The sequence below is a fragment of the Pseudomonas sp. KCJK8993 genome (assembly GCF_046230915.1).
Lineage (GTDB): Bacteria > Pseudomonadota > Gammaproteobacteria > Pseudomonadales > Pseudomonadaceae > Aquipseudomonas > Aquipseudomonas piscis.
Genome location: NZ_JBJJLO010000037.1, coordinates 1 through 51,161, shown reverse-complemented (window position 1 = coordinate 51,161; position 51,161 = coordinate 1). Strand labels below are relative to the sequence as shown.

Annotated in this window: 52 protein-coding genes; 17 read left to right on the top strand and 35 right to left on the bottom strand. The window is 62.6% G+C overall.

Annotation, left to right across the window (positions count from 1 at the left end; genetic code table 11):
- From nuoG to ACK6AU_RS14280, 15 genes are all read right to left on the bottom strand, one after another.
- Window positions 1–1,391 (bottom strand): NADH-quinone oxidoreductase subunit NuoG (gene nuoG / locus ACK6AU_RS14350; protein ID WP_409299668.1); only part of this gene is annotated, 1,391 nt, incomplete at its 3' end.
- 132 nt (window positions 1,392–1,523) lie between these two features.
- A complete protein-coding gene (nuoF, locus tag ACK6AU_RS14345) occupies window positions 1,524–2,903 on the bottom strand; it encodes an NADH-quinone oxidoreductase subunit NuoF (RefSeq protein WP_185699002.1) in 1,380 nt (459 codons plus the stop codon).
- Window positions 2,900–3,397, bottom strand: coding sequence for an NADH-quinone oxidoreductase subunit NuoE (nuoE, locus tag ACK6AU_RS14340; protein WP_070091876.1), 498 nt, complete (start codon window positions 3,395–3,397; stop codon window positions 2,900–2,902). Before nuoE ends, nuoF begins: the two co-directional genes overlap by 4 nt.
- Window positions 3,398–3,399: 2 nt before the next feature.
- Complete coding sequence (nuoC, locus tag ACK6AU_RS14335) at window positions 3,400–5,181, bottom strand: NADH-quinone oxidoreductase subunit C/D (RefSeq protein ID WP_185699003.1); 1,782 nt, start codon at window positions 5,179–5,181, stop codon at window positions 3,400–3,402.
- Window positions 5,182–5,252: 71 nt separating this feature from the next.
- Window positions 5,253–5,927 carry an NADH-quinone oxidoreductase subunit B family protein gene (locus tag ACK6AU_RS14330; protein WP_022639646.1) on the bottom strand — a complete coding sequence of 225 codons (675 nt, stop codon included), beginning with the start codon at window positions 5,925–5,927 and terminating at the stop codon, window positions 5,253–5,255.
- 10 nt (window positions 5,928–5,937) lie between these two features.
- The gene (locus tag ACK6AU_RS14325) at window positions 5,938–6,351 is read right to left on the bottom strand and encodes an NADH-quinone oxidoreductase subunit A (protein WP_185699004.1); all 414 of its coding nucleotides are present in this window, start codon (window positions 6,349–6,351) and stop codon (window positions 5,938–5,940) included.
- A 594-nt stretch (window positions 6,352–6,945) separates the two neighbouring features.
- Window positions 6,946–8,271 (bottom strand): isocitrate lyase, encoded by a 1,326-nt coding sequence (gene aceA / locus ACK6AU_RS14320; RefSeq protein WP_185699005.1) that lies wholly within the window; start codon window positions 8,269–8,271, stop codon window positions 6,946–6,948.
- A 483-nt stretch (window positions 8,272–8,754) separates the two neighbouring features.
- Window positions 8,755–9,525, bottom strand: coding sequence for a secretin N-terminal domain-containing protein (locus tag ACK6AU_RS14315; RefSeq protein ID WP_409299667.1), 771 nt, complete (start codon window positions 9,523–9,525; stop codon window positions 8,755–8,757).
- Between the two features lie 168 nt (window positions 9,526–9,693).
- Window positions 9,694–10,116, bottom strand: coding sequence for a GNAT family N-acetyltransferase (locus ACK6AU_RS14310; RefSeq protein WP_022639642.1), 423 nt, complete (start codon window positions 10,114–10,116; stop codon window positions 9,694–9,696).
- Complete coding sequence (locus tag ACK6AU_RS14305; RefSeq protein WP_409299666.1) at window positions 10,109–11,278, bottom strand: JmjC domain-containing protein; 1,170 nt, start codon at window positions 11,276–11,278, stop codon at window positions 10,109–10,111. The genes ACK6AU_RS14310 and ACK6AU_RS14305 overlap by 8 nt, the downstream gene beginning before the upstream one ends.
- 83 nt (window positions 11,279–11,361) lie before the next feature.
- Window positions 11,362–12,732 (bottom strand): adenylosuccinate lyase, encoded by a 1,371-nt coding sequence (gene purB, locus ACK6AU_RS14300; protein WP_409299665.1) that lies wholly within the window; start codon window positions 12,730–12,732, stop codon window positions 11,362–11,364.
- A 128-nt stretch (window positions 12,733–12,860) separates the two neighbouring features.
- Window positions 12,861–13,484 (bottom strand): high frequency lysogenization protein HflD, encoded by a 624-nt coding sequence (hflD, locus tag ACK6AU_RS14295; protein ID WP_185699009.1) that lies wholly within the window; start codon window positions 13,482–13,484, stop codon window positions 12,861–12,863.
- A complete protein-coding gene (mnmA, locus tag ACK6AU_RS14290) occupies window positions 13,481–14,614 on the bottom strand; it encodes a tRNA 2-thiouridine(34) synthase MnmA (protein ID WP_409299664.1) in 1,134 nt (377 codons plus the stop codon). Before mnmA ends, hflD begins: the two co-directional genes overlap by 4 nt.
- Window positions 14,615–14,685: 71 nt before the next feature.
- Window positions 14,686–15,132, bottom strand: a complete 447-nt coding sequence (locus tag ACK6AU_RS14285; RefSeq protein WP_409299663.1) for an NUDIX hydrolase — start codon at window positions 15,130–15,132, stop codon at window positions 14,686–14,688.
- A gap of 209 nt (window positions 15,133–15,341) precedes the next feature.
- Window positions 15,342–17,567: an NADP-dependent isocitrate dehydrogenase gene (locus ACK6AU_RS14280; protein WP_409299662.1), complete on the bottom strand. Its 2,226-nt coding sequence runs from the start codon at window positions 17,565–17,567 to the stop codon at window positions 15,342–15,344.
- A 507-nt stretch (window positions 17,568–18,074) separates the two neighbouring features.
- Between ACK6AU_RS14280 and icd the strand changes: the two genes are divergently transcribed.
- Complete coding sequence (icd, locus tag ACK6AU_RS14275; RefSeq protein ID WP_011062175.1) at window positions 18,075–19,331, top strand: NADP-dependent isocitrate dehydrogenase; 1,257 nt, start codon at window positions 18,075–18,077, stop codon at window positions 19,329–19,331.
- A 78-nt stretch (window positions 19,332–19,409) separates the two neighbouring features.
- On the opposite strand, the gene cspD is transcribed toward icd, so the two are convergent.
- Window positions 19,410–19,667 (bottom strand): cold shock domain-containing protein CspD, encoded by a 258-nt coding sequence (cspD, locus tag ACK6AU_RS14270; protein WP_185699013.1) that lies wholly within the window; start codon window positions 19,665–19,667, stop codon window positions 19,410–19,412.
- Between the two features lie 223 nt (window positions 19,668–19,890).
- Between cspD and clpS the strand changes: the two genes are divergently transcribed.
- Window positions 19,891–20,253 carry an ATP-dependent Clp protease adapter ClpS gene (clpS, locus tag ACK6AU_RS14265; protein ID WP_011062173.1) on the top strand — a complete coding sequence of 121 codons (363 nt, stop codon included), beginning with the start codon at window positions 19,891–19,893 and terminating at the stop codon, window positions 20,251–20,253.
- A gap of 29 nt (window positions 20,254–20,282) precedes the next feature.
- Entirely contained in the window at window positions 20,283–22,553 is a 2,271-nt protein-coding gene (gene clpA / locus ACK6AU_RS14260) for an ATP-dependent Clp protease ATP-binding subunit ClpA (protein WP_185699014.1), read from the top strand.
- 141 nt (window positions 22,554–22,694) lie between these two features.
- Here clpA and infA read toward each other — a convergent pair whose 3' ends face one another.
- The 4 genes from infA to trxB all read right to left on the bottom strand — a co-directional run bounded on the left by infA (window position 22,695) and on the right by trxB (window position 25,484).
- Window positions 22,695–22,913, bottom strand: coding sequence for a translation initiation factor IF-1 (gene infA, locus ACK6AU_RS14255; protein WP_002553999.1), 219 nt, complete (start codon window positions 22,911–22,913; stop codon window positions 22,695–22,697).
- 100 nt (window positions 22,914–23,013) lie between these two features.
- Window positions 23,014–23,721: an arginyltransferase gene (locus tag ACK6AU_RS14250; RefSeq protein ID WP_053136616.1), complete on the bottom strand. Its 708-nt coding sequence runs from the start codon at window positions 23,719–23,721 to the stop codon at window positions 23,014–23,016.
- Between the two features lie 58 nt (window positions 23,722–23,779).
- On the bottom strand, window positions 23,780–24,460 hold the full coding sequence (aat, locus tag ACK6AU_RS14245; RefSeq protein WP_409299661.1) for a leucyl/phenylalanyl-tRNA--protein transferase: 681 nt from the start codon (window positions 24,458–24,460) through the stop codon (window positions 23,780–23,782).
- 73 nt (window positions 24,461–24,533) lie between these two features.
- A complete protein-coding gene (trxB, locus tag ACK6AU_RS14240) occupies window positions 24,534–25,484 on the bottom strand; it encodes a thioredoxin-disulfide reductase (protein WP_409299660.1) in 951 nt (316 codons plus the stop codon).
- Between the two features lie 294 nt (window positions 25,485–25,778).
- On the opposite strand from trxB, the gene ACK6AU_RS14235 reads away from it, so the two are divergent.
- The 6 genes from ACK6AU_RS14235 to cysG all read left to right on the top strand — a co-directional run bounded on the left by ACK6AU_RS14235 (window position 25,779) and on the right by cysG (window position 33,376).
- Entirely contained in the window at window positions 25,779–28,187 is a 2,409-nt protein-coding gene (locus ACK6AU_RS14235) for a DNA translocase FtsK (RefSeq protein ID WP_185699017.1), read from the top strand.
- Between the two features lie 62 nt (window positions 28,188–28,249).
- The gene (lolA, locus tag ACK6AU_RS14230; protein WP_022639628.1) at window positions 28,250–28,873 is read left to right on the top strand and encodes an outer membrane lipoprotein chaperone LolA; all 624 of its coding nucleotides are present in this window, start codon (window positions 28,250–28,252) and stop codon (window positions 28,871–28,873) included.
- Between the two features lie 114 nt (window positions 28,874–28,987).
- Window positions 28,988–30,313 (top strand): replication-associated recombination protein A, encoded by a 1,326-nt coding sequence (locus tag ACK6AU_RS14225; RefSeq protein ID WP_185699018.1) that lies wholly within the window; start codon window positions 28,988–28,990, stop codon window positions 30,311–30,313.
- Window positions 30,310–30,684 carry a fluoride efflux transporter CrcB gene (gene crcB, locus ACK6AU_RS14220; RefSeq protein WP_185699019.1) on the top strand — a complete coding sequence of 125 codons (375 nt, stop codon included), beginning with the start codon at window positions 30,310–30,312 and terminating at the stop codon, window positions 30,682–30,684. The genes ACK6AU_RS14225 and crcB overlap by 4 nt, the downstream gene beginning before the upstream one ends.
- A 16-nt stretch (window positions 30,685–30,700) precedes the next feature.
- On the top strand, window positions 30,701–31,981 hold the full coding sequence (serS, locus tag ACK6AU_RS14215; RefSeq protein WP_185699020.1) for a serine--tRNA ligase: 1,281 nt from the start codon (window positions 30,701–30,703) through the stop codon (window positions 31,979–31,981).
- Window positions 31,982–33,376, top strand: coding sequence for a siroheme synthase CysG (cysG, locus tag ACK6AU_RS14210; protein ID WP_409299659.1), 1,395 nt, complete (start codon window positions 31,982–31,984; stop codon window positions 33,374–33,376).
- 43 nt (window positions 33,377–33,419) lie between these two features.
- Here the strand turns inward: cysG and ACK6AU_RS14205 are convergent, their stop codons facing one another.
- From ACK6AU_RS14205 to tusD, 6 genes are all read right to left on the bottom strand, one after another.
- A complete protein-coding gene (locus ACK6AU_RS14205; protein ID WP_409299658.1) occupies window positions 33,420–34,421 on the bottom strand; it encodes a glutathione S-transferase family protein in 1,002 nt (333 codons plus the stop codon).
- Window positions 34,422–34,509: 88 nt separating this feature from the next.
- On the bottom strand, window positions 34,510–35,511 hold the full coding sequence (locus ACK6AU_RS14200) for a glycosyl transferase family protein (RefSeq protein ID WP_409299657.1): 1,002 nt from the start codon (window positions 35,509–35,511) through the stop codon (window positions 34,510–34,512).
- Entirely contained in the window at window positions 35,508–35,843 is a 336-nt protein-coding gene (locus tag ACK6AU_RS14195; RefSeq protein ID WP_185699024.1) for a TusE/DsrC/DsvC family sulfur relay protein, read from the bottom strand. The genes ACK6AU_RS14200 and ACK6AU_RS14195 overlap by 4 nt, the downstream gene beginning before the upstream one ends.
- A complete protein-coding gene (tusB, locus tag ACK6AU_RS14190; protein WP_185699025.1) occupies window positions 35,840–36,136 on the bottom strand; it encodes a sulfurtransferase complex subunit TusB in 297 nt (98 codons plus the stop codon). Before tusB ends, ACK6AU_RS14195 begins: the two co-directional genes overlap by 4 nt.
- On the bottom strand, window positions 36,136–36,498 hold the full coding sequence (gene tusC / locus ACK6AU_RS14185) for a sulfurtransferase complex subunit TusC (RefSeq protein WP_185699026.1): 363 nt from the start codon (window positions 36,496–36,498) through the stop codon (window positions 36,136–36,138). The genes tusB and tusC overlap by 1 nt, the downstream gene beginning before the upstream one ends.
- A gap of 1 nt (window position 36,499) precedes the next feature.
- Complete coding sequence (gene tusD / locus ACK6AU_RS14180) at window positions 36,500–36,892, bottom strand: sulfurtransferase complex subunit TusD (protein ID WP_185699050.1); 393 nt, start codon at window positions 36,890–36,892, stop codon at window positions 36,500–36,502.
- A gap of 173 nt (window positions 36,893–37,065) precedes the next feature.
- On the opposite strand from tusD, the gene ACK6AU_RS14175 reads away from it, so the two are divergent.
- Entirely contained in the window at window positions 37,066–37,815 is a 750-nt protein-coding gene (locus ACK6AU_RS14175; protein WP_185699027.1) for an SDR family oxidoreductase, read from the top strand.
- Between the two features lie 12 nt (window positions 37,816–37,827).
- Here ACK6AU_RS14175 and ACK6AU_RS14170 read toward each other — a convergent pair whose 3' ends face one another.
- From ACK6AU_RS14170 to ACK6AU_RS14160, 3 genes are read right to left on the bottom strand one after another with little or no spacing between them, the layout of a single operon-like run.
- The gene (locus tag ACK6AU_RS14170; protein ID WP_409299656.1) at window positions 37,828–38,532 is read right to left on the bottom strand and encodes a YoaK family protein; all 705 of its coding nucleotides are present in this window, start codon (window positions 38,530–38,532) and stop codon (window positions 37,828–37,830) included.
- A gap of 36 nt (window positions 38,533–38,568) precedes the next feature.
- Complete coding sequence (locus tag ACK6AU_RS14165; RefSeq protein ID WP_409299655.1) at window positions 38,569–38,904, bottom strand: DUF6388 family protein; 336 nt, start codon at window positions 38,902–38,904, stop codon at window positions 38,569–38,571.
- A 60-nt stretch (window positions 38,905–38,964) separates the two neighbouring features.
- The gene (locus tag ACK6AU_RS14160) at window positions 38,965–39,402 is read right to left on the bottom strand and encodes an RDD family protein (RefSeq protein ID WP_185699030.1); all 438 of its coding nucleotides are present in this window, start codon (window positions 39,400–39,402) and stop codon (window positions 38,965–38,967) included.
- Window positions 39,403–39,586: 184 nt separating this feature from the next.
- Between ACK6AU_RS14160 and ACK6AU_RS14155 the strand changes: the two genes are divergently transcribed.
- Entirely contained in the window at window positions 39,587–40,339 is a 753-nt protein-coding gene (locus ACK6AU_RS14155) for an outer membrane beta-barrel protein (RefSeq protein WP_409299654.1), read from the top strand.
- 71 nt (window positions 40,340–40,410) lie between these two features.
- Here ACK6AU_RS14155 and ACK6AU_RS14150 read toward each other — a convergent pair whose 3' ends face one another.
- Entirely contained in the window at window positions 40,411–41,319 is a 909-nt protein-coding gene (locus ACK6AU_RS14150) for a LysR family transcriptional regulator (protein WP_409299653.1), read from the bottom strand.
- A 123-nt stretch (window positions 41,320–41,442) separates the two neighbouring features.
- Between ACK6AU_RS14150 and ACK6AU_RS14145 the strand changes: the two genes are divergently transcribed.
- The 3 genes from ACK6AU_RS14145 to catA are packed head-to-tail and all read left to right on the top strand — an operon-like array spanning window position 41,443 to window position 43,873.
- Window positions 41,443–42,591, top strand: coding sequence for a muconate cycloisomerase family protein (locus ACK6AU_RS14145; protein WP_185699033.1), 1,149 nt, complete (start codon window positions 41,443–41,445; stop codon window positions 42,589–42,591).
- Between the two features lie 10 nt (window positions 42,592–42,601).
- Entirely contained in the window at window positions 42,602–42,892 is a 291-nt protein-coding gene (gene catC / locus ACK6AU_RS14140; protein ID WP_022639610.1) for a muconolactone Delta-isomerase, read from the top strand.
- A gap of 51 nt (window positions 42,893–42,943) precedes the next feature.
- A complete protein-coding gene (gene catA / locus ACK6AU_RS14135; protein WP_409299652.1) occupies window positions 42,944–43,873 on the top strand; it encodes a catechol 1,2-dioxygenase in 930 nt (309 codons plus the stop codon).
- Between the two features lie 198 nt (window positions 43,874–44,071).
- On the opposite strand, the gene ACK6AU_RS14130 is transcribed toward catA, so the two are convergent.
- The gene (locus ACK6AU_RS14130; protein WP_409299651.1) at window positions 44,072–45,103 is read right to left on the bottom strand and encodes a hypothetical protein; all 1,032 of its coding nucleotides are present in this window, start codon (window positions 45,101–45,103) and stop codon (window positions 44,072–44,074) included.
- A gap of 297 nt (window positions 45,104–45,400) precedes the next feature.
- Between ACK6AU_RS14130 and ACK6AU_RS14125 the strand changes: the two genes are divergently transcribed.
- Window positions 45,401–46,129 carry an alanyl-tRNA editing protein gene (locus ACK6AU_RS14125; RefSeq protein ID WP_409299650.1) on the top strand — a complete coding sequence of 243 codons (729 nt, stop codon included), beginning with the start codon at window positions 45,401–45,403 and terminating at the stop codon, window positions 46,127–46,129.
- Between the two features lie 6 nt (window positions 46,130–46,135).
- Window positions 46,136–47,080, top strand: a complete 945-nt coding sequence (locus ACK6AU_RS14120; RefSeq protein ID WP_409299649.1) for a hypothetical protein — start codon at window positions 46,136–46,138, stop codon at window positions 47,078–47,080.
- A gap of 107 nt (window positions 47,081–47,187) precedes the next feature.
- On the opposite strand, the gene ACK6AU_RS14115 is transcribed toward ACK6AU_RS14120, so the two are convergent.
- The 3 genes from ACK6AU_RS14115 to ACK6AU_RS14105 all read right to left on the bottom strand — a co-directional run bounded on the left by ACK6AU_RS14115 (window position 47,188) and on the right by ACK6AU_RS14105 (window position 48,797).
- Entirely contained in the window at window positions 47,188–47,364 is a 177-nt protein-coding gene (locus tag ACK6AU_RS14115) for a hypothetical protein (protein ID WP_409299648.1), read from the bottom strand.
- A gap of 146 nt (window positions 47,365–47,510) precedes the next feature.
- On the bottom strand, window positions 47,511–48,272 hold the full coding sequence (locus tag ACK6AU_RS14110; protein WP_409299647.1) for an SDR family NAD(P)-dependent oxidoreductase: 762 nt from the start codon (window positions 48,270–48,272) through the stop codon (window positions 47,511–47,513).
- Window positions 48,273–48,479: 207 nt separating this feature from the next.
- Entirely contained in the window at window positions 48,480–48,797 is a 318-nt protein-coding gene (locus tag ACK6AU_RS14105; protein ID WP_409299646.1) for a PDDEXK nuclease domain-containing protein, read from the bottom strand.
- 182 nt (window positions 48,798–48,979) lie between these two features.
- On the opposite strand from ACK6AU_RS14105, the gene ACK6AU_RS14100 reads away from it, so the two are divergent.
- Complete coding sequence (locus tag ACK6AU_RS14100) at window positions 48,980–49,414, top strand: hypothetical protein (protein ID WP_409299645.1); 435 nt, start codon at window positions 48,980–48,982, stop codon at window positions 49,412–49,414.
- A gap of 257 nt (window positions 49,415–49,671) precedes the next feature.
- Here the strand turns inward: ACK6AU_RS14100 and ACK6AU_RS14095 are convergent.
- A partial coding sequence (locus tag ACK6AU_RS14095) for a TonB-dependent siderophore receptor (protein WP_409299644.1) occupies window positions 49,672–51,161 on the bottom strand: 1,490 nt, incomplete at its 5' end.

Here is a 51,161-nt window from a genome sequence, read left to right as displayed (position 1 = left end):
CTGGCGTCGATGGCGTGGGACACGTCGAAGCCGAGGCGGGCCAGGGGGGCGGGGGCGGCGTGTACAGACTCTTCGGCGACGTCGTCGAGGCGGGTTGCAGCCAGGCTGGCGATGAACAGCGGGTTCAGCGCGTGCTGGCCGATGTTCTTCACCGCAGCGTCGAGCCATGGCTGGACGCGCATGGCGTCGGCCATTTCCTCGGCCTTGCCCTTGACCGACTGGCGCAGGGCCAGGGCCATGCGGGCGGCGGTCTGGGTCAGGTCCTCGCCGAGGACGAACACCGCGTCGTGGTCTTCCACTTCACGCAGGTTGGGAATCGGCAGCGGGCTGTCCTTGAGCACTTGCATCGCCAGGCGGATGCGCTCCAGTTCGCTGGCTTCGATACCGGAATAGAAGTGCTCGGCGCCGACCAGCTCCAGCAACGCATAGTTGCTTTCCAGGCTGGCGCGTGGCGAGCCGATGCCGACGATGTTGCGTCCGCGCAGCAGGTCGGCGGCCTGGTCCAGGGCCTGGTCCAGGTTCAGCTGGGTGCCGTCGGCCAGGCGTGGCTGGCGAGGACGGTCCTTGCGATTGACGTAGCCATAACCGAAGCGGCCACGGTCGCAGAGGAAGTACTGGTTGACCGAGCCGTTGAAGCGGTTCTCGATGCGTCGCAGTTCACCGTAGCGCTCGCCGGGGCTGATGTTGCAGCCGCTGGAGCAGCCATGGCAGATGCTCGGCGAGAACTGCATGTCCCACTTGCGGTTGTAGCGCTCGGAGTGGGTCTTGTCGGTGAACACACCGGTCGGACAGACCTCGGTGAGGTTGCCGGAGAATTCGCTTTCCAGCACGCCATCTTCGACGCGACCGAAGTACACGTTGTCGTGGGCGCCGTAGACACCCAGGTCGGTGCCGCCAGCGTAGTCCTTGTAGTAGCGCACGCAGCGATAGCAGGCGATGCAGCGGTTCATCTCGTGGGCGATGAACGGGCCGAGCTCCTGGTTCTGGTGGGTACGCTTGGTGAAACGGTAGCGGCGCTCGTTGTGGCCGGTCATTACCGTCATGTCCTGCAAGTGGCAGTGACCGCCTTCCTCGCACACCGGGCAGTCGTGCGGGTGGTTGGTCATCAGCCATTCGACGACGCTGGCGCGAAACGCCTTGGACTCTTCATCGTCGATGGAAATCCAGGTGCCGTCGGAGGCAGGGGTCATGCAGGACATGACGATACGACCGCGGGTGTCGTTCTCGTCGGTGTACTGCTTGACCGCACACTGCCGGCAGGCGCCGACGCTACCGAGCGCCGGGTGCCAGCAGAAATAGGGGATGTCGAGGCCGAGTGACAGACAAGCCTGTAGCAGGTTGTCCGCACCGTTGACTTCGAGCGCTTTGCCGTCTACGTGGATAGTGGCCATGGTTCAAAGTTCTTCGTTGGCCCGCGCGAGCGGGCGTGGCTAATGGAAATCGGTGGACCTGCGGCCCGCACCGAACGAGTCGGGCGGGCCGCGAGGCCGGCGGATGGCACGGACCATCCGCGATTCATCTTGTTATGCGCCGACCACGATCGGCCCGGCCTGGATTGGCTTGGCCAGGTTCGGGCGCAGGGCGTCGCCAGCAGTTGCTGGAGCGACACCGGCCTCGAACTCGGACCGGAAATACTTGATGGCACTGCCCAGAGGCTCGACGGCACCCGGTGCGTGAGCACAGAAGGTACGGCCTGGGCCGAGGAAGTTGACCAGACCCAGCAGGGTCTCGATGTCTTCGGCGCGGCCCTGGCCCTTCTCCAGGGCGCGCAGCATCTTCACGCTCCATGGCAGGCCGTCGCGGCATGGGGTGCACCAGCCGCAGGATTCACGGGCGAAGAACTCTTCCATGTTGCGCAGCAGCGAGACCATGTTGATGCTGTCGTCCACCGCCATGGCCAGGCCCGTACCCATACGGGTGCCGACCTTGGCGATGCCACCGGCGTACATCTGCGCGTCGAGGTGCTCGGGCAGCAGGAAGCCGGTACCGGCACCGCCTGGCTGCCAGCACTTGAGCTTGAAGCCGTCGCGCATGCCACCGGCGTAGTCTTCGAACAGCTCGCGGGCGGTGACGCCGAACGGCAGTTCCCACAGGCCCGGGTTCTTCACCTTGCCGGAGAAGCCCATCAGCTTGGTGCCGTGGTCCTCGCTGCCTTCGCGGGCCAGCGACTTGTACCAGTCGTTGCCGTTGGCGACGATGGCCGGGACGTTGCACAGGGTTTCGACGTTGTTCACGCAAGTCGGCTTGCCCCACACGCCGACGGCGGCAGGGAAGGGCGGCTTGGAGCGAGGGTTGGCGCGGCGGCCTTCCAGGGAGTTGATCAGCGCGGTTTCTTCACCGCAGATGTAGCGACCGGCACCGGTGTGCACGAACAGCTCGAAGTCGAAGCCGCTGCCCAGGATGTTCTTGCCCAACAGGCCCGCGGCCTTGGCTTCCTCGATGGCACGGTTCAGGTGCTTGGCCGCGGTGGTGTACTCGCCACGCAGGAAGATGTAGCCGCGGTAGGCCTTCAGCGCACGGGCGCTGATCAGCATGCCTTCGACCAGCAGATGGGGCTGTTGCTCCATCAGCATGCGGTCCTTCCAGGTGTTGGGTTCCATTTCGTCCGCGTTGCACAGCAGGTAGCGGATGTTCATGGACTCGTCTTTGGGCATCAGGCCCCACTTCACGCCAGTGGGGAAGCCTGCGCCGCCACGGCCCTTGAGGCCGGAGTCCTTGACGGCCTGGACGATATCGTCCTGGGACATCTGCGCCAGTGCCTTGCGGGCAGCGGCGTAGCCGTTCTTGGCCTGGTACTCTTCGAGCCAGACCGGCTCGCCGTCGTCACGCAGGCGCCAGGTCAGCGGGTGGGTTTCGGCCGAACGGGCGATGCGGTTGGCCGGGCCGAAGGAAGTGATGGTCATACGTAACCCTCCAGCAGCTTGGCGACGCCAGCGGGCTGCACGTCGCCAAAGGTGTCGTCGTCGATCATCAGCGCCGGGGCCTTGTCGCAGTTGCCCAGGCAGCACACCGGCAGCAAGGTGAAGCGACCGTCGGCGGTGGTCTGGCCGAGGCCGATGCCCAGTTCGCTCTGGATCTGGCTGACCACCGACTCGTGGCCACCGATGTAGCAGACCATGCTGTCGCACACGCGAATGATGTGGCGACCGACTGGTTGGCGGAAGATCTGACTATAGAAGGTGGCTACGCCCTCGACGTCGCTGGCGGGGATGCCCAGCACTTCGCCGATGGCATAGATAGCGCCGTCCGGCACCCAGCCTCGTTCCTTCTGGACGATCTTCAGGGCTTCGATGGACGCCGCGCGCGGGTCCTCGTAGTGATGCATCTCGTGCTCGATGGCCGAGCGCTCGGTTTCGCTCAGGGCGAAACGGTCTGTCTGGATAAGCGTGCTGTTCATGCTTAGCGGTCCACGTCGGCCATAACGAAGTCGATACTACCCAGGTACGCGATCAAGTCCGCGACCATGCTGCCGCGGATCACCGAAGGGATCTGCTGCAGGTGGGCGAAGCTCGGGGTACGGATCCGGGTGCGGTAGCTCATGGTGCCGCCATCGCTCGTCAGGTAATAGCTGTTGATGCCCTTGGTCGCTTCGATCATCTGGAAGGATTCGTTGGCCGGCATCACCGGACCCCACGAAACCTGCAGGAAGTGCGTGATCAAGGTCTCGATGTGCTGCAGGGTGCGCTCTTTAGGTGGCGGCGTGGTCAGCGGGTGGTCCGCCTTGTACGGGCCTTCCGGCATGTTGCGCAGGCACTGGTCGATGATACGGATACTCTGGCGCATCTCCTCGACGCGGACCATGCAGCGATCGTAGGCATCGCCGTTGTGGCCCAGCGGGACTTCGAACTCGAAGTTCTCGTAACCCGAGTATGGGCGGGCCTTGCGCAGGTCGAAGTCGCAACCGGTGGAGCGCAGGCCGGCACCGGTGGTGCCCCACTCCAGGGCTTCCTTGGTGTTGTAGGCGGCGACACCGATGGTCCGGCCACGCAGGATGCTGTTCTGCAGGGCGGCCTTGGTGTACTCGTCGAGGCGCTTGGGCAGCCAGTCGACGAACTCCTTGACCAGCTTGTCCCAGCCGCGCGGCAGGTCGTGGGCCACACCGCCGATGCGGTACCAGGCCGGGTGCAGGCGGAAGCCGGTGATGGCTTCGATCACCTTGTAGGCGCGCTGGCGGTCGGTGAAGGTGAAGAACACCGGGGTCATCGCGCCCACGTCCTGGATGTAGGTCCCCAGGAACAGCAGGTGGCTGGTGATGCGGAAGAACTCGGCCAGCATGATGCGGATGGTGTCGACCTTCTCCGGCACCTTGATGCCGGCCAGCTTCTCGACCGAGAGCACGTACGGCAGGTTGTTCATCACCCCGCCGAGGTAGTCGATGCGGTCGGTGTAGGGGATGAAGCTGTGCCAGGACTGGCGCTCGGCCATCTTCTCGGCGCCCCGGTGGTGGTAGCCGATGTCCGGCACGCAGTCGACGATCTCTTCGCCGTCCAGTTGCAGGATGATGCGGAAGGCACCGTGGGCGGAAGGGTGGTTCGGGCCCAGGTTGAGGAACATGTAGTCCTCGTTGGCCCCGGAGCGCTTCATGCCCCAGTCTTCAGGGCGGAAGCGGGCGGCTTCTTCTTCGAGCTGCTGCTTGGCCAGGTTCAGGCTGAACGGATCGAATTCGGTGGCACGGGCCGGGAAGTCCTTGCGCAACGGGTGACCTTCCCAGGTCGGCGGCATCATGATCCGCGAGAGGTGAGGGTGGCCGGCGAAATCGATGCCGAACATGTCCCAGACTTCGCGCTCGTACCAGTTGGCGTTGGGCCAGATACTGGTCACGGATGGCAGGTTCAGGTCGCCCTCGGACAGGGCCACCTTGATCATCACGTCGCTGTTTCGCTCGATCGACAGCAGGTGGTAGAACACGCTGAAGTCGGCACCTGGCAGGCCCTGGCGCTTGGTGCGCAGGCGCTCGTCCACGCCGTGCAGGTCATAGAGCATGACGTACGGCTTGGGCAGGTTGCGCAGGAAGGTCAGGACTTCGACGAGCTTGGAGCGCTCGACCCACAGCACCGGCATGCCGGTGCGGGTGGCCTGGGCGGTGAACGCCTCGGGGCCAAAACGGTTGTTGAGTTCGACGACCACATCCTGGTCGTCAGCCTTATAAGGCGGGATGTACAGAGCACTGCCTGTAGTCATGGTTTTTTATCGCTTTCGGTCAACGTAAAGAGTGAAGCCAGTGTCGTTTCTTGGTTAAGAACAGATCTGGATCAGACTTCGTCAGGGCTGCGCAGGTTGGTGACCTGAATACGCTGTTCGCGGCGCTGTTCCTTCTGCGACGGCATTTCAGCGCGATACACGCCTTGGTCGCCGACGACCCAGGAAAGTGGGCGACGCTCCTGGCCAATGGATTCTTGCAAGAGCATCAGGCCCTGCAGGAATGCCTCGGGACGGGGCGGGCAGCCAGGTACGTAGACGTCCACGGGCAGGAACTTGTCCACCCCCTGAACTACGGAGTAGATGTCGTACATGCCACCGGAGTTGGCGCACGAACCCATGGAGATGACCCACTTGGGCTCGAGCATTTGCTCGTAGAGACGCTGGATGATCGGTGCCATCTTGATGAAGCAGGTACCGGCAATGACCATGAAATCCGCCTGGCGTGGCGATGCCCGGATAACCTCGGCGCCAAAGCGCGCGATGTCATGGGGCGCCGTGAAGGCGGTGGTCATTTCCACGTAGCAGCAGGAGAGACCGAAGTTGTACGGCCACAGGGAGTTCTTGCGCCCCCAGTTGACCGCGCCACTCAGCACGTCTTCCAGCTTGCCCATGAAGATGTTTTTGTGGACCTGATCCTCTAACGGATCGGCGACGGTTTCCCGCTGGCCGATTGGATACTGGTCGTTAGGAGCATCGGGGTCGATCCTGGTGAGATTGTATTGCATTGCCAAAGCCTCATTGTTTTAGCTTCGCCTGCCGCTTACGACGACCTTCCGGAGCCCAATCAAGAGCCCCCACTCGCCAAAGGTAGACAAGACCTGCCAACAGAATTGCTATGAAAACGAGAGCTTCGGCGAATCCGGTCCAGCCGCTTTCGCGGACGGACACAGACCAGGCAAAGAGAAATAGGGCTTCGATATCGAAGATCACGAAGAGCATCGCGACCAGATAGAATTTGGCTGAGAGCCGCAAGCGGGCGCCACCTGTAGGTAGCATGCCGGACTCGAACGGTTCGTTTTTACTGCGGCCCCAGGCTTTTGACCCGAGGAGGCTGGAGAGGCCGAGCATGAAGGCGCATAGGCCGACAACACCCAGAAGGAAAATGGCAAAGCCCCAGTTGTGGGCCATGAGTCCTGTCGCTTCGGGCATGCTGGTAATCCTTAACAGAGAGCAAGAGTCTCTGAGCTTGATAAAGAAACAAAGCAGTGACGATATGTCGCAGTGCAATCAATCGCGCTGATTTTATGGCTAAACACCGGGCAAGTAAAATTTCTGAAGCGAAATTGTTTATCGCAATAAGGACATAGCTCACCTCGGTAGCGCCGCAGGCCGCGGCCTGTGGGCATTAGCGGGAGTTTCGTTAATTATCTTTTGTTGTGGCTGTAACGAAAGTCGCAATATCTAAATGATAATCAATATTGTTTGGGAGCTGATTTAAACTGCTTTCCTCGACAGGGTGGGAAAGTTGCTTGTTATATCCCTGTTACTACAAGTAGCAGGACCGTACCTTTTAGCCTGTTTCGCTGCTGTGAATGCCGCCCTGGGTCAATGTTTTGCCAGTTTTTGTACGTTAGTTGCGTTGTGATGGGGGAGCGAAGGCAAGGAGGATGACGGCCGTATCGTCCTGGTTACTTCAGGATGGGCAAAAAAACGCCCCGAACCAGTCGGGGCGTCAGATTTACAGCAGTGCAGTCGTTCTTACCGGGCCTGCATTGGCCGCTCGATCAGGGCGTGATGCCTGGATCAGTGGAACTGTTCTTCTTCGGTGGAGCCGGTCAGGGCGGTTACCGAGGACTTGCCGCCCTGGATCACGGTGGTCATGTCGTCGAAGTAGCCGGTGCCCACTTCCTGCTGGTGCGCCACGAAGGTGTAGCCTTTGGAGGCGTCGGCGAATTCCTGCTCTTGCAGCTTCACGTAGGCAGTCATGTCGTTGCGGGCGTAGTCGTGCGCCAGGTTGAACATGCCGTGCCACATGTTGTGGATGCCGGCCAGGGTGATGAACTGGTGCTTGTAGCCCATTGCCGACAGCTCGCGCTGGAACTTGGCGATGGTGGCGTCGTCCAGGTTCTTCTTCCAGTTGAACGAAGGCGAGCAGTTGTAGGACAGGATCTGGTCCGGGTACTCCTTCTTGATCGCTTCGGCGAAACGACGGGCTTCGTCCAGGTCCGGCTTGGCGGTTTCACACCAGATCAGGTCGGCGTAAGGCGCGTAGGCCAGGCCGCGGGCGATGGCCTGGTCGAGGCCGGCGCGGACCTTGTAGAAGCCTTCCGGGGTGCGCTCGCCAACCACGAACGGTTGGTCGTACGGGTCGCAGTCGCTGGTCAGCAGGTCGGCGGCGTTGGCGTCGGTACGGGCCAGGATGATGGTCGGTACGCCGGCAACGTCGGCCGCCAGGCGAGCAGCGGTCAGCTTCTGCACCGCTTCCTGGGTCGGAACCAGTACCTTGCCGCCCATGTGGCCGCACTTCTTCACGGAGGCCAGCTGGTCTTCGAAGTGAACGCCGGCGGCGCCTGCCTCGATCATGTTCTTCATCAGTTCATAGGCGTTCAGTACGCCGCCGAAACCGGCTTCGGCGTCAGCCACGATCGGTGCGAAGTAGTCGACGTAGCCTTCGTCACCTGGGTTCTTGCCGGCTTTCCACTGGATCTGGTCGGCACGACGGAACGAGTTGTTGATGCGCTTGACCACGGTTGGAACCGAATCCACCGGGTACAGCGACTGGTCTGGGTACATGGACTCGGCCGAGTTGTTGTCGGCAGCCACTTGCCAGCCGGACAGGTAGATGGCCTGGATGCCAGCCTTGACCTGTTGCACGGCCTGGCCGCCGGTCAGGGCGCCCATGCAGTTGACGAAATCTTTTTCAGGGCGGAAGGATGGGTGGGCGCCCTTGGTCACCAGGTTCCACAGTTTTTCCGCGCCCATGCGGGCCAGGGTGTGCTCTGGCTGGACGGAACCACGCAGGCGAACGACATCGGCGGCGGTGTAGGTACGGGTCACGCCTTTCCAGCGCGGGTTTTCGGCCCAGTCTTTTTCGAGGGCTGCAATTTGCTGTTCGCGTGTCAGTGCCATGGAGATAAACCTCGTCGCATAGGTCTTGGTGGAAAATTCCTGCTCCGCCGATTACGCAGGTCCTGAAAAAGTGCGTAGAAGGCTGTTCGCTGACCAGGGGCTGGGTGCTCAAGTCGGTCTGGCGCGATGGCGACGGGTGAACGATGGGCTCGAGGGGAAGTGAGCAGGTGGAGGCCAGCTGCAGGGCGCATCCGGGCGTCGTGGGCCTTCATGCGATCCTTCAGTGTGTTGCCGATCTACCTAATTACGCTTCCGTCCCTCGGGACAACTTCGTTCCAGTCGCAATCTCGTCAAACGCGCCTTGTGGGCGGTACAGACACGAATCGGCTCAGGTGGGTGGGTTAGAGCGGCGATCCGAAGGCCCTTGCCAGGGCCCCTGATTAGCGGGAGCGAGGCCATCATGCCCGCGGTTTTTTGGCTCGTCAAATGTTTTGTAGTGCTTTTTTTAAGGCACTACATCTTTGGTCTAATACGACTAATCAGTCAGTTTTCGGTGCCTTGGTCCAAGGCGTCGACCTTGACCCGCAAGGTCATGTCATCCCGCCCCTGGGTCGAGTAGCTGCGGCCCAGGCCCTGCTTGTCGGCCTGGGTCTGGCGGTTGACGCCGGCCAGGGTGATCCACTCGCCCAGCCGTCCGCTGACCGTTGTGTCGGTACTTTGCACGTTCACTACATCAGGACGTTCCTGGCTCATGCGGTCACGGTTGGTGCTGATGCTCAGGTGCACGGTCTCGCCGGTGACGCTGGCCGTCACGTAGAAGCCTTGGGTGACGTTGCGGTACTGGGTCTGGTTCAGCAGGCGGCCGTAGGAGTCGGTCTGGGTGCTGGTCAGGGGTACGCTCTGGCCGACCTGGATCAGCGCTGGCACGCCTTCGCTGGCCTGGACCTGCTGGATGCCGCCGTCACGGCTTTCGGTGCTGCGGTTGATGATGCGAGCCTGTGGCGCACCGTTGACCGTGTAGCCCTGGTTGCCCTGGAAGTTGTTCTCGTTGGTGTCGACGGTGATCAACAGGCGCCTGGCCGGGGTGTCGAGCTGGGCGATGAAGGCGCGTAGCTCGGCGATACGGCCCGGCTCGGCATTGACGATCAACTGGTTGCCATAGGCGCTGACCTTGCCGTCCTTGCCGATGAAGTTCTGTGCCAGCGGCAGCAGGTCGGCGCTGGTGCGGTTGTTCAGGGGCACGATTTCGGTAGCGGCAATGACCGAGCAGCTGAAGGTCAGCAGCAGTGTCGTGAGCAGGGTGCGTAGGGACATATCCGTTATCTCCGCGAATAGCTGGCGTAAGGCCTTGAGTTTGACACTTTGTCGGCCCAGGGTGGGGCAAGTTGAATCCCGGACGGCAAAACGCCCCGCCATCCTGGTCCCGGCCTCGAGGCGCAGGGGATGGCGGGGCGTCTTATACGCGCTTGGGCGAGTGGGCTGTCAGGCGCCACGCACCATGTCGACGTGGGGGATGCCCGCTTCGAGGAATTCCTCGCTGACGATGGAGAAGCCCAGGCGCTCGTAGAACGGCGTCGCCTGGACCTGGGCGCTGAGCATCTGCTGCTTCAGGCCGCGTTTCTCGGCTTCATCGATAACGGCACGCATCAAGGCGTCGCCGACTTTCAGGCCGCGCCAGTCCTTGAGTACCGAGACTCGGCCGACGTGGCCGTCGGGCAGCAGGCGCGCGGTGCCGATGGCGAAGTCGCCCTCGAAAGCCAGGAAGTGCACGGCGCCGTTGTCGTCCGAATCCCACTCCAGTTCGGGTGGAACCGATTGTTCGGCAATGAATACCGCTTCACGAATGCGCCGGATCTCGGCGTTATCCTTTTGCCAGTCTGCGACACGTACGTGAATCTTATTCATCGGCAAATCCCAGGCTCCCTTGCTTGACCAGTTCGCACAGCAGGCCGCGTCCGTCGTCATCCGCCAGCCAGGGGCCGAGGTTGTCGATGTGCAGCGCATCGGCGGCGCAAATCATTTTCAACAGCTCGCGCAGTTTACCGGGAAGCAACCGGCTTTGGCCGCTGGCAAACAGTAACAAGTCTTCGTCCACCTCGGACCAGGCCAGGCGTGCGCTCGGGTTGCGAATCAACACCGCGCCCTGTTCCAGGCTGTCCAGCAGTTCGTCTTCTTCCATCGCTTCCGGGCCTGTCACCAGCTCCGGATAGCGTGGCTCGGTCATGAACTGGCCGAACCAGGTCAGCAGCAGGCGTTCGTCGCCCATGTGTTCAGCCAGCAGGCCCTTGAGGCGGTCGAGGGCGTCGTGCTGGATCTGGTGCGGATCGATGGCCGGTTGTGCGTCGGCGTCGGTATAGCGCTCTTCGTCCGGCAGGAACTGGCTGAGGAAGTCGGTGAAGTGGGTCAGCACTTCGGCGGCGCTCGGTGCGCGGAAACCTACCGAGTAGGTCATGCAATCGTTGACCGCGACGCCGTAGTGGGCCAGGCGTGGCGGCAGGTACAGCATGTCGCCGGGTTCCAGGACCCAGCTTTCGGTTTCTTCGAATTCGGCGAGGATGCGCAGGTCAGCGTGCTGCAGCAACGGGCTGTCGGCGTCGCACATCTGGCCGATCTTCCAGTTGCGCTTGCCGTGGCCCTGCAGCAGGAACACGTCGTAGTTGTCGAAGTGCGGGCCGACGTTACCGCCAGGGGCGGCGAAGCTGATCATCACGTCGTCGATACGCCAGCTGGGCAGGAAGCGGAAATGCTCCAGCAGCTCGGCGACTTCCGGCACGAACTGATCCACCGCTTGCACCAGCAGGGTCCAGTCGCGCTCGGGCAGCTTGCTGAACTCGTCCTCGGCGAAGGGGCCGCGACGCAGTTCCCAGGGGCGCTCGCCGTTTTCGATCACCAGGCGCGACTCGACTTCTTCTTCCAGGGCCAGGCCGGCCAGTTCGTCGGCATCGATCGGGCTTTGGAAGTCAGGCATGGCCTGGCGCACCAGCAGCGGTTTCTTCTGCCAGTAGTCGCGCAGGAATTCCCGCGCGGTAAGGCCGCCCAGAAGTTGCAGGGGAGTATCAGAATTCATGTGTAACCTATTGAAAAAATGTATTTTTCTAGCAGGAATAAAAACGCCCGGCGCGGCCGGGCGTCAGAAGGTCAGGCCGCGCGTCAGATGCGTTTTGCCTGGGCCGCGGCGTTGCCGATGTAGCTGGCCGGGGTGAGCTGCTTCAGCTCGGCCTTGGCGGCCGCTGGCATGTCCAGCCCGTCGATGAAGGTCTGCAGCGCTTCTGGGCTGATGCCCTTGCCGCGCGTCAGTTCCTTGAGTTTTTCGTACGGGTTTTCGATGTTGTAGCGACGCATCACGGTCTGGATCGGCTCGGCCAGTACTTCCCAGCAGGCGTCCAGGTCGTCGGCGATCTTCTGGGCATTGAGCTCCAGCTTGCCAATGCCCTTGAGGCTGGCTTCGTAGGCGATCACGCTATGGGCGAAGCCGACGCCCAGGTTGCGCAGCACGGTGGAGTCGGTCAGGTCGCGCTGCCAGCGGGAAATCGGCAGTTTGCTGGCCAGGTGCTGGAACAATGCGTTGGCGATGCCCAGATTGCCTTCGGAGTTCTCGAAGTCGATCGGGTTGACCTTGTGCGGCATGGTCGAGGAGCCGATTTCGCCGGCGATGGTCTTCTGCTTGAAGTAGCCCAGGGAAATGTAGCCCCAGATATCCCGGTCGAAGTCGATCAGGATGGTGTTGAAGCGGGCGATGGCGTCGAACAGCTCGGCGATGTAGTCATGCGGCTCGATCTGCGTGGTGTAGGGGTTGAAGGCCAGGCCCAGCTCATCTTCGATGAAGGCGCGGGCGTTGGCTTCCCAGTCGATGTCCGAGTAGGCCGACAGGTGGGCGTTGTAGTTGCCCACGGCGCCGTTGATCTTGCCCAGCAGCGGTACGGCGGCAACCTGGGCGATCTGGCGCTCCAGGCGGTACACGACGTTGGCCAGTTCCTTGCCCAGGGTGGTCGGAGAGGCTGGCTGGCCGTGGGTGCGCGAGAGCATCGGCACGTCGGCGAAGCGGTGGGCCAGTTCGCGGATCGACTCGGCGATCTGGCGCATCAGTGGCAGCAGCACGCTGTCGCGGCCTTCGCGCAGCATCAGGGCGTGGGACAGGTTGTTGATGTCCTCGCTGGTGCAGGCGAAGTGGATGAATTCGCTGACCTTGGCCAGCTCAGGGAGCTTGGCGGCCTGCTCCTTGAGCAGGTATTCGATGGCCTTGACGTCGTGGTTGGTGGTGCGCTCGATTTCCTTGACGCGCTCGGCGTGCTCGAGGGCGAAGTCGTCGGCCAGGCGGTTGAGCAGGGCGTTGGCGTCGGCGGAGAAGGCCGGCACTTCAGCGATTTGCGGGTGGGCGGCCAGGCGCTGGAGCCAGCGCACCTCGACCAGGGCGCGGAAACGGATCAGGCCGTATTCGCTGAAAATAGGCCGCAGGGCCTGGGTTTTGCCGGCGTAGCGGCCGTCAACAGGGGAAACCGCAGTGAGCGAAGAGAGCTGCATGGGGTGTTCTCGGACAGTCGGGCAACGAAATGGGGCGCGTATCATACATGAAAATATCCGCCGGTCCGTTGCCAACTGACCAGCGTCTTACGCGCAGCTCTTGAAAAAAGCGCTTGGGCGAGCGCAGCTCAGTGGCTGCGCATCAGGGGATAGAGTTCTTTGAGCAGTTTGCGCCGGCTCAGTACCAACTGCCAGCGATGGCCGCCCAGTTGTCGCCACAGGCGTGCCGAGCGGATGCCGGCCAGGAGCAGGGCACGGATCTTCGAGGCGTTGCTCGGCTGCTGCAGGTTGCGCATGTCGCCATGGACCTGGATGCGCTGGCGCAGGGTGCTCAGGGTGTCCTGATACAGCCCGCCGCAAGCGGCGATCACGTTTTCATGGGCCGGGCCGAAGTGCTCCACCTGGGACTGGATCTGCGGCAGGCGCTTGCCGATGGTATCGAGCATGTCGCCACGCTTGGCCAGCTGGCGTTCCAGGCCGAGCATCGACAGGGCGTAGCGCAACGGCTCGCGTTGCAGCGAGCTGGGGTCGCGCTCCAGGGCACCGATCAGGGCTCGATAGCCTTCACGCAGGTTGATGTCGTCGCCGCCATAGACTTCCAGGGTGTCCTTGGGGTCGCGGATCAGCAGGCTGCCGAGCATGCAGCTCAGTGCCGCTTCGCTGACTTGGCCGGTCTTGGCGATCCGATCCACCAGTACCGCGGCGAGGAACACCCCGCCCAGTGCCGTCAATTGCTCCTGGATCGGGCTCATGGGCGCTGGTCCTTGCTGGTCCAGGGCTCGGCGACTTCGATGACGCCGCCGCCGAGGCAGATTTCACCGTCATAGAACACCACGGACTGGCCGGGGGTCACGGCGCGTTGCGGATCGTCGAAGGTCGCGCGGTAGCCGTTGGCGGTCTCTTCCAGGGTGCAGAGCTGGTCGCCCTGGCGGTAGCGCACCTTGGCGGTCAGGCGCCGAGGCTGGCTGAGATCGACGGGGTTGACCCAATAGATCTCCGAGGCCAGCAGGGCGCGGGAGAACAGCCAGGGGTGGTCATTGCCCTGGCCGACGATCAGCTCGTTGTGCTCCAGGTCCTTGGCCAGCACGTACCACGGCTCGTCGCCGGCGTCCTTCAGGCCGCCGATGCCCAGGCCCTGGCGCTGGCCGATGGTGTGGTACATCAGGCCGTGATGGCGGCCGATGACTCCGCCCTCGGTGGTCCTGATCTCGCCGGGCTGGGCCGGCAGGTACTGCTTGAGGAAGTCGCTGAAGCGTCGTTCACCGATGAAGCAGATGCCGGTGGAGTCCTTTTTCTTGGCGGTGGCCAGGTCATGTTTCTCGGCAATGGCGCGTACTTCGGGTTTTTCCAGTTCGCCCACCGGGAACAGGGTCTTGGCGATCTGCTCGCCGCCCACTGCATGCAGGAAGTAGCTCTGGTCCTTGTTCGGGTCCAGGCCCTTGAGCAATTCGGTGCGGCCGTCGATATCACGGCGACGCACATAGTGGCCGGTGGCGATCAGGTCGGCGCCGAGCATCATGGCGTAGTCCAGGAACGCCTTGAACTTGATTTCCCGGTTGCACAGGATGTCCGGGTTCGGCGTGCGGCCAGCCTTGTACTCCTCCAGGAAGTGCTCGAACACGTTGTCCCAGTACTCGGCGGCGAAGTTGGCGGTGTGCAGCTTGATGCCCAGTTTGTCGCAGACGGCCTGGGCATCGGCCAGGTCGTCCATGGCGGTGCAGTATTCGGTTCCGTCGTCTTCCTCCCAGTTCTTCATGAACAGGCCTTCCACCTGGTAGCCCTGCTCCATCAGCAGGAGGGCGGAAACGGAAGAATCCACGCCGCCGGACATGCCGACAATGACGCGCTTCTTTTGGGTGTCAGAAGGGGCTGGCTCACGCATAGGAATTCAACGGGTGTCTGGAAAAAGGACGGGATTCTAACAGGCTGACGCCCGCAAGGGGGAAACTGCAATCAAAGCGACGGACGGATCAGTGCCAGGCTGTGGGGGTGGCCAGCCAGGTAATCGTCCAGGCACTGCAGGACCAGCTCGCTGCGCCACTGGGGGCGCTGCTCCAGCAATTGCTCGCGGGTCAGCCAGCATGGGCCGATGATGCCGTGGTCCAGTCGGTAGTCGGGATGGTGGCGCAGCGGCCTGGCGGCGAAGCACACGCGCTGGTAGGTCACGCCGTTGCTGGGGGCGGTGTAGAGGTAGATGCCCACTACGCCGGTCAATTCCACGTCCCAGCCGGTTTCCTCGAGGGTTTCGCGCACGGCTGCCTGCAGCAGGCTCTCATTGGCGTCCAGGTGTCCGGCGGGCTGGTTGAGGACGGCCTGTTCGCCCTGGAACTCCTCGACGAACAGGAAGCGTCCCTGGTCCTCGACGATGGTGGCGACGGTGATGTGAGGTTGCCATTCCATAGGTAGGGCTCTGTCTTGAGTGGGGCGATCATCATAAAACGAACGCTGACCCCTGTAGGAGCGAAGCTTGCTCGCGATGAAGGCAGCGCGTTTCGGCTGAGTCGCCGCGGCGCTTCTGTCGCGAGCAAGCTTTGCTCCTGCGGTGGAGGTGTGGTCCAGAAAGCACAAACCCCGGCACGGGGCCGGGGTTTGCGTTGCAGCGGTATGGCTTAAGCCAGCGCAGCGATAGCCGCGTTGAGGGTGGCGCTGGGGCGCATGGCCTTGCTCACCAGCTCAGGGTTGGCTGCGTAGTAGCCGCCGATGTCCACTGGCTTGCCTTGTACGCCGTTGAGCTCGGCGACGATGGTCGCTTCGTTCTCGGTCAGGGCCTTGGCCAGGGGAGCGAACTGCGCTTGCAGTGCTGCGTCCTCGGCCTGGGCTGCCAGGGCCTGGGCCCAGTACAGCGCCAGGTAGAAGTGGCTGCCGCGGTTGTCGATGTTGCCGACTTTGCGCGATGGCGACTTGTTGTTGTCCAGGAACTGGCCGGTGGCCTGGTCCAGGGTCTTGGCCAGGACCAGGGCCTTGGCGTTGTCGTAGGTGTTGCCCAGGTGTTCCAGGGAGGCGGCCAGGGCCAGGAACTCACCCAGGGAGTCCCAGCGCAGGAAGTTCTCTTCCAGCAGCTGTTGCACGTGCTTCGGAGCGGAACCGCCGGCACCGGTCTCGAACAGGCCGCCACCGTTCATCAGCGGCACGATCGACAGCATCTTGGCGCTGGTGCCCAGTTCCATGATCGGGAACAGGTCGGTCAGGTAGTCACGCAGTACGTTACCGGTCACCGAGATGGTGTCCTTGCCGTCGCGGGTGCGGGCCAGGGTGAATTTCATGGCTTCGACCGGCGACATGATGCGGATGTCCAGGTCGCTGGTGTCGTGGTCCTTCAGGTAGGTCTGGACCTTCTCGATCATCACGCCGTCGTGGGCGCGCATCGGGTCGAGCCAGAAGATCGCCGGGGTGCTGCTGGCACGGGCGCGGTTGACGGCCAGCTTGACCCAGTCCTGGATCGGCGCGTCCTTGGTCTGGCACATGCGGAAGATATCGCCGGCCTCGACTGTCTGTTCCAGCAGCAGGTTGCCCTTGCTGTCGGTAACGCGTACCACGCCGTCGGCCTTGATCTGGAAGGTCTTGTCGTGGGAGCCGTACTCTTCGGCTTTTTTCGCCATCAGGCCAACGTTCGGCACGCTGCCCATGGTGGTCGGATCGAAGGCGCCATTGGCTTTGCAGTCTTCAATCACGGCCTGGTAGATGGTGGCGTAGCAACGATCCGGAATCACCGCCTTGGTGTCGTGCAACTGGCCGTCGGTGCCCCACATCTTGCCGGAGTCACGGATCATGGCCGGCATCGAGGCATCGACGATCACGTCGCTCGGCACGTGCAGGTTGGTGATGCCCTTGTCGGAGTTGACCATGGCCAGGGCAGGGCGAGCGGCGTAGACGGCCTGAATGTCAGCTTCGATCGCAGCTTGCTGCTCGGCTGGCAGGGCCTTGATGCGGGCGTACAGGTCTCCGATGCCGTTGTTCAGGTTGAAGCCGATTTCCTGCAGCACTTGGGCGTGCTTGGCCAGGGCGTCCTGGTAGAACTCGGCAACGATCTGGCCGAACATGATCGGGTCGGAGACCTTCATCATGGTGGCTTTCAGGTGGACCGACAGCAGTACGCCCTTTGCCTTGGCGTCTTCGATTTCGGCGGCGATGAAAGCGCGCAGGGCCTTCTTGCTCATTACGGCGCAGTCGAGGATCTCACCGGCTTGTACGCTGGTCTTTTCCTTCAGGACGGTGGCGGTGCCGTCCTGGGCGATCAACTCGATCTTGACGTTGTCTGCGGCTTCGATCAGCGCGGCCTTCTCGCTGCCGTAGAAGTCGCCGTTGCTCATGTGGGCTACATGGGACTTGGAGTCCGGGGCCCAGGTACCCATCTTGTGCGGGTGCTTGCGCGCGTAGTTCTTGACCGACAGCGGGGCGCGGCGGTCGGAGTTGCCTTCACGCAGGACCGGGTTCACGGCGCTGCCCTTGACCTTGTCGTAACGGGCCTTGGCGTCTTTCTCGGCGTCGGTGGTGGCGTTTTCCGGGTAGTCCGGCAGGGCGTAGCCCTGGGCTTGCAGTTCCTTGATCGCGGCCTGCAGCTGCGGTACCGAGGCGCTGATGTTCGGCAGCTTGATGATGTTGGCTTGCGGGGTGACCGCCAGCTCGCCCAGTTCGGCGAGGTGATCCGGCACGGCTTTGCTGCCCAACTGCTCGGGGAAGCTGGCGAGGATGCGCCCGGCCAGGGAAATGTCGCGGGTTTCCACGGCGATATCAGCCGAAGCGGTGAAGGCTTCTACGATAGGCAGCAGGGAATAGGTGGCGAGGGCGGGGGCTTCGTCGGTGAAGGTGTAGATGATCTTCGAGCGGGTGGGCATATTCGGATTAACTCTCTTCTTTGCTAAAGCGTGCGCAGAAACTCGAGGTGCGCCGGGTAAAGCGCTTTCGTTCAAAGGTCATCCATGAGCCGAATGTCGAGGTTTCTTCGCGGTGATGTTGGGTGCATCAGTCGAGCGTCAAGCGGGTGGGTTGCGGTAACAACCCGGCTTCGTGCGGCCAGTCTCGGCTAGTCTTTTTCCGGTTGCAGAGCGTTCGGCCGTCGTGACTCTGTGGTCAGCGGCGGCATTATACATAGGTGGCTAGCAAAACGCCGGTGCTTCATATGTGTGGGCGCTCGTCCATTGGTCTAAAGGTCGCAGGCAAGGTGACGGCGTAGAGTCGTCGCCAGTGCTTGAATTTGGCGCTTTTCCCTTTTCGTTCAGGCTTGTAGGCCGCGAATTGCAACGCTTTCACGGCATCCGGGTGGAACATGAGGTTCCCGTCCAGATACAACTGGGTTACGCTCGAATGCAGCCAGATGTTCAATCCACACAACGGAGTTCAGCATGGGATACAAGAAGATTCAGGTTCCAGCAGTCGGCGACAAAATCACCGTCAATGCAGACCATTCTCTCAATGTTCCTAACAACCCGATTATCCCTTTCATCGAAGGCGACGGTATTGGTGTCGATATCAGCCCGGTCATGATCAAGGTTGTCGATGCTGCAGTGAAAAAAGCCTACGGCGGCGAACGCAAGATTTCCTGGATGGAAGTGTATGCCGGGGAAAAAGCGACTCAAGTGTACGACCAGGACACCTGGCTTCCCCAGGAAACCCTGGACGCGGTGAAGGACTACGTGGTTTCCATCAAGGGCCCGCTGACCACTCCGGTCGGTGGCGGCATCCGCTCCCTGAACGTGGCGCTGCGCCAGCAGCTGGACCTGTATGTGTGCCTGCGTCCGGTGCGCTGGTTCGAAGGCGTGCCCAGCCCGGTGAAGAAGCCTGGCGATGTGGACATGACCATCTTCCGCGAGAACTCCGAGGACATCTATGCCGGTATCGAGTGGAAAGCCGGTTCGGCCGAGGCCACCAAGGTGATCAAGTTCCTTAAAGAGGAAATGGGCGTCACCAAGATCCGTTTCGACGAAAACTGCGGCATCGGCGTCAAGCCGGTTTCCCTGCAGGGCACCAAGCGCCTGGCGCGCAAGGCGCTGCAATACGTGGTGGACAACGATCGTGATTCGCTGACCATCGTGCACAAGGGCAACATCATGAAGTTCACCGAAGGTGCCTTCAAGGAGTGGGCCTATGAAGTGGCGGCCGAGGAGTTCGGCGCGACCCTGCTGGACGGTGGTCCGTGGATGCAGTTCAAGAATCCCAAGACCGGCAAGAACGTCATCGTCAAGGATGCCATCGCCGATGCCATGCTCCAGCAGATCCTGCTGCGTCCGGCCGAGTATGACGTAATTGCTACCCTCAACCTCAACGGTGACTACCTGTCCGACGCCCTGGCGGCCGAAGTAGGCGGCATCGGTATCGCTCCAGGCGCCAACCTGTCCGACACCGTGGCCATGTTCGAAGCGACCCACGGTACCGCGCCCAAGTATGCCGGCAAGGACCAGGTCAACCCGGGCTCGCTGATCCTCTCCGCCGAGATGATGCTGCGCCACATGGGCTGGACCGAAGCGGCGGACCTGATCATCAAGGGCACCAACGGCGCGATCTCGGCCAAGACGGTGACCTATGACTTCGAACGCCTGATGGACGGTGCGACCCTGCTGTCTTCCTCGGCCTTCGGTGATGCGCTGATCTCGCACATGTAAGCCACGCGGCGAGCAAAACGAACCGGCCGATTCAATCCTTTGAATCGGCCGGTTTTTTATGACTGGATGTTGGGTAAATCAGCTCAAGGCGCTTTCAGGCTGGGCCTCGGCGGCAAGGATTTCTCCGGGCGCCTTCAAGGAGCTTATCTTGACCGCATGCAGCCCCTTGGGTCCTTGGATGATCTCGAAGCTCACGGCCTGTCCGGCTTTCAAGGTCTTGTAGCCATCCATTTCGATGGCCGAGTAGTGGGCGAAGAGATCGTCGCTCTTGCCCTCCTCATTAATAAAGCCGTAACCCTTGGCATTGTTGAACCACTTGACCTTACCGCTAGCCATACTCATATCCCTCTGCAACAGACTCCATCACTGGAGTATCATCCAGTTCATCCACCGCCAAACTTGGTAAAAAGGTTGACGCCGTGGACGTTTATTACCCAATGTGGGCCCTATTGGTTGTAACACCGTTTTGCCGATAGTCAAGGTGACCCGGCGGTCGGAGTTGAATTCCCCCCAGGGCGCCCCCACCACTGTATTCGCACAACTGACGAACCTTCTTTCCATGCATGCAATCAGCCAGATTCGACTAACATTCAATCAGGATCGCCCGGACTTGCACGACGACGATTCCGCTGGCTTGGCGGTACAGGAGGCCAAGCCTGCGCTTCAGGCGCCGCCGATGTACAAGGTGGTTTTGTTCAACGATGACTACACCCCGATGGATTTCGTCGTCGAAGTGCTCGAGATGTTTTTTAACCTGAATCGCGAGCTGGCGACCAAGGTCATGCTGGCCGTCCATACCGAAGGGCGGGCAGTGTGTGGATTGTTTACCCGCGACATCGCCGAGACCAAGGCCATGCAGGTCAACCAGTACGCCAGGGAAAGCCAGCATCCGCTACTCTGTGAAATCGAGAAGGACGGTTAACGCCGACCACTTGGGTATGAGGTGAAGCTATGTTAAACCGTGAGCTCGAAGTCACCCTCAATCTCGCCTTCAAGGAGGCTCGTTCGAAGCGTCATGAGTTCATGACCGTCGAACATCTCCTGTTGGCTCTATTGGATAATGAGGCCGCTGCCACTGTTCTCCGTGCCTGCGGAGCGAACCTCGACAAGCTCAAGCATGACCTGCAGGAGTTCATCGACTCCACTACGCCATTGATTCCTGTGCACGATGAAGATCGCGAGACTCAGCCAACCCTGGGTTTCCAGCGGGTGCTGCAGCGCGCGGTATTTCATGTGCAGAGTTCGGGCAAGCGTGAAGTGACCGGTGCCAACGTACTGGTAGCGATCTTCAGCGAGCAGGAGAGCCAGGCAGTGTTCCTGCTCAAGCAGCAGAGCGTTGCCCGCATCGACGTGGTCAACTATATCGCCCATGGCATCTCCAAAGTGCCAGGGCATGGCGATCATTCCGAGGGTGAGCAGGAAATGCAGGACGAGGAGGGTGGTGAGTCGTCTTCTTCGGGCAATCCTCTGGATGCCTATGCCAGCAATCTCAACGAACTGGCCCGCCAGGGGCGTATCGATCCATTGGTCGGGCGTGAGCACGAGGTCGAGCGCGTGGCGCAGATCCTGGCTCGCCGGCGCAAGAACAATCCGTTGTTGGTGGGCGAGGCAGGCGTGGGCAAGACCGCGATTGCCGAAGGCCTGGCCAAGCGTATCGTCGACAACCAGGTACCTGATCTGCTGATCAACAGCGTGGTGTATTCCCTGGATCTCGGTGCCTTGCTGGCCGGTACCAAGTACCGCGGCGACTTCGAGAAGCGCTTCAAGGCGCTTTTGGGTGAGCTGAAGAAGCGTCCGCAGGCGATCCTGTTCATCGACGAGATCCATACCATCATCGGTGCCGGTGCGGCGTCCGGTGGGGTGATGGATGCCTCCAACCTGCTCAAGCCGCTGCTTTCTTCCGGTGACATCCGTTGCATCGGCTCGACCACTTTCCAGGAGTTCCGTGGAATTTTCGAGAAGGATCGGGCCCTGGCCCGGCGCTTCCAGAAGGTCGACGTCACCGAGCCTTCGGTCGAAGACACCATCGGTATCCTGCGCGGGCTCAAGGCTCGTTTCGAGCAGCACCACAGCATCGAATACAGCGACGAAGCCCTGCGCGCAGCGGCGGAACTGGCCTCGCGCTATATCAATGACCGGCATATGCCGGACAAGGCCATCGACGTCATCGACGAAGCGGGCGCCTTCCAGCGCCTGCAGCCTGCCGAGAAGCGCGTCAAGCGCATCGAAGTGGCACAGGTCGAAGACATCGTGGCGAAAATTGCCCGTATTCCGCCGAAACATGTCACCAGTTCCGATAAGGAGCTGCTGCGCAACCTCGAGCGTGATCTCAAGCTGACGGTATTCGGCCAGGATGCGGCGATCGACTCGTTGGCCACCGCCATCAAGTTGTCCCGTGCGGGTCTGAAATCGCCGGACAAGCCGGTCGGTTCCTTCCTGTTCGCCGGTCCTACTGGCGTCGGCAAGACCGAAGCGGCTCGCCAATTGGCCAAGGCCATGGGGATCGAGCTGGTGCGCTTCGACATGTCCGAGTACATGGAGCGGCATACCGTTTCGCGGCTGATCGGCGCGCCTCCCGGTTATGTCGGTTTCGACCAGGGCGGCCTGCTGACCGAAGCGATCACCAAGCAGCCGCACTGCGTACTGCTGCTCGATGAGATCGAGAAGGCCCATCCGGAAGTCTTCAACCTGCTTCTGCAGGTGATGGATCACGGGACCCTGACCGACAACAACGGGCGCAAGGCGGATTTCCGCAACGTGATCATCATCATGACCACCAACGCCGGTGCTGAAACCGCGGCGCGAGCCTCCATCGGTTTCACTCATCAGGATCATTCTTCCGATGCCATGGAAGTGATCAAGAAGAGCTTCACGCCGGAGTTCCGCAACCGCCTGGATACCATCATCCAGTTCGGTCGCTTGAGTCATGAAGTGATCAAGAGCGTGGTGGACAAGTTCCTTACCGAGCTTCAGGCGCAGTTGGAAGACAAGCGCGTGCAGCTGGAAGTGACCGATGCCGCCCGCAGCTGGCTGGCCGCCGGTGGCTACGATGTAGCCATGGGGGCTCGTCCGATGGCGCGCCTGATCCAGGACAAGATCAAGCGTCCGTTGGCCGAAGAGATCCTGTTCGGCGAGTTGTCCGACCATGGCGGTGTGGTGCATATCGACATCAAGGATGGCGAGCTGACCTTCGATTTCGAAACCACGGCGGAAATGGCCTGATAGAGTTCGTCCCGTAGAAATGCCAAAGGCACCGCAAGGTGCCTTTGTGCTGTCTGGAGAATGGATATTGAAACCCGCAGGCAGGTTTTTCAGGCGCCAACAAAAACGCCCGGCTTGGCCGGGCGTCTTGTATTGACTTGCTTAGCGAGCGCGGTAAGTGATACGCCCTTTGCTCAAGTCATAGGGCGTCAGCTCGACGCGCACCTTGTCACCGGTAAGAATACGAATATAGTTCTTGCGCATCTTGCCGGAGATGTGCGCGGTTACGACGTGCCCATTTTCCAACTCCACGCGAAACATGGTGTTGGGCAGGGTGTCGACGACAGTGCCTTCCATTTCGAAGCTGTCTTCTTTCGACATGCAGTAAAGCCCTCGGTGTCCAGTTAATGGCCCGGTGCAACTGCGCCAGGCAAAAGCGGCGTGCATTGTGCCCGAAAAGTGGGGTTCAAGCCAAGACCTTCTAGTTCAGGAGCACCCAGCGCTGGTTGATCAGAAGCTCGATGGGGCGGTATTGAGTCTTGTAATTCATCTTTTTGCAGTTCTTGATCCAATAGCCGAGATAGACCGCGTCAAGGCCCAGGCGCAGGGTTTCGCCGATCTGCCAGAGGATCGCGTAGCGCCCGAGGCTGCGGCGTTCTTCGTCGGGTTCATAGAAGGTGTAGACCGCCGACAGGCCGTTGGGCAGCAGGTCGGTGACGGCTACGGCCAGCAAGCGGCCCTCGAGGCGGAACTCATAGAAGCGCGAGAAGGGCAGGTCGCGGACCAGGAAAGTCGAGAATTGGTCGCGGCTGGGAGGGAACATGTCGCCATCGGCGTGGCGTTGCTCGATGTAGCGCTGGTACAGGTCGAAATATTCTTCGCTGAAACTGGGTTTGGCCGCTTGCACGGTCAGGTCGCTGTTGCGTTTGAGGATGCGTTTTTGCTGGCGATTGGGCAGGAACTGCGCTGCCGGGATGCGCGCCGGCACACAAGCGTTGCAGTTTTGGCAATGAGGCCGATATAGATGATCGCCGCTGCGGCGAAAGCCCATTTCCGACAGATCCGCATAGACATGCACATCCATGGGCTGGCTGGGATCGAGGAACAGGGTAGTGGCCTGTTCGCCGGGCAGGTAGCTGCAAGAATGGGGTTGAGTGGCATAAAACTTCAGGCGCGCCAACTCGGTCATGAGTCAACCCTCGGGATAAGCTGTGGCTCTAAGTGTAAGCCACCCCCGCCAAACCCGCCTAACAAACCCATGTGGCACGGCTCGGCTGGTCCAGATGGCGTTCCAGGTAATTGGAAAATTCCCGGCGGGTAATGGCGCGAGCACCCAGGCTATGCAGGTGGTTGGTAGGCATTTGGCAGTCGATCAGGACGAAGCCCCAGTCCTTCAGTCGCTGCACCAGTGTGGCGAAGCCGAACTTCGATGCGTTGTCGGCGCGGCTGAACATCGATTCGCCGAAGAACAGTTGTCCCATGGCCAGTCCGTAAAGCCCACCCACCAGTACTCCCTGGTCCCAGACCTCCACCGAATGGGCGTAGCCACGCTGGTGCAGTTGCAGGTAGGCGTTCTGCATCGCCTCGCTGATCCAGGTACCGTCGGCATAGGCCCGGGGGGCCGCGCAGGCGCTGATGACCGCGGCGAAGTCCCGATCGAACGTGACCTGGTAGCGCTGCTGGCGCAGGAGCTTGGCCAGGCTGCGAGATACATGCAGTTCGTTCGGAAACAACACGGTGCGCGGATCCGGCGACCACCAGAGGATCGGCTGGCCCTCGGAAAACCAGGGAAAGCAGCCGTGGCGGTAGGCCTGGACCAGGCGTTCGGCCGACAGGTCGCCCCCCGCGGCCAGCAGGCCGTTGGGTTCGCGCATGGCTTTTTCCAGAGGGGGAAAGTCAAGGTTGTTGCGTTGTAACCAGGTCAGCATGGCATCCAGACTTACGGCAGGGGAGGGCGGTGGCAGGTCGCCAGGCGACCCGCCACAAGCCTAGGGCGAGGCCCTAGTTGTCGTCGAGGAATTTTTCCGCGTCCAGGGCAGCCATGCAGCCGGCGCCGGCGGACGTGACGGCCTGGCGGTAGACATGGTCCGCCACATCACCTGCAGCGAACACTCCGGGGATGTCGGTGGCGGTGACGTCGCCTTCGCTGCCGCCCTTGACCAGCAGGTAGCCGTTGCGCATCTGCAGTTGGCCCTGGAATAGGTCGGTATTGGGCTTGTGACCGATGGCGATGAACACCCCGGACAGCGCCAGGTCGGTGGTGATGCCGGTCTGGCTGTCCCTCAAGCGCGCGCCCGTGACTCCGCTGGCATCGCCCAGTACTTCATCCAGATGCTGGTTCCAGTGCAGGCGGATGTTGCCATTGGCCGCTTTGTCGAACAGCTTGTCCTGGAGGATCTTCTCCGCCCGGAGCTTGTCGCGGCGATGCACCAGGTGCACCTCCCGAGCGATGTTCGACAGGTACAGGGCTTCCTCTACTGCGGTATTGCCGCCGCCGATCACCGCCACTACCTGGTTGCGATAGAAGAAACCGTCGCAGGTCGCGCAGGCCGAAACGCCCTTGCCGGAGAAGGCTTCTTCGGAGGGCAGGCCCAGGTATTGCGCCGATGCCCCGGTGGCGATGATCAGCGCGTCGCAGCTATAGCTGCCGCTGTCGCCGACCAGGACAAAGGGCCGTTGCTGCAACTGAGCGGTGTGAATGTGGTCATAGACGATCTGGGTGTCGAAGCGCTCGGCGTGTTTCTGCATGCGTTCCATCAGCACCGGACCGGTCAGGCCTTCGACATCGCCGGGCCAGTTGTCCACTTCCGTGGTGGTGGTCAGTTGGCCGCCGGCCTGCAGGCCGGTGATCACGGTCGGCTTGAGGTTGGCCCGGGCGGCGTAGATCGCAGCGCTGTAGCCGGCAGGGCCGGAGCCCAGGATGATCAGGCGTGAATGCTTCGCGTCGTTCATAAAAACACCTCATAAGCCTTTGTCAGCAAAGAGAATGCATGCTCCAATTGAACAGCGTATGACAGGCAGAAAGCGATGCCCGGCGAGCCTTTCTGGCGTGGCATGGAGTGAACAAACCCGTACAATGTGGCGTTATGGCGGGCTTATTCGCAATTGCACTGTTTCAGAAGCAAGTGACTGAATGTTAAAAGTAGCCCCAGTTACGCCGGTCAACTTTATTTACCTGCTCGGATTGAGCAGTATTTGTAGTCAATCACCCGTTGGACGCGCCCTTGGCGCAGGAAAAGACGCGTTTTGAAGAAATCCACCGCAGCACCCAAATCCGTTGTTCCGCTCTGGCGTCAACAGTTGCACTACCGGCTCAAGGAAGGTGCGCTGATCGCCATCGGAGCCTTGTGCCTGTTCTTGATGATGGCGCTTTTGACCTATGGCAAGGACGATCCGGGTTGGAGTCATAACAGCAAGATCGAGGACGTGCAGAACTTCGGTGGTCCCGCCGGTTCCTACAGCGCCGACATGTTGTTCATGGTGCTGGGTTACTTCGCCTATATCTTCCCGCTGTTGCTGGCGATCAAGACCTACCAGATCTTCCGCCAGCGCCATGAGCCCTGGCAGTGGAGTGGCTGGTTGTTTTCCTGGCGCCTGATCGGCCTGGTATTCCTGGTACTGTCCGGCGCGGCGCTGGCGCATATCCATTTCCATGCCGCCACGGGCCTGCCGGCCGGTGCTGGTGGCGCCCTGGGCGAGAGCCTGGGTGACCTGGCCAAGAATGCCCTGAACATCCAGGGCAGTACCCTGATGTTCATCGCCCTGTTCCTGTTCGGCCTGACGGTGTTCACCGACCTGTCCTGGTTCAAGGTCATGGACGTCACCGGCAAGATCACCCTCGATCTGTTCGAGTTGGTCCATGGCGCTGCCAATCGCTGGTGGGACGAGCGCATGGAGCGCAAGCAACTGGTGGCGCAACTGCGCGAAGTGGACGCCCGGGTCGACGAAGTGGTGGCGCCGAGCGTCGCCGACAAGCGCGAGCAGGCCAAGGTCAAGGAGCGCCTGATCGAGCGTGAGCAGGCCCTGAGCAAGCACATGTCCGAGCGTGAGAAGCAGGTGCCGCCGGTGATCACGCCAGTGGCCACCAAGGCGCCAGAGCCGAGCAAGCGGGTGCAGAAGGAGAAGCAGGTACCGTTGTTCATCGACAGCGCGGTGGAAGGCACCTTGCCGCCGATCTCGATCCTCGACCCCGCGGAAAAGAAACAGCTCAACTACTCCCCCGAGTCCCTGGCGGCCGTCGGCCACCTGCTGGAGATCAAGCTCAAGGAGTTCGGGGTCGAGGTCGCGGTGGACTCCATCCACCCGGGACCGGTGATCACCCGTTACGAAATCCAGCCAGCGGCCGGAGTCAAGGTCAGCCGGATCGCCAACCTGGCCAAGGACCTGGCCCGTTCCCTGGCCGTGACCAGCGTGCGGGTGGTGGAAGTGATTCCCGGCAAGACCACCGTGGGTATCGAGATTCCCAACGAAGACCGGCAGATCGTGCGTTTCTCCGAGGTACTCTCGACTCCGGAATACGACAACTTCAAGTCCCCGGTGACCCTGGCCCTGGGCCACGACATCGGCGGCAAGCCGATCATCACCGACCTGGCGAAGATGCCGCACCTGCTGGTGGCCGGTACCACCGGTTCCGGTAAGTCGGTGGGGGTCAACGCGATGATCCTGTCGATCCTGTTCAAGTCCGGCCCGGAAGACGCCAAGCTGATCATGATCGACCCGAAGATGCTCGAACTGTCGATCTACGAGGGTATCCCGCACCTGTTGTGCCCGGTGGTCACCGACATGAAGGACGCGGCCAACGCCCTGCGCTGGAGCGTGGCCGAGATGGAGCGGCGCTACAAGCTCATGGCCAAGATGGGCGTGCGCAACCTCTCGGGCTTCAACGCCAAAGTCAAGGAAGCGGAAGAAGCTGGCACGCCGCTGGCCGACCCGCTGTACAACCGCGAGAGCATCCACGACGAAGCGCCTTTGCTGACCAAGCTGCCGACCATCGTGGTGGTGGTGGACGAATTCGCCGACATGATGATGATCGTCGGCAAGAAGGTCGAAGAGCTGATCGCGCGGATCGCCCAGAAGGCCCGTGCGGCGGGTATCCACCTGATCCTGGCGACCCAGCGGCCATCGGTGGACGTGATCACCGGCCTGATCAAGGCCAACATCCCGACCCGCATGGCGTTCCAGGTATCGAGCAAGATCGACTCGCGGACCATCATCGACCAGGGTGGCGCCGAGCAACTGCTGGGCCACGGTGACATGCTCTACATGCCGCCCGGCACCAGCCTGCCGATCCGGGTCCATGGCGCCTTCGTATCCGACGATGAAGTGCATCGCGTGGTGGAGGCCTGGAAGCTGCGCGGCGCGCCCGAATACAACGACGACATCCTCAACGGCGTCGAAGAGGCCGGTAGCGGCTTCGAAGGCAGCAGCGGCGGTGGCGAGGGCGATGACCCGGAAGCCGACGCGCTCTACGACGAAGCGGTGCAGTTCGTGCTGGAAAGCCGCCGGGCCTCGATTTCCGCGGTCCAACGCAAGCTGAAGATTGGCTACAACCGCGCCGCCCGGATGATCGAGGCCATGGAAATGGCCGGGGTGGTGACGGCGATGAACACCAACGGTTCCCGCGAAGTCCTGGCTCCCGGCCCTTCGCGCGACTGATCGCGGTTTCGATATCGGCGGCGTGAGGCCACGCCGCTCCATCCACCTGAATGAGGAATCCCATGCGCCTGATTCGCATGTTGCTGCTGCCGGTATTGGCCGTGACCACCCTGTCGGCCCACGCCGATCCCAAGGATGTGGCCCGGCTGACCCAGTTGCTGGAAAAGTCCCAGACCCTGAGCGCGCGTTTCTCGCAGTTGACCCTCGACGGCAGTGGCACCCAGTTGCAGGAAACCGCGGGCGAGATGTCCTTGCAGCGTCCTGGCCTGTTCTACTGGCACACCGATGCTCCCCAGGAGCAGTTGATGGTTTCCGATGGCCAGAAGGTTTCGCTCTGGGACCCTGACCTGGAGCAGGTGACCATCAAGAAGCTCGACCAGCGCCTGACCCAGACCCCGGCGCTGCTGCTTTCCGGCGATGTGTCGAAGATCAGCGAAAGCTTCGACATCACCTCCAAGGAAGCCGGTGGGGTAATGGACTTCGTCCTCAAGCCCAAGACCCGCGACACCTTGTTCGACAGCCTGCGCCTGTCGTTTCGCAACGGCATGATCAACGACATGCAGTTGATCGACAGCGTCGGCCAGCGCACCAATATCCTGTTCACCGGGGTCAAGGCCAACGAGTCGATCCCGGCTTCCAGGTTCAAGTTCGACATCCCCAAGGGTGCCGATGTGATCCAGGAGTAAGAGCCGGTTCCGCGCCCCGGCGGCGTTCGTCCAGGATTGCATCGGCAGGATGCGGCCTGGCGCCGCCGGGGCGGGGCCGTTCCGCGTCGCCGCCCCGAGGTTTGAAGAAAGTCCATGGACCTGTTTCGTAGTGCACCGATCGCCCAGCCGCTGGCCGCGCGCTTGCGTGCCACCAACCTGGACGAATACGTCGGCCAGGAGCACCTGCTGGCCCGGGGCAAGCCGTTGCGCGAAGCCCTGGAGCAGGGCGCGCTGCATTCGATGATCTTCTGGGGGCCGCCGGGCGTGGGCAAGACCACCCTGGCGCGGCTGCTGGCGGATGTTTCCGATGCCCATTTCGAGACCGTCTCGGCGGTGTTGTCCGGGGTCAAGGAGATTCGCCAGGCGGTGGAAGTCGCCAAGCAGCAGGCCGGACAATATGGTCGGCGCACCATCTTGTTCGTCGATGAAGTGCATCGCTTCAACAAGTCGCAGCAGGATGCCTTCCTGCCCTACGTGGAAGACGGCACGCTGATCTTCATCGGCGCCACCACGGAAAACCCCTCCTTCGAACTCAACAATGCACTGCTGTCCCGGGCCCGGGTCTATGTGCTCAAGAGCCTGGACGAGACGGCGCTGCGCAAGCTGGTGCAGCGTGCCCTGGGCGAGGAACGCGGCCTGGGCAAGCGACACCTGAGCCTGAGCGACGAAGGCTTCCAGATGCTGATGTCGGCCGCCGATGGCGATGGCCGGCGCATGCTCAACCTGCTGGAAAACGCCTCCGACCTGGCCGAGGACGGCGGCGAGATCGGCACTGACCTGCTGCAGAGCCTGCTGGGCGATACCCGGCGACGCTTCGACAAGGGCGGCGAGGCGTTCTACGACCAGATTTCCGCGTTGCACAAGTCGGTGCGTGGGTCCAATCCCGATGGCGCCCTGTACTGGTTCGCCCGCATGCTCGACGGCGGCTGCGATCCGCTGTACATCGCCCGGCGCGTGGTGCGTATGGCCAGCGAGGACATCGGCAATGCCGACCCCCGGGCCCTGAGCCTGTGCCTGGCGGCCTGGGATGTGCAAGAGCGCCTGGGCAGCCCCGAGGGCGAGCTGGCGGTGGCCCAGGCCATCACCTACCTGGCCTGTGCGCCGAAGAGCAATGCGGTGTACATGGGCTTCAAGAGCGCCATGCGCGCCGCTGCCGAGCATGGTTCGCTGGAAGTGCCGCTGCACCTGCGCAACGCCCCGACCAAGTTGATGAAGCAACTGGGCTACGGCGAGGAGTATCGCTATGCCCATGACGAGCCGGACGCCTATGCTGCCGGCGAGGACTACTTCCCCGAGGCGCTGGAGCCCCTGGCCCTCTACCAGCCGGTGCCCCGGGGCCTGGAATTGAAGATCGGCGAGAAGCTCAAGCACCTGGCCGCCCTGGACCGGGCCAGCCCCCTGCAGCGGAGAAAACCTTGATCCCGTTGATACTCGCGGTTTCGGCTGGCGGCGTCGCCGGCACCCTGTTGCGCTTCGCTACCGGCAACTGGATCAGCGCCAATTGGCCGCGGCACTTCTATACCGCGACGCTGGCCGTTAATATCGTGGGCTGCCTGCTCATCGGCGTATTGTACGGACTGTTCCTGATTCGTCCGCAAGTGCCGATCGAAGTGCGTGCCGGATTGATCGTCGGTTTCCTCGGCGGGCTGACGACTTTTTCATCCTTTTCACTGGATACCGTGCGTCTGCTGGAAGGCGGACAAGTGGCGCTGGCCCTGGGCTATGCGGCGCTGAGTGTATTCGGCGGGCTGCTCGCCACCTGGGCCGGCCTGTCCCTGACCAAACTTTGATAAACGAGAGAACGACATGCTCGATTCCAAACTGTTACGTAGCAACCTTCAGGACGTAGCGGATCGTCTGGCATCCCGCGGCTTCGCCCTGGATGTGGCACGCATCGAAGCGCTAGAAGAACAGCGCAAGATCGTGCAGACCCGCACCGAGCAACTGCAGGCCGAACGTAACGCGCGCTCCAAGTCCATCGGACAGGCCAAGCAGCGCGGCGAAGACATCGCCCCGCTGATGGCCGATGTCGAGCGCATGGGGAACGAGCTCAGCTCCGGCAAGGCCGAGCTGGAAAGCATCCAGGGCGAGCTGGACTCGATCCTGTTCGGCATTCCCAACCTGCCTCACGAATCGGTGCCGGTCGGCGCGGACGAGGACGGCAACGTCGAAGTGCGCCGCTGGGGCACTCCGGCCCGCTTCGACTTCCCGATCAAGGATCACGTGGCCCTGGGTGAAACCCACGGCTGGCTGGATTTTGAAACCGCGGCCAAGCTGTCGGGCGCGCGTTTTGCCCTGCTGCGCGGTCCTATTGCCCGCCTGCATCGCGCCCTGGCGCAGTTCATGATCAACCTGCACACCGGCGAGCATGGCTACGAAGAGGCCTACACCCCGTACCTGGTGCAGGCGCCGGCGCTGTTCGGCACCAGCCAGTTGCCCAAGTTCGAGGAAGACCTGTTCAAGATCACCCGCGAAGGCGAGGCCGATCTGTACATGATTCCGACCGCCGAAGTATCGCTGACCAACATCGTTGCCGGGGAGATCCTCGACTCCAAGCAACTGCCGCTGAAACTGGTCGCCCACACCCCGTGCTTCCGTAGCGAAGCCGGTGCTTCCGGCCGTGATACCCGCGGCATGATCCGCCAGCACCAGTTCGACAAGGTCGAGATGGTCCAGGTGGTGGAGCCGTCGACTTCCATGCAAGCCCTGGAAGGCCTGACCGCCAACGCCGAGAAAGTCCTGCAGCTGCTGCAACTGCCCTATCGCGTATTGGCCCTGTGCACCGGCGACATGGGCTTCAGCGCGGTCAAGACCTACGACCTGGAAGTCTGGATCCCGAGCCAGGACAAGTATCGCGAGATCTCCTCGTGCTCCAACTGTGGCGACTTCCAGGCCCGCCGCATGCAGGCGCGTTTCCGCAACCCGGAAACCGGCAAGCCGGAGCTGGTGCACACCCTCAACGGTTCCGGCCTGGCCGTAGGCCGGACCCTGGTGGCGGTGCTGGAGAACTACCAGCAGGCCGACGGTTCGATCCGCGTGCCGGATGTACTCAAGCCCTACATGGGCGGCATCGAGGTCATCGGCTAAATGGAATTCCTGCCGCTGTTTCACAAGCTTCGCGGCAGTCGTGTGTTGGTGGTCGGTGGAGGGGAGATTGCCTTGCGCAAGTCCCGTCTGCTGGCCGATGCCGGTGCGCAGCTGCGGGTGGTCGCACCTGAGATAGAAGCGCAATTGCAGGAATTGGTGGTCGCCAGCGGCGGCCAGTCCCTGCTGCGCGGGTATGTCGAGGCCGACCTCGACGGCTGCACCCTGGTCATCGCCGCTACCGACGACCAGCCCCTCAATGCCCAGGTTTCCGCCGATGCCCAGCGGCGCGGCCTGCCAGTCAACGTGGTGGATGCGCCGGCCCTGTGCAGCGTGATCTTCCCGGCCATCGTCGATCGTTCGCCCTTGGTCATCGCCGTCTCCAGCGGTGGCGATGCCCCGGTGCTGGCGCGGCTGATCCGGGCCAAGCTGGAAACCTGGATTCCCGCGACCTACGGCCAGTTGGCCGGCCTGGCCGCGCGTTTCCGGACCCAGGTCAAGAACCTGTTCCCGGACGTGCAGCAGCGCCGGGCGTTCTGGGAAGAAGTATTCCAGGGCCCTGTCGCCGACCGCCAGCTGGCGGGGCAGGGGGCCGAGGCCGAGCGCTTGCTGCAAGCGCGGATCGACGGCCAGGCGCCCAGTGCCCGGGGCGAGGTGTACCTGGTGGGGGCCGGCCCGGGTGATCCGGACCTGCTGACCTTCCGTGCCCTGCGCCTGATGCAGCAGGCCGATGTGGTGCTCTACGACCGCCTGGTGGCGCCGGCGATCCTTGAGTTGTGCCGGCGTGACGCCGAGCGTATCTATGTGGGCAAGCGCCGCGCCGACCATGCCGTGCCCCAGGACCAGATCAACCAGCAACTGGTGGAGCTGGCCCGGCAAGGCAAGCGCGTGGTGCGGCTCAAGGGCGGTGATCCGTTCATCTTCGGCCGTGGTGGCGAGGAGATCGAGGAGCTGGCGGCCCAGGGCATCGCCTTCCAGGTGGTGCCGGGGATCACCGCGGCCAGTGGTTGCTCGGCCTATGCCGGGATTCCGCTGACCCATCGCGACTATGCGCAATCGGTACGCTTCGTCACCGGGCACCTCAAGGATGGCACCACCAACCTGCCGTGGGCCGACCTGGTGGCACCGGCCCAGACCCTGGTGTTCTACATGGGCCTGGTGGGGCTGCCGGTCATCTGCGAGCAGTTGATCAAGCATGGTCGCGCTGCCAGCACCCCGGCGGCGTTGATCCAGCAGGGCACCACCAGCAACCAGCGAGTCTTCACCGGGACCCTGGCGGACCTGCCGGCCCTGGTGGCGAAGCACGAAGTCCATGCTCCAACCCTGGTGATCGTCGGCGAAGTGGTCCAGCTGCGCGACAAGCTGGCCTGGTTCGAAGGCGCCCAGCCCCAGTCCTGAAACCCGTCGCTGCCGCCAGGTTGCAGCCTGGCGGCGACGGCGCTCAATCCCTGCACCACACTCCACGTCCGTCCAGGCGCTGCCGGTCATGGCTGGCGCCGAAGTCCAGCAATGGCCCCTTGGGCACGATGCCGGTCGGATTGATGGTGGCGTGGCTGGCGTAGTAGTGGTTCTTGATATGGCTGAAGTCCACGGTCCCTTCGACCCCCGGCCACTGGTACAGCTCCCGTAGCCAGTTGGACAGGTTCGGGTAGTCGGCGATACGCCGCAGGTTGCATTTGAAGTGGCCGTGGTACACCGCGTCGAAACGGATCAGCGTGGTGAACAGGCGTACATCCGCTTCGGTCAGGTACTGGCCGGCGAGGTAGCGTTGTCCATCGAGCAAGGCTTCCAGGGCGTCCAGCTCGGTAAACACCTCATCGAAGGCCGTCTCGTAGGCCTGTTGCGACGTGGCGAAGCCGGCGCGGTACACGCCATTGTTCAATGCCGGGTAGATGCGCCCGTTGAGCTGGTCGATGCGCGAGCGCAGGGCTTGCGGGTAGAAGTCCAGGCGATTGCCGGTCAGGTGGTCGAAGGCGCCGTTGAACATGCGGATGATCTCCGCCGATTCATTGCTGACGATGCGCCGCTGCTGCTTGTCCCATAGCAAGGGCACGGTGACGCGACCGGTATAGTCCGGGGTGTCGGCGGTATAGCGCTGGTGCAGGAAATCCAAGCCGTCCAGGCGATCGCCGCTGGAGCCTTGGGAGGGGTCGAAGGTCCAGCCATGCTCGCGCATCAGCCAACTGACCACCGATACTTCCACCAGGCTCTCCAGGCCTTTGAGCTGGCGCAGGATCAGGGTGCGATGGGCCCAGGGGCAGGCCAGGGACACATAGAGGTGGTAACGCCCGGCTTCGGCCGCGAAACCGCCTTCGCCACTGGGTCCTGGCCGGCCATCGGCGGTGACCCAGTGGCGTCGCTGGGCCTGTTCGCGTTGGAAAGACCCGTCCTTGCCGCTGGCGTACCACTGGTCATGCCAGCGTCCTTCGATCAGCAAACCCATGGAATGCTCCTCAGCTGTTATGCGTAGGCGTGCAGTCTATGCCTGGGCGTTCGAAGAAAAAGCGCAAAACCTGGGTGATCAGGATCGATCAGATCGATCTATCGCGGTTATCCCAGTATTGGCGCGCCAGTTCGAAGGCTTGCTCCCGGGGCGTGCCCAGGCCACGCAGGGCCAGGGCCATGGTCGCCAGCAGCGCCAGTTGCGGGTAGCTGTCTTCAACCTCGCCGCGCCATAGCGCCTTGAGATGCTCGGGTTCCAGGCTGGCCGGTTTCACATGGCGTTGCGCCGACAGCGCGGGCCATTCCTCGTCCCAGGCGATGCCCTCGCGGGTGCCATATAGATGGCTGATGGTGTCAGGGTTGATCTCGATCTCGCCACCATCGCCCTTGATCACTATGACGTTGTCCCCCAACAGGCTGGCGGCCTCGCGGTGCACCGCCTGGTAGCCGGGGTGGAAGATGCTCTGCAGGCCGCAACGGGCGCCCAGGGGGTTGAGCTGGCGGGCCAGGGAGTGGATCGGCGAGCGCAGGCCGAGGACGTTGCGCAGGTCGATCATCCGTTGCAGCTGCGGAGCCCAGTCCACCAGGGGGATGAACGCCAGGTTGCCCCGGTCCAGGGCCGCGCCCACCGCTTGCCAGCCACGGCACAGGGGAATGCCCAGGGGCTCCAGCAGTTGTTCGGCATACAGGCGTCCGGCGGTGTGGGCGCCGGCGCCGTGGAGCAGGATACGCACGCCGTTCTGGGCCAGGCATTTGGCTGCCAGCAGGTACCAGGGCAGGTGGCGTTTCTTGCCGGCATAGCTCGGCCAGTCCAGGTCCAGGCTAATGGCCGGGACGTCCAGGCGCTCGCGCAGGGCCTGGGTGAAGCCGGCCAGTTCCTCCGGGCTCTCCTCCTTGTGCCGCAGGAGCATGAGGAAGGCGCCCAGCTGGGTATCCTCGACCTGTTCGTCCAGCAGCATGCCCATGGCTTGCCGGGCTTCTTCCTGGGTCAGGCCGCGGGCACCGCGCTTGCCCTTGCCGAGAATCCGTACGAACTGGGCGAAAGGATGTTCGTCCGGGGTTTGCATGAGCAGTGGGGCATGATCGTTCATAGGCAATTGGTCGGCTTCGGCAGGCCCGCCAGCTTGGCGGCCAGTTTGGCGGGAGTACCCTTGAACAGGCGGTTCAGGTGCAGGCTGTTGCCTTTGTCCGGCCCCAGCTTGAGGGCGGTGTACTTGATCAGCGGACGGGTGGCGGGCGACAGCTGGAACTCCCGGTAGAAAGCCTGGAGCAGCTCGATGATTTCCCAATGCTCCGGGCCCAGTTGCAGTTCCTCGGTGGCCGCCAGGGCCAGGGCCACTTCGGCGGACCAGTCGGCGAGGTCGACCAGGTAGCCGTCCTTGTCCAGTTCGATGGCGCGCCCGCCCAGGGTCAGGGTACTCATAGCCAGGTATTGACCTTGTCATGCTGGATCGACAATTCGACGAACCCCGGATAGTCCACGGCTTCGGCCCAGGCGGGCAGGGCCAGGCCCCGGGCGCGCAGGTCTTCTTCCAGGACATAGAGTTTCAGGCCGTCGCGCGCTTGCAGCTCATTGCCGGGGGCGGTACCGGGTTGCAGGGCATAGGCCGCGTCGCCGCACAGCAGCAACGCATCGGCGCTCCCCAGCAGGCGCAGGCAACTGGCCAGGCGGTCGTCGGTGAAGGGCGAGTGGGACAACACATGCAAGGTCGACATCAGAGGGTAATCACCTGGTCATAGCGGTCGATGATCCCGGCCAGTTCCGGGGTGCTGAGCAGTTGTACGGCATCAAGGCCCAGGGTGCTCGGGTCCAGGCCCCGGGCGTCGAGGCTGCTGCGGCAGGCAAAGACCTCGTCGACACCGAACAGCGACAGCGCCTGCAGGTTGGCAGCCAGGTCCTTCTGGCGCAGGGCCTTGGCCTGTTGGCCGGGCATCAGTTGCAGCACGCCATCGTCGAGAAACAGCAGGCCGATGGGCAGGTCGAAGGCGCCGCCGGCCAAGACGATATCCAGGGCCTCGCGGGCTCCGGGGCCGGACCAGGGTGCCTGGCGACTGACCAGCAGCAGGGACTTGGCCATCTCAGGCTCCTCCAAAACAGATCAGGCGGTCGGCGCTCTGCACCGCGTCATGCAACTGGCCAAGCCCGGAAAGCTCCCAGGGGGCCTCGACGTTCACCGCGGCGCGCTGGTAACGCTGGGCCTCGTCGGCATTCAGCGTGCCCCGGCGCAGGGCGGCGGCGATGCACACCACCGCGTCCAGTCGATGCTGGCGGACGAATTCGCGCCATTCCCGGGGCAGGTCCTGCTCGTCCTGGGGCGTGACGATGCTGTTGACGGCGTTGTATACGCCGTCCTGGTAGAAAAACAGCCGGACGATTTCATGCCCGCCCGCCAGCGCCGCCTGGGCGAACAGCAGGGCGCGGCGCGAAGAGGGCGCATGGGCGGCGGAGAACAGGGCGATGGCGAACTTCATGACGGCCTCGATGGATAACTCGGCGGCCATGATAAAGCTTTCTCCGGGGATCGGCTAAACCCGTTTCGGCCGGCTGCCGGGGTGGGACATATCGGGAAAAGCTTTACCCCAGCCCCCCCCTCATGATGTGGATAGACTCGCGCCTTCAATCGACCTGGTACAAGGAGCAAGGGATGACTGGCTTGAATTCGGCGGTAGCCGTGGTAACAGGCGCAGGGCGCGGGTTGGGGGCGGCGCTGGCCATCAGCCTGGCGGACCAGGGCTGCAAATTGATTCTCTGCGGGCGCAACCCGCAGGCACTGGCGCAAGTCGCCGCCACCATCGAGCAGCGCACCGGGCGCACTGCCGAGCCAGTGGTGGTGGACCTGGCCGACAGCGACAGCGTCAAGGCGGCCCTGGCCGAGATCCATGTGCGCCAGCCCCAGGTGGATATCCTGATCAACAACGGTGCCATGTGGCTGGAGTCCAGCGAGCAACCCCATAGCGTTGCCGAAGTCACCGGGGTGATCGACGCGGCCCTGAGTGGCACCTTCCTCCTGACCCAGGGCCTGCTGCCGGCGCTCAAGGCCTCCAGCCGCCCGGATATCGTCACCATCGGCTCCATCAGCGGCCTGCCCAATGCACCCCTGCACAGCGTGTCGCTGCCGTTCTATGCGGCCAAGCATGGACAACTGGCCCTGGCCGACGGCCTGCGCCAGGTCCTGCGGGGTACGCCGGTTCGCTCGTTGTGCGTGCATCCGCCCTACCTGGAGGATATCTCGCCCCTGGATGAGGCCTGGGAGCAGGTGCCGGAGCGGCGCAAGGGCGATTCTGGGACCAACCGCGATGTGGTGGAGGCGGTGATCTTCGCGCTCACTCGGCCACGGCATGTGAGCTTGTCGTCCATCGTCATCGATACCGACAACGGTGGCCTGTTCAGCTGATCGCGCCTCTTGTCAGCGGGTCTTGTAGCCCAGTTGCCAGCGGCGTGGACTCTCCAGCGACGCCGCCCCCGGCAGCACCCCGAACGCCCTGCGTGCATACAGTGCCTTGAGCCCCAGGTGATGTTCCAGCAGTGCCCCCAGCACCGCCCCGGCGAACATTCCCGTCCAGGGCACCAGTTGTACCCGCCAGCCGTTGCGCCGTTCCCCCAGCAGCCAGCGGCCCAGGCCCCGCCCGAAGCGCGACAGGGCGCCGGTGACATAGGTCAGGCCGATGGGCAGGCCATTCACTTCTTCCACCACGGCATTGAGCATGCCCATGGCGGCGATTGCCGTCAGCAGGGCCGGCAGTTGTTGCTCCACGGGCCAGGCGGCACTGGCACAGAGCAATGCGCCGATGCCCAGCAGCAAGGGCAGGGCGCGATGCCCGGTCAGGCGACTGACCACCACGCCCAGGGCGTTGCCAACGATGAAGGCCGCCACCAGGAGCAGCAGGTGTAGCACCAGGCCCGCCTCGCCAGCGCTGATGGCCACTGCCATGCGCGTGGTGTTGCCGCTCATGAAGGACACGAAATCACCGGTGGCCATGAAACCGATGGCGTCGGTCATCCCGGCCAGTACCGAGAGACACGCCACCAGCCCGAGGCCGATCCGCCCGCGCCATTTTTGCGTGTGCTGCAGGGCTGCGTTGGCGGCGTGAGTGGAAGTCGAAGGCAACATCGGCGGTTCTCCTGTACCGGGACAGTGGGGCGCAGTTCAAGGCCGCGGGTCGAGGTGATGCAGGATGCAATATTCGTCCCACGGCATGCCGGCCATTTGCGCCACCTCCTTGTGTACTTCAAGGCGTTGAGCGTGGAATTCCTCCGGGCTGTCGGTGGTCAGTTGCAGGCTCAGTTCCCAGGCGAACAGCCCCAGGCGCTCGGCTGCGGCCTCGAAGGCCTCGTGCAGGCGCTCGGCGCGATATTGCGCCGGGGTTTCGCCCCGGGCCCGGGCTTGCAGTGGGTTGAGGCTGTCCAGTTGCTCCCGCAAAGCGGGGCGTTGTTCGAGGAACTTGGCCAGGGCCTGTTCATGGGGATGTTGCTCGCTGGTCATGCAGACTCCTGAAAAAACGCCATGCCAAGGCGCGACATGGGCTGCGCTGCCGGCGGATGCTCAAGGCGCGGCCAGCCGGGTGGCCAGTAGACCGCGCAGTCGCGCCAGGTCCTTGCGCGGGATGACATAGGTGCGCGCCAGGCGGTCGCCGATGCGCTGGCAGCGGCTGGACTCGCAGCAGATCAGCAGGGTCGCGGGGCTGATGGCGGCTTCCAATGGCCGGGTGATCGAGCGGATCAATACCTGTGGCAGCGAGGGTGGCTGGCCGATGCCATTGATCACCTGCAGGCCGCAAAGAGCCTTGCCGGCGGTGCAGCCACGCCACAGGTATTCGCTGAGGGGAAAATACACACACCAGATGGCCCATAGCGCCAGCTCCGAATAGTTGAGGCTGTCCACCAGCCGACACAGGGCGAACCACAGCAGCAGTACCAGCACGCCGTCGGCGAGGTAGGCCAGAATGCGCCGGATGATCAGGCCGGCTCTCGATACTTCCATGCATTGCCCCAAGACTACGCTCTGTATTGAACGGCCTATTGTACGACCTAAAGCCCCCACAGGTGGCGAGGCGCTACAGGGGTGTGAAAAAAACGTGAAAAATAAATAGAACCTTTTGCTTTGCGTTTCCCTCGAAAAGGCTCCTGCAGCATTTGCCTTTCTCAAACAGGGAGATTCACACACGATGTCAAAGGTATTCGCAACCCTTCTGGCCAGCACCTCTGCCGCCACCTTGCTGGCACTTTCCAGCAATGCCATGGCCGCACCGAACACCGGGCCGATTTCCACCCTGGGGATTCTCGGCAGCTACAACGACTTCAAGCTCGAAGGCGGTAGCCAGAGCGACAAGGAACACCTGGGCGAGGGTGGAGTGTTCTACAACTTCGGCAACAAGATGACCGCCGAGTCCGGCCTGATCTACCAGGCCGGGATCGAAGCCAAGTTCGGCAAGAAGAACGACAACAAGCTCAAGGAAGGCCAGGCCGACCTCGACCTGGGTTGGCGCGCCGCCCTGGATGCGCGCAACTTCGTCGATGTGCTGGTGGGCGGTGGCTACACCTGGACCCGCTACGAGCCGGACACCGGCGACTACGACATGAAACTCACCAACAAGTCACCCTTCGCCAAGGCGGCCCTGGGTTATAACCACCAGTTCGACGACGTGACCATGCGCGTGGAGCTGGGGGCCCGTCACACTATCGATGGCCGGGCGCGCTTGAAGGTGGATGATGTCGGCAGCGACACCGTGGACCTGAAGAACCGCACCAACCCCTATGCCGAAGTCAATTTCCTGATGAACCAGAACGGTTCGTTGCCGGTGATGGCCGGGGTCTACTACACCCACACCGAATACAAGCTGGACGAGGATACGCCGGTGGCCGACAACACCAAGCTCAAGCGTGACGAGTACGGCTTCAAGGTCGGCCTGACCTTCTAAGGGCGGCAGCCCGCCTCAAGCCGCGACAGAACCGCCGGCCCCGTCCTTCGATGGGGCCGGCGGTTGTGCTTTCAGCTGAGCGTGGATGGCTCGCGCCCGATCTCTGCCCGCAACTGGGCGATCAGGTGCAGGCAGTGGGTGAGCCCTGGCGAGGGTTCGCCGATCCGGCGGCTGAGAATGATCGGCGAGGTGGCCTCGGTTTCCAGCAGCGGGCAAAAGCCGATGTCGTCGCGGTGCAGCACCTGTACCGAGGCCGGCACCAAGGTGATGCCGATGCCGGCGCCCACCAGGCCGATGGCGGTCTGCAATTCGTTGGTCCACTGGGCGATCTTCAGGTTCAGGCCCCGGGCATTGAACAGTGCGATCACATGGTCGGCGTAGCTCGGCCGTGGGTTGGCCGGGTACAGCACGAAGGGCTCCTGCGCCAGTCGTTCAAGGCTCACCGGCTGCCCCAGCAGCGGATGCCCGGCGGGCAGGGCGACCACCAAGGGGTCTTCGGTCAACACCTTCTGCACGATGGCCGGGTCATCGATAGGGATGCGTCCGAAACCGATATCGATGCGCCCGGCCTTCAAGGCTTCCACCTGTTGCAAGGTGGTCATTTCCGAGAGACCCAGCTCCAGCTCCAGGGTCTCGTTGCTGCGTAGCCGGCGAATCAACTGCGGCAGCACGCCATACAGGGTCGAAGGGGCGAAACCGATGCCCAGCCAGGTCTTGTGCCCCAGGCCGATGCGCCGGGTGTTGTCGCACACCTTGCCCAACTGCTCCAGCACCCGGTTGGAATGCTCGTAGAAAAACCGTCCGGCGGCGGTCAGGCGCAGTGGCCGGCCACGCTCCAGCAGCAGTACCCCCAGCTCGTCTTCCAACTGCTGGATCTGCCGGCTCAGGGGCGGTTGGGCGATGTGCAGGCGCTCGGCGGCCCGGGTGAAATTCAGGGTTTCCCCCAGCACCTGGAAATAGCGCAGATGACGCAGTTCCATGATTCCTCCTTGGTGGCCTGGCATACCTATTAGGTATCAAGCAAGACCAATTCTATATTGGAACCCCGTAAAAAGCCGGGACAGAATCGCTGACAGAACCTCAAGAACCTGACGGGTATGGACATGCACGCTTCCGCCATTGAATCGATCGAAACGATCATCGTCGATCTGCCGACCATCCGCCCGCACAAGCTGGCCATGCACACCATGCAGAACCAGACCCTGGTGCTGATCCGCCTGCGCTGCGCCGATGGCATCGAGGGCCTGGGGGAAGCCACCACCATCGGGGGCCTGGCCTATGGCAACGAAAGCCCGGATAGCATCAAGACCAACATCGATCGCTTCTTCACGCCACTGCTGGTCGGCCAGGACGCCAGCAATATCAACGCCGCCATGTTGCGCCTGGAGCAGGGCATCCGTGGCAATACCTTCGCTAAATCCGCTATCGAGACAGCGCTGCTCGATGCCCAGGGCAAGCGCCTCGGCCTGCCGGTCAGCGAGTTGCTGGGGGGCCGGGTGCGCGACGCCTTGCCGGTGGCCTGGACCCTGGCCAGCGGCGATACCGCCAAGGACATCGCCGAGGCCGAGAAGATGCTCGAGCTGCGCCGCCATCGGATCTTCAAGTTGAAGATCGGCGCCGGCGAGGTACGACGCGACCTAGCCCACGTGATCGCCATCAAGCAGGCCCTGGGGGAACGCGCCAGCGTGCGGGTCGACGTCAACCAGGCCTGGGACGAGGCCGTGGCCCTGCGTGCCTGCCGGATCCTGGGCGACAACGGCATCGACCTGATCGAGCAGCCCATCTCGCGCAACAACCGCGCCGGCCTGGTGCGCCTGAATGCCAGCAGCCCGGCGCCGATCATGGCCGACGAATCCATCGAGTGCGTGGAAGACGCCTTCAACCTGGCCCGCGAAGGCGCGGCCTCGGTATTTGCCTTGAAGATCGCCAAGAACGGCGGCCCTCGGGCCGTCCTGCGCACTGCCGCCATCGCTGAAGCGGCGGGTATCGGCCTCTACGGCGGGACCATGCTCGAAGGCGGCATCGGTACCCTGGCCTCGGCCCATGCCTTCCTGACCCTGGGCAAGCTGGCCTGGGATACCGAGCTGTTCGGCCCATTGCTGCTGACCGAGGACATCCTCGCCGAGCCGCCGCTGTATCGCGACTTCCAGCTGCATGTATCGACGGCCCCGGGCCTGGGCCTGAGCCTGGACGAGGAGCGCCTGGCGTACTTCCGCCGCGACAAGACCACCCCCGTGCTGCACCACGCCTGAGGAGGGCTGCATGCTATTCCACGTCAAGATGACCGTGAACCTGCCGGTCGATATGAATCCCGAGCGCGCCGCGCAACTCAAGGCCGACGAGAAAGCCCTGGCCCAGCGCCTGCAAGCCGCGGGCAAGTGGCGCCACTTGTGGCGCATCGCCGGGTTGTACGCCAACTACAGCGTGTTCGATGTCGACAGCGTGCAGGAATTGCACGACACCCTGATGCAATTACCGCTGTACCCGTACATGGCCATCGAAGTCGATGCCATGTGCAGGCATCCTTCGTCCATTCATGAGGATGACCGCTGAGTCCGTGCCAGCCCGTTCACCACTCTAATAAGTACAAGATGAGGATCGATCATGAACGTCAGGATTTCCCACACCGCCAGCGCCCAGAAGTTCCTCGAGGAAGCCAGCGGCCAGTTCACCGAAGGCGGCAACCCACGGGCCAAGGCCCTCATGCACCGCATCCTGCGGGACACGGTGAACATCATCGAAGACCTGCAGGTGACCCCCGAGGAGTTCTGGAAGGCGATCAACTACCTCAACGTCCTGGGGGCCCGCCAGGAAGCCGGGCTGCTGGCGGCCGGCCTGGGCCTGGAGCATTACCTGGACCTGCTGATGGATGCCGCCGATGAGCAGGCCGGCAAGACCGGTGGTACCCCGCGCACCATCGAAGGCCCGCTGTACGTGGCTGGCGCGCCCCTGAGCCAGGGCGAGGCGCGGCTGGACGATGGCAGCGATCCCGGCGTCGTGCTGTTCATGCAGGGCCAGGTCCGCGATACCGCCGGCCAGCCGCTGGCCGGCGCCATCGTCGATGTCTGGCATGCCAACACCGGCGGCACCTATTCCTACTTCGACGGCAGCCAGTCGGAATTCAACCTGCGCCGGCGCATCGTCACCGATGCCGAGGGCCGCTATCGCTTTCGCAGCATCGTACCGTCGGGCTATGGCTGCCCGCCGGATGGCCCGACCCAGCAACTGCTGGACCAACTGGGGCGCCATGGCCAGCGTCCGGCGCATATCCACTTCTTCATCAGCGCAGACGATCATCGCCACCTGACCACCCAGATCAACCTGGATGGCGACCAGTACCTGCACGACGATTTCGCCTACGCCACCCGCGACGAGCTGATCGCCCAGATCACCTTCAGCGAAGACCAGGCCCGGGCCAGGGAGCTGGGCGTCAGCGGGCGCTTCGCCGAAATCCACTTCGACTTCACCCTGCAATCCTCGGCCCAGCCTGAGGAACAGCAGCGTCACGAGCGAGTCCGCGCCCTGGAGGCTTGAGCCGAGCTTGCCGCACCGAGCCGCGGGAGCTTCTGGCCTGCGGCTTTTGCCGTCCGGTTCAGGGCCATTGCTTCGGACCTGGCTCTGCAACCTCGAGGATCCGGCGCACCTGACGGACTCCGCCGCTTACACAACACCCAGCACCTCGCCCGCCTGCCGGATGTTCCTGCCAGCAGGTGGCTGGCTCGGTGAGCGCTACTAAGGCAAGCGCAAATTCGGCAGTGCCGCCTTGCCCTGGGCCGTCAGCACCGGCGCCAACTGGTCCCAGGTGAAGCTCAGCTCATTGTCGCAACCGTCACCGTAGGCGGGCGTCGAGAGCTGCAAACCCAGGGTGTTGAAACTCAAGTCGTAGGTCGAGTAGCTGCTGACGGCCGGGCAGCCTTCGTCCACGGTGGTCTGTTTCTCCAGCCAGGTGGCGAAGCCGGGCGCCAGCTTCACCTGGCCGGAGTAGGCGTCGTGCCACTGCTGGCGTCCGCCCACCCAGGTCCAGGGATCGACGGGCTCGCCCGTCTTCAGGTTCCAGCTGTGCAGGCCCCAACTGATGCCGTTGCGACCGGTGCCGGCGGTCCAGCGATAGAATCTGACGGTGATCCACTGCGACGACCAGTACTGGGGCTCGACGCTGATTTCGCTGGTGTAGCCGGAGCCGTTACGCCCCAGGTACTCGCGGCGCTCGCTGAAGAACTCCTCCTGGCTGTCGGGGCTGATGGCCAGGCGTTCCAGCTGTTGATTGATCTTCTTCAGCGCCGGGGCATCGCCTTCCAGCCTGAGACTGACCTGGGCGCCCTGTGTCCTGAGCTGATAGCGGTGTCCAGCGAATTCTTTGCTCTGTACCTTGACCGGCAACGGCGCGGCCTCCAGCGGCGCGTTATAGGCATCGCTGCCACAGCCCTCGGTGCTGGTGCGCGTCAGTGCCAGAGGCAATGGCGTGTCGCCCGGGGCCTTGCTCCATGCGCCGCTCAGGCGGCTGCCCTGGGGCGCGTCGAGCTGCCAATACCCGGTCTGGCCGTCTTCGATCCAGGGCTCGCCGGCCTGTGCCTGGGTCAGCTGGATCGGCGTGACGAAACGCTGATAGTAGTAGCTGCCGTTGCTATTGGGAGCCGCGTTGAAGCAGGCGGTAATCGAGTGCTTCCCCAGTGTGCCTTTCCAGACTCCGGCAAGGTCGGTGGAGGCGGCGCCGGCGTAGGCAGAAGCACCGGTCAGGGCCAGGATGGCGAGGGGTTTGAGCATGGGGCGGACTTCCAGTTGTCTGACAGGGGGGCATCATAACGGATGGGCGGGTACTGATTGTTTTACTGTCATATCAACCGCTTGGTTCGGCGGCGCAGCATTGGTCGGGAGCGATTCCTGTCGTCCGATCTATTAATCTACTGAAAGAAAAATAACGCTATTTGTTGAATTGACGGGTGGTGGGTGGTACAAAATCCACCGCACTAAAGGCCGAGGCTCACCCCCAGGGCGGTAGGCGAGAGCGGGGTTGCCAATGCAACCCCATGAACGGATAACCCCCAGGCACTCGAGGCCAACATGGACGAAACGCTCCCCCTGTTCCATCACGAACCCTATCTCAGGCACGTGGAGTGTCGTATCGAGCGGCTTGAGCGCGACGATTCGGGTCAGCCTTTTGCACTGCTCGACGCAACGGTTTTCTATCCCCAGGGCGGCGGGCAACTGGGCGACCGAGGGTCGCTGCACATCGTCGGCCAGGCGGCAGGTGATGCCCAGCAGGTGCTGGAGGTGATCACCACCCGGAAGAAGGATTGGCAGATCCGCCATTACCTGGGCATCGACGACCAGGCGTTCGAGCGCCTGCAGCAATGCCTGAGCGGTGCAGGGGCCGTCGCTACCCTGGCCTGGCCGTTGCGCTACCAGCAGATGCGTATCCATTCGGCAATGCACCTGATGCATTGCATGCTCGAGCGAACCCTTGGGCATTCCCTGCCACACCCGGTCCGTTCGCCCTTGAGTGACGAAGGTGGGGAAAATCAATATGAATTCGTCGACGAGTTCGATGACCCAAGCTTGCAGCGGGCAACCGATGCCTTGAACGCGTTCTGTGCTGCGGGTCATGCAATAACGACGCAAGCCGACGCCGACCAAGGTCCGGGATACCGTTGGTGGCGATGCGGACAATGGTCGATCCCCTGTGGGGGCGTGCATGTCGCTAATACGCAAGAAATAGGACGGGTGGCTGCCACTATGAAGGTCAGGAAAAACACCACCCGAGTGGCGCTCACTCTATTCGCGGAGTCTTGATAGTCGATGCAGAACAAACAAGCCTTCGGTGCGTTCCTGAACCAGTTACGCATCGAAAGAGGCCACCTGAAGATTTCCACTTTTCTGGACGATGTGAGCCTTCCGTTTTCCGCCAACTACTACCGTGATGTCGAGTCGGGAAGAAAGCACCTGAGCATCGACGCCGTGGTCGAATTGCACGACTGTCTTGGCCTCGATCCGGCCAGTAAATCGAGCTTCGATTACTACTGGCACTACTTCCGCGACCTGTTGCCTGCCCAGGTGCATGAAATGCTGTTCGGCAAGGGCGTGGAGGTCACGGACCTGCCGGCCCGGCTGGAGTTGCGCGAGCACGATTCGAGAATCTTGCGCCGCGCCTTGAGCTTGAGCCGCTACGAGCGCGAATTCATCGTGACCCAGGAGATCATCGCGGCGTTCAACGAGCAGTTCGAACTGCTGCCGTTGATGACCTATCTGTACATGGTGGACAGCGCCTCGGTAGCCGAGGTCCGCTTGGTCTGCCAGCAGCTGGGCCTTGCCTATGATCAGCGAACCGAAGCGTTCCTGGCCCTGGTCGCCAAGGAGCGCAGCACCCCGCAGGCGCCCTTCGTGCGGCATGCGCCCACGCTGAGGATGCCAAGGACGGCCGAGGCCCTGGCGCTCAAGGACCGCTTCCTGCGCGCCGAGATCGATCGTTCATTGTCCAAGCCGGAGCAAAGCGAATATTTCGATGTGTCCGGGTCGTTCAAGTACAGCTCGATGGTGACGCTCAGGGACGCGGAGATCGAACAGATCCAGGACCGCCTGGTCGAGCTGTTCTCGCTGATAGAAGTGCACAACAAATCCGCGGGGCAGCTGGAAGATCCCGGTGCCCAACCCTACTTCTTCGGGCTGGTGGTGTCGGGTCGTCCGGAGTATGACGGGCGGGCGGGGCGGCCGAAGAACAAGCCCAAGGGCGCAAGCCAAGCATGATGGCGGCTGCAGCTTTGCGGTTGTGCTGAAGAGGCGCTGCCTGAGGCCGCGAGGTAGCCCGGGCCGGAACCCGGCCACCGGCTTGGCAGGAGAACACCAGGGCGGCGCTATGGCCTGTCCTGGGCAATGGCATAGGGCAGATCGACCGACGGAGCATCCGGCAGCTGGCGCAAGGATTTCACCATCAGGTAACCGACGATCTGCGCCGAACTCAGCTCGATATGCAGCATCCCTTCACCCAGCTGGAATGGGTGCAGAGGTTTAGTGTGGTGTACATCAATCATCCCCTCCACATCTGCAACATGGGTTTGGCTGAAGTTAAAACCACACGCCTCACACTGAAGCGTCCCCTGTTGCTTCAGGGCCTTGGGGCGAGTCGGTGAAACAGAGTGACTCGTCTACTCACCTGCTACACCGGAGCACGCTCGACCTAGGTCAGATTCAACCCGCCGTCTGAGAGCAGTATCTCGCCGGTCAAGTAGTCCGACTCGACCAGCATCACAACAGCTTTTGCGATGTCGTCTGGGCTAGCGGCCCTGCGCATAGGGGCGCGAGTTCGCCAAAGCTCTTGGGCCCCCGTCCATTCTGCGGTCATCGGTGTGTCGACCAAGCCAGGCGCCACAGCGTTTACGCGAACATCTGGCCCCAGCGATAACGCGAGCAAGCGGGTCATGTGATTAAGTGCGGCTTTGCTGACCGCATAGGGAATCGATGCGCCTTTAGGACGGATACCGGCATGGGAACTAATGTTGACGACGCAACCTGCTCGACGGTAACGGGCGGCATCGCGCAATGCCGACTCGGCCAATGCGACGAGGTGGAACGGCGCCACTACATTCACCTCGTTAAGTTCGTGCCACACCGTCGAGTTGGCCGAAGCAAGGTCGCCGTGGGGAATGACTCTGCTGATACCGGCGTTATTGACCAGTACGTCGAGCTGCCCCCATGCGGCGATCGCCTCGTTAACCAGCCTGACCCTGTCAGCCTCGACCGCAAGATCAGCTTGCACGTAAATAGCCTGCTTCATTTCGCCAGCCATAGCGCGTCCCCTATCCGCAGAGCTTCGCGAATGGATCACCACCGCATAGCCTGCCTGGCTCAGTACACGTGCAATGGCTGCGCCGATACCGGAAGTGGATCCTGTAACCAAGGCGACACGTAATACGTTATCGATTGTCGGATTGGGGGGCATATGGATTTCTCTAATGGGTTGCTAGAAAGCCAGCACCGGAGCACTAAGCGAGCCATGTCGGCTTCAGGCGGTCACGATGGGCATTCAAATCAGGTTGGCGCTTACCAGGTAAACCGTTGCGGTGAAGGGGATACCGGTTCAGGGCAAGAACGAACTCGTCGCTTCTCCAGGCACGGTTGGATTGATTGGGGAAGGTGCAGGGGGGCACTATCCGTAGGTTTCCCGATTCGCTGTACGAAACAGCGTAAGAGGCCGTAAGGGTATTCTTTTCCCTACTCGTTTGGGAGGTTGTCGACCAACCAAGGCAAAACCTGCTCCGAATTCCAGTAGAAACCGCGTGACATGCTGTACCAGGGCATGTTCGATATCGCGCTCGTTTGCCTCTCGGTTGACGTCGAGCAAGTCGAATACATGAGGGGCTTTCAGTACCTGCTGGGCCAGGTCCGGGTTGGAGGCTGGCAGTTGGGTTGAGAAGTTGGCTTGTGCCATGCCTTCACGCGCCAGCAAGCGAGTTTCGGTGTGCATGCCCAGTGCACTTCGGGCCGTAATCAACGGCTCGTTGGGCGTAGGCTAGGCGTTCTTGTGGAGCTTTCAGCTTGGTGATCAGCAGCAGAGTGTGGCCCTATGGAAATTGTCCAACAGCCTGTTGGACAATTTCAGAATCGGGCCAGGCCTCGGCAAAGCCGCGTCACCTGCAACACCTCCTTTTGCGCCTGACCCCAGTGCTCTTGCTCGGCCTCGGGCTCATCACCTCCACCGCCCAAGCCAACCCCACTGCCACCTACCGCGGCACCCTCGGCGATACCCCGGTGGAACTGGCGCTCACCTACGACTCCCAATACGGCGGCGGTATGTCCGGCTATAGGTTTTCCGAGTCCGAGCGCCTGCCGATGGCGTTGGAATCCACGCCTTTCCATCCCGGTCCTGGGCTCTTGATCAACATCATGGACAACCCGACCCTGCCTGCGGCGGTGGTGTCGTTGCAGCCGTTCGCCGAGGGTGCTGATTCGTTGCTGGGCAGCCTGGTGGATACCTTGCAGTTGCAGGGTGAGGGGGAGCAACTGCGGGTTGTTTTCAAGGGCTGCAAGCTCCCGGGGTTTCGCTGGAACGAGGGCGGTGGGAGCTTTGCGCCGTTGCCTTGAGGCCCGTTCGCTTGCGTTCTTGGGCGTCGGGGCGGTGTCGATAGTTTCGATATTTATGCTGGCGAGGGCGGTCTTGCAACCGCCGTCTGTGCAGTGATGCGCAAGACGCTGCACATCGTATTTGGCGTGCTCAAGTCGGGCCATCCTGATGACCCGAAATTGGCGCTTGCCCGGTAACGGGCAAGACGCTGTCTACAGGGGCCCGCTTTGTGTGGCCGCTGCCGCAGGCTGCGCACGCCTCGGGACGAGGCGCGGGCTCAGAAATTGATCGAGGCGCTCAGGCGTGCGCTCAGCGGCGCGCCCTGGAACAGGTAGTCGTCGCCCAGGTACTCGCCGACGTCACGCCAGTAGCGCTTGTCGAACAGGTTGTCCACGGTCAGGCGGAACACCGTTTCATGCCCGTCGATGCGGGTGCTGTAGCGGCTGCCGATATTGAAGATCGCGTAGCTGCCGGCGCTGACGTTGCCCGTGCGATCGGCGTACTTGCTGGCGCTGTATTGCATCCCGCCCAGCAGGGCCAGGCCGTCGAGCCAGGGCAGGGCGTAGTCGCCCTGGAGGCTGGCCCGCAGGCGCGGCACGTTGAGGGCCTGGTGGCCTTCGTAGGCCGGGGTGCCGGTGCCTTCGACCCGCGCGCGGATCGCCGCAACGCTGGCGGCGATCTGCAAGCGCTGGGTGGCCCAGCCATTGGCCGAGAGTTCCAGGCCGGTGTTCTTTTGCTGGCCTTGCTGGATATAAGTGAACTGGCCATCGCCGTCCGGGCGCGCGTACTGGTAGGCCTGGCGCATCTGGAACAACGCAGCGGTGAAGCTCATGCGCTGCCAGTCGTACTTGACCCCGGTCTCGATCTGCCGCGATACGGTGGGGGCTAGGGTGGTGCCGCTATTGCGTGTGGAAAAAGGCGCCTGCCCACCCAGGGACAGACCCTTGCCGTACTGGGTGTAGAGCGACAGGTTGGCCACCGGCTTGTAGATCAGCGCCGCCTGGGGCAGGAACATGTAGCGCTGGGTATGGCGTTCACGCGCGCCATCCTTGTCGAAGCTTTCTTCATCCAGGCGCACTTCACGCCCACCCAGAACGGTCTGCCATTGCTCGTTGAAACTGATGCGGTCGCTGAAGAACAGGCCGTATTGGCGACTGTCCAGACGTTTGTGGGAGTCGTTGAGGGCCCCAGCGTAGCGGCGGAGGGTATCGGGTTCGCTATTGATATTGCCGCTGTCGAACGATTCGTTGATAGGTTCACGTCGATCTACCACTCGGCGGAACGCGCTGGTGCCCAGGCTCAGCTCATGCCCCAGTCCTCCTGCATCGAAACGACCATTGAGCACTGCCTGGATTTCATCGTTGCGACGGGTGTCGTCGGGGCTACGGAAATCGTAGATATCGTAGTTGCCTTCCGGGCTGAAAAAATTAGGCACTGCGATATCAGAGCAACTGGTGGATTTGTAGCACCCCCACGCAAACGAGCTGTAGTCATCGATCACCACCCGGCTACGCGAGGCGCTCAAGTTGCCTTTCCAGTCGTCGTTGAAGCTGTACTCGAAGTTGCCGCTGATGTTCAGCGATTCGTTGGTCACCGGTTTCGAGCCGCTCTGGTGGGCCAGCAGCTTCTTCGGCGAGGCGTGGTGCGGCAGCGCCGACCCGCCCAGCAGCTGGTAGCCAGGGGCCGAGCGCTGCTCCTTGTTCTGGTATTCGATGTCCAGTTGCAGCAGGGCATTGGGGCTGATGTGCCAGTCGAAGGCCAGGGAGG

Bases quoted from the DNA above. Each gene is read 5' to 3' on its own strand.
- ACK6AU_RS14280 (WP_409299662.1), bottom strand. From the start codon at position 17,567: ATGCCCACCCGCTCGAAGATCATCTACACCTTCACCGACGAAGCCCCC.
- tusD (WP_185699050.1), bottom strand. From the start codon at position 36,892: ATGAAGTTCGCCATCGCCCTGTTCTCCGCCGCCCATGCGCCCTCTTCG.
- ACK6AU_RS14225 (WP_185699018.1), top strand. From the start codon at position 28,988: ATGGACCTGTTTCGTAGTGCACCGATCGCCCAGCCGCTGGCCGCGCGC.
- hflD (WP_185699009.1), bottom strand. From the start codon at position 13,484: ATGAGCCCGATCCAGGAGCAATTGACGGCACTGGGCGGGGTGTTCCTC.
- clpS (WP_011062173.1), top strand. From the start codon at position 19,891: ATGCATGCAATCAGCCAGATTCGACTAACATTCAATCAGGATCGCCCG.
- ACK6AU_RS14145 (WP_185699033.1), top strand. From the start codon at position 41,443: ATGCACGCTTCCGCCATTGAATCGATCGAAACGATCATCGTCGATCTG.
- ACK6AU_RS14160 (WP_185699030.1), bottom strand. From the start codon at position 39,402: ATGGAAGTATCGAGAGCCGGCCTGATCATCCGGCGCATTCTGGCCTAC.
- ACK6AU_RS14130 (WP_409299651.1), bottom strand. From the start codon at position 45,103: ATGCTCAAACCCCTCGCCATCCTGGCCCTGACCGGTGCTTCTGCCTAC.
- aceA (WP_185699005.1), bottom strand. From the start codon at position 8,271: ATGGCACTGACACGCGAACAGCAAATTGCAGCCCTCGAAAAAGACTGG.
- trxB (WP_409299660.1), bottom strand. From the start codon at position 25,484: ATGAACGACGCGAAGCATTCACGCCTGATCATCCTGGGCTCCGGCCCT.
- ACK6AU_RS14110 (WP_409299647.1), bottom strand. From the start codon at position 48,272: ATGCCCCCCAATCCGACAATCGATAACGTATTACGTGTCGCCTTGGTT.
- ACK6AU_RS14285 (WP_409299663.1), bottom strand. From the start codon at position 15,132: ATGGAATGGCAACCTCACATCACCGTCGCCACCATCGTCGAGGACCAG.
- ACK6AU_RS14205 (WP_409299658.1), bottom strand. From the start codon at position 34,421: ATGGGTTTGCTGATCGAAGGACGCTGGCATGACCAGTGGTACGCCAGC.
- catC (WP_022639610.1), top strand. From the start codon at position 42,602: ATGCTATTCCACGTCAAGATGACCGTGAACCTGCCGGTCGATATGAAT.
- mnmA (WP_409299664.1), bottom strand. From the start codon at position 14,614: ATGCGTGAGCCAGCCCCTTCTGACACCCAAAAGAAGCGCGTCATTGTC.
- ACK6AU_RS14250 (WP_053136616.1), bottom strand. From the start codon at position 23,721: ATGACCGAGTTGGCGCGCCTGAAGTTTTATGCCACTCAACCCCATTCT.
- ACK6AU_RS14125 (WP_409299650.1), top strand. From the start codon at position 45,401: ATGGACGAAACGCTCCCCCTGTTCCATCACGAACCCTATCTCAGGCAC.
- serS (WP_185699020.1), top strand. From the start codon at position 30,701: ATGCTCGATTCCAAACTGTTACGTAGCAACCTTCAGGACGTAGCGGAT.
- nuoE (WP_070091876.1), bottom strand. From the start codon at position 3,397: ATGAACAGCACGCTTATCCAGACAGACCGTTTCGCCCTGAGCGAAACC.
- ACK6AU_RS14175 (WP_185699027.1), top strand. From the start codon at position 37,066: ATGACTGGCTTGAATTCGGCGGTAGCCGTGGTAACAGGCGCAGGGCGC.
- ACK6AU_RS14115 (WP_409299648.1), bottom strand. From the start codon at position 47,364: ATGATTGATGTACACCACACTAAACCTCTGCACCCATTCCAGCTGGGT.
- ACK6AU_RS14325 (WP_185699004.1), bottom strand. From the start codon at position 6,351: ATGCCCGAAGCGACAGGACTCATGGCCCACAACTGGGGCTTTGCCATT.
- clpA (WP_185699014.1), top strand. From the start codon at position 20,283: ATGTTAAACCGTGAGCTCGAAGTCACCCTCAATCTCGCCTTCAAGGAG.
- nuoC (WP_185699003.1), bottom strand. From the start codon at position 5,181: ATGACTACAGGCAGTGCTCTGTACATCCCGCCTTATAAGGCTGACGAC.
- tusC (WP_185699026.1), bottom strand. From the start codon at position 36,498: ATGGCCAAGTCCCTGCTGCTGGTCAGTCGCCAGGCACCCTGGTCCGGC.
- ACK6AU_RS14315 (WP_409299667.1), bottom strand. From the start codon at position 9,525: ATGTCCCTACGCACCCTGCTCACGACACTGCTGCTGACCTTCAGCTGC.
- icd (WP_011062175.1), top strand. From the start codon at position 18,075: ATGGGATACAAGAAGATTCAGGTTCCAGCAGTCGGCGACAAAATCACC.
- ACK6AU_RS14120 (WP_409299649.1), top strand. From the start codon at position 46,136: ATGCAGAACAAACAAGCCTTCGGTGCGTTCCTGAACCAGTTACGCATC.
- ACK6AU_RS14305 (WP_409299666.1), bottom strand. From the start codon at position 11,278: ATGAATTCTGATACTCCCCTGCAACTTCTGGGCGGCCTTACCGCGCGG.
- ACK6AU_RS14330 (WP_022639646.1), bottom strand. From the start codon at position 5,927: ATGCAATACAATCTCACCAGGATCGACCCCGATGCTCCTAACGACCAG.
- ACK6AU_RS14150 (WP_409299653.1), bottom strand. From the start codon at position 41,319: ATGGAACTGCGTCATCTGCGCTATTTCCAGGTGCTGGGGGAAACCCTG.
- ACK6AU_RS14310 (WP_022639642.1), bottom strand. From the start codon at position 10,116: ATGAATAAGATTCACGTACGTGTCGCAGACTGGCAAAAGGATAACGCC.
- tusB (WP_185699025.1), bottom strand. From the start codon at position 36,136: ATGTCGACCTTGCATGTGTTGTCCCACTCGCCCTTCACCGACGACCGC.
- catA (WP_409299652.1), top strand. From the start codon at position 42,944: ATGAACGTCAGGATTTCCCACACCGCCAGCGCCCAGAAGTTCCTCGAG.
- lolA (WP_022639628.1), top strand. From the start codon at position 28,250: ATGCGCCTGATTCGCATGTTGCTGCTGCCGGTATTGGCCGTGACCACC.
- ACK6AU_RS14105 (WP_409299646.1), bottom strand. From the start codon at position 48,797: ATGCACACCGAAACTCGCTTGCTGGCGCGTGAAGGCATGGCACAAGCC.
- ACK6AU_RS14200 (WP_409299657.1), bottom strand. From the start codon at position 35,511: ATGAACGATCATGCCCCACTGCTCATGCAAACCCCGGACGAACATCCT.
- ACK6AU_RS14170 (WP_409299656.1), bottom strand. From the start codon at position 38,532: ATGTTGCCTTCGACTTCCACTCACGCCGCCAACGCAGCCCTGCAGCAC.
- ACK6AU_RS14155 (WP_409299654.1), top strand. From the start codon at position 39,587: ATGTCAAAGGTATTCGCAACCCTTCTGGCCAGCACCTCTGCCGCCACC.
- ACK6AU_RS14165 (WP_409299655.1), bottom strand. From the start codon at position 38,904: ATGACCAGCGAGCAACATCCCCATGAACAGGCCCTGGCCAAGTTCCTC.
- cspD (WP_185699013.1), bottom strand. From the start codon at position 19,667: ATGGCTAGCGGTAAGGTCAAGTGGTTCAACAATGCCAAGGGTTACGGC.
- purB (WP_409299665.1), bottom strand. From the start codon at position 12,732: ATGCAGCTCTCTTCGCTCACTGCGGTTTCCCCTGTTGACGGCCGCTAC.
- infA (WP_002553999.1), bottom strand. From the start codon at position 22,913: ATGTCGAAAGAAGACAGCTTCGAAATGGAAGGCACTGTCGTCGACACC.
- ACK6AU_RS14195 (WP_185699024.1), bottom strand. From the start codon at position 35,843: ATGAGTACCCTGACCCTGGGCGGGCGCGCCATCGAACTGGACAAGGAC.
- nuoF (WP_185699002.1), bottom strand. From the start codon at position 2,903: ATGACCATCACTTCCTTCGGCCCGGCCAACCGCATCGCCCGTTCGGCC.
- cysG (WP_409299659.1), top strand. From the start codon at position 31,982: ATGGAATTCCTGCCGCTGTTTCACAAGCTTCGCGGCAGTCGTGTGTTG.
- aat (WP_409299661.1), bottom strand. From the start codon at position 24,460: ATGCTGACCTGGTTACAACGCAACAACCTTGACTTTCCCCCTCTGGAA.